The sequence below is a fragment of the Hymenobacter montanus genome (assembly GCF_014699115.1).
Classification (GTDB): domain Bacteria; phylum Bacteroidota; class Bacteroidia; order Cytophagales; family Hymenobacteraceae; genus Hymenobacter; species Hymenobacter montanus.
The window spans coordinates 1-57,671 of sequence record NZ_JACXAD010000023.1; the positions used below are offsets into that span (position 1 = coordinate 1).

The window sequence follows — 57,671 nt, forward strand, 5'->3', positions numbered from 1 at the left end:
GACCAGCACTTTCTCAGTATGGCGCAACTGGCCTGTATTCGGCGTATCCTGCAGCGCCACTTTTCAGACACAGCCTAGTGCATAAGGCTGGTTAAACTGCCGGTTGGGCATTCTATATTATTTGCACTCATCTATGAATCTTCTTTTAGTTGGCCAATGAGGTTTTCGCCCATATTGCTAGGACTCGGCCTCGATAGGGCGGTCCCTCTGGCTCAGCACCATTGGCAACTGGAGTTGCCGTACGCCTCAACGCTGGCCACCAATCGTCAGTCCACCATCAACCCGGATACTTTCACCTGTGACAAACGAAGCCGCGGAACTGCCAAGCCAGTAGACTAGTTCGGCCACCTCGCTTGGGTGCGCAAAACGGCCTAGCGGTGCATGTTTGCGGAACTGTTGTCCCGTCTCACTATCGGGGTCGAAGAAGCGGTGGAACATAGGCGTAATAATATAGCCCGGCAAGATGCTGTTGACTCGGATACCGATGGACGCTACTTCCACTGCTAAGGCACGGGTCATGGCATCCAAGGCCGCTTTGCTGGCCGAATAGATGCTCGAACCACTCATGGCCCCCTGCGCCAGCCAGGACGAGGTGTTGATGATACTACCGCCCGTCCCCTGCCGCTTCATCTGTTCGATCTGATACTTACAAGCCAGCCAGGTACCTTTCACATTAATATCGATAACGGAATCTAAGTCGGCGGGAGTAGCATCGTCGATGGACGCAAAGTGGCCTTCGACGCCTGCGTTGTTAAAGGCAACGTCTAACCGGCCCAGCCGACTAACCGTCGTGGCCACCAGTTGCTGCACACTGTCAACGTGTGCGATGTCAGCCTGCACAAACGAGACCTTGGGTCCGAATGACTGCAGATGCTGAATGGCCTTTTCGCCTTCTTCCGCCCGTCGGCCTGCGATGATTACGCCGGCTCCCTGCCGCAAGAACCGTTCGGCAGTGGCCAACCCAATGCCGGTGGCCCCGCCTGTGATAAGAACTGCTTGCTCGGTCATAAGTTCCTGGATTAAATGAACAGGACAAAGCTATCTGATTAGGAGGGGCGGGGAGATGTAAATTTCAAGCAGATACTTGTAAAAATCAACCTCTGCGCAAGGCACTAGGTGGCTGCCGAGTGTGCTTGCGGATAAAGTTCGTAAAGTAAGCGGGGTCCTCGAATCCTAAGCAGTAGGCAATCTCCGCCACGTTCCAGTCCGTATGCCGAAGCAGCGCTTTGGCTTCAGCCGTGATGCGTTCGGCAATGAGTTGGGTAGTGCTTTTACCCGTAACTTCTTTAACCGCCCGGTTAAGGTGATTGATGTGCAGCGAAAGCTGATAGGCATACTGCTTGGCGAACCGCAATGGAAGGGTGTGGAGTTTGGAATCGATGGGAAACTGGTGTTCCAGCAGCTTAAGGAACAGGGAAGTAATCCGTTCGGCTGCACCGAATTGACGGACGAACCCGTCGGTAGGCTGGAGTTTCAACGCCTCGTGAATCACCAATTGAACGTAGTTGTATAGAACCTGGTCCTTCAAGGCGTAATCCGTTTGGTGCTCGCTGAGCATTCGTTCAAACAAGTCTCCCAAGTGAGTGCTTTGCGCCTGATCTAACAAAAAAACGGGAGTCCCATCCAGCTTGAAAAGAGGAGATTCTGCCACCGAGCGCGCGTTACCGGGGTAGATAAAATCATTGGTGAAGACGCAGAAGTAACCTGCTTGTTCGGTCGTTGCGGCTTCCCAGGCATAAGGAATATTCGGGTTAGAGAAGACCAGCGCATGACCGGTGATCATGATGCTTTTGTCCGCGTAACTCAGTAGACCATTCCCTTTTGTAATTAGGGAGATTTTATAAAAATCGCGTCGGTTGGAGGGAAGATATGTACCGCAAGTAAAGTCTTCACGCCTGAAGACATTAAACGAGCCTGTTGGGCGTGAGTGGATTATTGGTGACCGCGCAGAGTCAGTTAAGAAAGTGTTTATTGTTTGGTAAGTCATCTTCTACCTTGTATTTTTCAAGCAAAGGCAAAATGCTCTACGGAAAGTTTTGGTTATGTAAATGCGGTTTACCATCCTGATACCTTGCTTCTGCGCCGCATTGTAATACCCAACATAAGGCAGGGGTTACGTAAGTGGAAAATAAATAGGGCGGGCCAATAACTCTCAGTAAATCGTAAGCATGTCCAGCAGTGTGGAGAACGATCAACTGAACAGCTTCATTCGCTCGAAGCCCGGGCCTAGAATGGCCGTGTCGTCGGCGTCGAGCCAGTCTCTGAGGATGGCGGCGTAGATGCTGCGGAAGTCGATTTGGTGGCGCAGGTCGCCTTGGTCGAGGTTGGCCAGATCGGGGGCCTCGTTGAGAACGCCCTTGCGCTGGAGGGCGCCGCCGAGCAGGAAAACGTTGTTGGCGGTGCCGTGGTCGGTGCCGCGGCTGGCATTCTGGGCTACGCGGCGTCCGAATTCAGAGAATACCAGCACCAGCGTATTGGCCCACTGGTTGTTCCGCTGCAGGTCGTCGGCCAGCGCGGCCAAGCCTTCGCCAAGGTCGGCCAAAAGGCGCTGCTGCTGCTCCTGCTGCCGCACATGAGTGTCGAAGCCGGCCAGGGCCAGGTAGTACACCCGCGCCTCGACACCGGAGTTGATTAACTCGGCGGTCGTCTTGAGGTTTCTGCCGAATTCAGTGTTTGGGTAGGCCCCCGTCGACCGGTAGATTTTCGACTTCTCGTACAAGTAATCGGCGGAGGAAGCCGTCTCCGCCAGCGTTTGGTAGAGGTAGTCTACCTGGTCGTGATGGGCCGGCGTGGTTTCCTTACTCACCTGAGCCAGCAAGTGGTTCTGGCTGATTTGGTGGAATTTCGCTGGGTTTTTCACCGCCAACCCTTTGCGAAGGGCACCTTTGAGGGCCAGGCTCAGCGTGTCGTCGACCTCCAGGGCATGGTAGGGGTGCGGGCAGCCGGAGCCATCCGCGTCGAGGTACCGGCCCAGCCAACCGGTGCTTATTACCTGCTCCGCGCTGGAGCCACTCTGCCAGATGTCCATCGAGCGAAAATGCGAGCGGTCGGGGTTTGGGTAGCCCACCGAGTTAAGCACGGCCAGTTGGCCTTGGTCGTAGAGCCCTTTGAGCCCCTTCAGCGCCGGGTGCAGGCCCAGGTCTTTCTCCAGCGCCAAAATGCCCTCGGCTTCCTTGATGCCGAGAGTAGGCCGGGCGCGGTAATATAAATCGTTTTTGTAGGGGATGACGGTGTTCAGGCCGTCGTTGCCGCCCCCTAGTTGTACCACAATCAGGCGGCGGGCGCTGGTCGCATTGCTCAGGCCGGGCCCCCGGTCGAGCGCGTGCAAAAACTTGGGCACGAGCAGCAAGGTGCTCGCCAAGGCAGAAGTTCGAAGGAATTCGCGGCGAGTGGCGGGCATGGGATTGGGATACGTGGGAAAAGGAAAAGCAGAAAATCAAGCGCTTTTACAACTCACCAACTGAAGGCAGTTGTAATTAATACGCTGAACGTCGAACCAAAGCCTCACTTGGAATGGCCGGGGCGCGTCCTCGTTTGAGAGGGAGTCGGTCGTTCCGGCATCACGCCAACTGGTATTCCGGTAAGCTTAGCAAGCTCACCAGCGTAGCCCGCAAGGCTTCGGGCGGCGTCTTATTCGCGGCGGCCTGCTGCACCAATCGCAGGTTTTCGGGTCGAATAGGCGCTTGCAGCAGGAAGGCGCTGAGCTTCTCCGGCTGCTGCGCGGCGGGCGTAGCCCCCAACAGCGCTTGCAGGGGAGCAAGCGGCAGGTGGGCGCCCATTCCCGGCCGCAGGGTACGTTCCGACTTCGTTAGGTTGGGGGCGATGTCGTTCTCATCCTGCTTCAGGGCCACCGCGAATTCAGCATTCTTGAATAGGATGGCGGGCAGCTGCAAGCGCAGCAGCAGCGACGACGAATCAATCCAGTTGCGGCCCCCCGGCCAGCCGGCCACGTTGGGCGGCATGAACAGGGTCTGGCCCAGCGCCTTCTGATAGCCCAGCAACGACTGGCTCTGGTCGAGTTGCGCATTCAGGGTGCGGCGGATGCCCGCCAGCAGCTCGACCGGCGACTTGATGTGGGTGCCCACATTGGCGGGGTCGTAGAACCACTCGGCCGAAAACAGGCGCTCCATCAAATCAGCAATGTCGTAGCCGCTCCGACGGAAAGCGACGGCCAACGGCTCAATATGCCCGGCATTGGGCTGGTCGTTGACGAAGAAGCGGTAGATTTTTGTAACCAGAAACGTGGCCGTGGCCGGCTGCCGCAGAATCTGTTGCAGTACTTCCTCGCCCGTGAGGTTGCCCGTGCGGCCCAGGAAGGTTTTGCAGCCGGCGTCGTGTTCCCGCTCCCGAAACGTAAAGTTGTTCTGGTAGTCGTAGCCCCAGCCCGTGAAGGCCCGGGCGCCTTCCTTTACGTCCTGTTCGGTGTAGTTACCCCGGCCCAGGGTAAACAGCTCCATCACTTCGCGGGCAAAGTTTTCGTTGGGGTGGGCTTTGCGGTTTTGTTGGTTGTTGAGAAACTGGAGCATGGCCGGCTCCTGGCTCACGGCCAGCAGTAAGTCCGGAAACTTCCCCAACGCGTGCTTCCGGGTCGTGTTGTGCAGGCTGAGCGCCGCTGCCGGCTGGCGCACGCGGCAGGCAAAGTGCCCGTGCCAGAACAGCGTCATTTTCTCGCGCAACTGGGCCGGCGAGGTGGCCATGCGGTCCATCCAGGCCCCGCTCATATGGGCATACGCCTGCTGAATGCCCTGATTCTGCATTTTGCGCTGCTCGGGCGTGAGGTCGGCTCGGCGCAGGCGGGGCACCCGCGTCGCCACGCTGCCCCCGCGGAAGGTAGGCCGGGGGCGCAAAGGTTCCACCGGGGCCCGCGGGGCCCCGGGCTGGTCGGGAACCATCACCGCGTCACTCGGCCCAGGCATCGGTTTAGCCATAACTGTTTCGGCCAGTACCGACCCCTGCAAGTCGGTGTACTGCAAATCAGGGCCAGTGAGGGGCTCGTAGTGCTCGGAATCGCGTAGCAGCTGGCGCAGGGCTTTGCGAGGGCTATGGCCGGTGGCCACATCCTGCGGACGGGCCCCGAAGCCGGCCCGCCAGTAGAGGTGCTGAAGTTGCGAGGTGCTGTTCATGCCTTCTGAGAGGGTTACCAGGGCCGCCGGTTTAATACTGCGGATGAAGTCTGCCCTCGTGGTCGAGTCACTAACCGAGCCCCTTCCCCGCTCCGTTCTCTGCGCCCCGTCTGGTGTTGCTACGAATTACGCAGTTGGTAGGCCCAAGTATGCATGATGCTGACTACGCCGAGGACGGTGGCGAGGAATACCCGTTTGGGTGGCGAGCCCCGTGGTCGTTCGGGCATCAACCTATCGCCCCTGCCCTGTTATGGAGTGATGGGCAGAAAAAAGTCATCTTGACGGACCACTGCTGAGGACCAGCGCAGGTAGGCAAGCCAGCCAGGTAGGGTCAGACCCTGTTTTGGCAATATCCTAGGAGAGTCTACTTCCGTTGTCCGCATGACTACCCTAATTTGATGTTAAGACTATATAATAATAAGTAAATATATAATAAATAAAGTTGCTTTTCCTCCTTTTCAATCTTCCCCTTTTCATCCTGTATTATACTGACAATAAAAATTTTATTGCAAATAGGACAAGGACTGTTCATTTATGACCAGCAACGAAGTAGGATATTCAGAACTGATTGAATGAGTTCTAAGCCCCGCCGAGGCCCTTCGCCCACAAATCAGAAGCGGGCGCCCAGCACCACGGTTTTCTTGTACTCGCGTTTTTCGCCCCCGCTAGGCCGGAATAATTCGACCAGCAAAACATAGTAGCCCACCGCCGCTTTGTGGCCCCGGTCGTCGATGCCGTCCCATCGCACGAAGCCCGTGGTAGGCAAGGTTTCGTTGCGCACGAGCCGGCGGGTAAGACGGCCCAGGGCATCGTACACGTTTACGGAGACGGCATAACCAGGCTGGTCAAGGTGGTAGTTGAGAGTGGCGAAATCCTGCTGGCCATCATCGTCAGGGGTGAACACTTCGGGCTCCACCGTCAACTCTTGGTCGCCGCCGGGGGCATCCTGGGCCTGCGAATTAAGCCGGCCGGGCGTGGCGTAGCCTACCGCCCCGGCCGCCGAGTGAAAGTTATTACCCAAGCTGGGGCCACTAGCTCGAATTCGCTCCAACGACACCCCTTCCTGAGTAGCCAGCAGGCTCAGGTGCATGTTTTTATTGTAATCAAAGCGATCTAGCTGAACGCCTTGGCCGTCTAGCAGGCGCAGACTGCCCGCGCTGTTGTCCAGCGTGGGCAGCGAGGCGACCAGTAGGGCCGCGGGGTCGTGGCTCGTCGGGTATTGCGCGGCGATGATGGCCGCGTCCGGCGAGATGGCCACTAGCTGGCCCGGGCTGAGCACGAAAGGCTGCGCGGTGATGGTCCGCGTGGAAGTGCTAATGCCCACGCCATTACTAAGTTGGAAGTGCTGCAGGCTGATGGCCTTGGAACTGCGATTAAGGACCTCGACGAACGGAACCGCCCCAACCCGGGGGTTGAACAACACCTCGTTAACGATGAGGTCGCCCGGGGCCGCCGCCTCGGGCAGGGCGAAGCCGGCCGACTGCAGGGGGCCGCTGGCATTGCCGGCGCAGTCGGTGGCCGTTTGCACGGCTAGGGTGTTGGCACGACTGGGCAGCAGCGGCGAATCCAGGGTCAGGTCCACCTGCCGAAAATCCGGAGCTACGGGCACGGCGCGGCTGACGGCGGGGCCAGGAGCCGCCAGCGAGTACCGGCTTCGCGTGGCGGCACTGGCACTATCCAGTTTTTCGGAGAAATAAGCCCGAACGGTAACCGGACCGAGGGCCAACGCCCGCAACAAAGTGGGAGCCGTGACATCAGCATTCGCCGCGCGCACGGAGTTAGCCCTACCCGGCGTGCCGCCAAGGGGGTCGGTGCTGGCGGTCCAGTTGTCGGCCCCGGCGCAGTAGTTGTTCGTGTCTATCATCTCCAGGCTCCAGCCGCCGTCCTTCTTGCGGGCGTCGCGGTACCAGGTGTCGGAGTAGGTGACTTCGAACAGGGTGCGGCCGTCGCGGCCGCGTAGCACCAATTGGTCGCCATCGTTGCCGAGTGAGGGAAAGTTAGTGGGCCCGTATACTTTACGTCCCGGGGCCTCAAACTGGCTCACTTGCGTGCTGCCGCACACCACGGTGTACTGACCGGGTAGCAGCCGGGCCGTGTCGGGCAAGACCGCTACCGACGTGCTGCCCACCTTGCCCAATCGTACCCCGCCCAGGTTGAGCACCTTCGTGGGACTACGGTTATAAATTTCCAGGTATTCGGACAGCGGTAAGCCCACTGACGGGGTTTCGTCGGCAAAGATCTCCGTGATGAGTAACTCGCCCGCTCGTGGCGCTACGGGGGCCGGCACCAGGGTGGCGGTGAGCGGCCCGGGGGCCACGTTGCCGTAGAGGTCGGCTACGGCGCGGGCTTCCAGTACGTTGGGGGCGGCGTAATCGCTGCCGAAGGTGAGGCGCACCACTGCCGGGTTAGAGGGCAAAACCTGGGCCCCGGTGGGCATCAGGCCGTCTTGCAGGCGATAATTGACCAGCACGGTAGCACTGGCCGGGTCCATGGCTTCGTTGAACACTACATCGAGTCGGCGCGCATCCACGGCTATGGTCCGGGTGAGCAGGGGTGGGGTGGCGTCGGTCACGGCAAAGTCGTCGAAGTAAAAATTGCGCGCATTGGTCGAGGAGTAAACCAGCGCCACGCCCACCGCCACACTGCGCTGGTAAGTGGCGTCGATGGGTTGTGCGGCTTCGGCGACGAAGGTGCGCCCGCCGGTCAGGTCGCGCTCCAGGGTCCAGCGGTTGGCGGTGGTGCGCGTCACGCGGATGCGCACGAGGTTGTTGGTGGTACTGGCCAGGGTGCCGTCGAGCCCGTCGATGACCACCACCGTGGCGCGGGTCGAGTCCTTGCGGAACAGGCTCACCTCGTCGGCGGTGCCACCCAGGCGCACGAAGTAGCCGGAGTTGTTGGCATCGTTTACATCAGTTCGCGAGGCCATGAGCCACACGTCGGCGAGGTTGCCGGAGCTGGTAGCCAGCTTCAGGTTGGCCCAAAACTCCCACACCGTGCCGGTGCTGGCCAGGCAGGGCGTGCTGAGCTGAAGCCGGGTGCCGGTCACGGCCGGACCATTGCTTTGCAGCTGCCCGCTGGTAACCCGAAAGCTGGCCCCATCACCGGTCCAGGGCGGGAGGGCGGTAAAGTCGCCGTCGGCAAAATCGTCACGCAGCTGAGCCTGAGCCATCATGGGCAGCAGCACGAGCAGGTAGAGGTATTTCAACATTTGACAGTAGGTAAAGCAAGGAGCAATGACCGATGGGGATTCCTCAGCTCCCCTTTATTTAAAGCGCTGGCGCCAGCCTACATGGCGCGTCTAAGTATATAGATCTGGTGCGAGCGGCTATTTTCCTACTTGGTTTCTTTAATTACCTTTTTCTGCATATCAGTGCGCTCTTTCTTGAGTCTCCCTAACCTGTGTATAGTAGCAGGTGAAAGCCCTTTCTTACAAAGTGGGTTAAGCAAAGTATTTACAAGTTAGTATATTAATTACTCTTACAAAAACAATAATTCAAATACATTGATTTAATACAAACCTTCTATACCGTAGATCAAGCCGCTTATCAGCAAGCTGCAACTGGCCCGAGCCTCACTGGGGCCGGGAGCTGGCCCACCCTCAACGCCGATGGCCACAGCCACGTCCTGGATCTAAGCTGGCTTGATATCTGGGATGGCTTCAGGAACAGAAGGCCGATGACCCGCGTCATCGAATGGGCCCGCACAGCCCTACTTCAGGCATTGCCACGGGCTAGATTGGGCCTGACCTGGCTATCGGCGAACATTTTAGGTCTGGCGGGCGGGGTAGTTGGAATAAGGAAAATACTGGTAACTCATTCCGGGGGCGCTGATAATTACCTCGCGGTATTCAGTGAGAGAGGCCTGTTTATGGCAGCGAGGGGTAACCTGATTTTTGGCGACATTTGTAATGTCGGGGCGGTGGACAAAGCACCTTTTTATTTTTTTGATCCTTCTATGAAACTTGCAATTGTGGGCGCCACTGGGTTGGTAGGCACCGAACTGCTGAAGGTACTGGCCGAACGCCAGTTTCCGCTAACTGAATTACTGCCGGTCGCGTCCGCTAAGTCGGTGGGTCAACTCGTTGAATTCCTGGGCAAAGAATACCCCGTGGTGAGCCTGGACGATGCCATCGCGGCCCGGCCCGATATTGCCATTTTCTCGGCGGGCGGGTCCGTGAGCAAGGAACATGCTCCCCGCTTTGCCGCGGTGGGCACCACCGTTATCGACAACTCCTCGGCCTGGCGCATGGACCCTACCAAAAAGCTGGTGGTGCCCGAGCTAAACGCCGACACCCTCACGGCCGACGATAAAATCATTGCCAACCCCAACTGCTCCACCATTCAAATGGTGGTAGCCCTTAGCGAATTGCACAAGGCCTACCAGGTGCAGCGCATCGTAGTAAGCACCTACCAGAGCGTAACGGGCACCGGCAAAAAAGCCGTCGACCAGCTTCTGGAAGAGCGCGCCGGCCAAACCGCCAGCAACCCCGCCTACCCGCACCCCATCGACCTCAACGTACTGCCCCACATCGACGTGTTCGAGGCCAACGGCTACACCAAGGAGGAGATGAAGATGGTGAATGAAACCAAGAAAATCATGGGCGACGACCGCATCCGCGTCACGGCCACCTGCGTGCGCATCCCCGTACTGGGCGGCCACTCCGAAGCCGTGAACGTGGAGTTTGCCCGCGAGTTTGACCTGGACGAGGTGCGCGCTATTCTGGCCCGCACGCCCGGCGTGGAGGTGGTGGACGACCCTGCTCAAAACCAGTACCCCATGCCCAAAGACAGCCACGGCAAAGACGCGGTGCTGGTGGGACGCCTCCGCCGCGACGAAACCCAGCCCCGTACCCTCAACCTGTGGATAGTGGCCGACAACCTGCGCAAAGGAGCCGCCACCAATGCCGTGCAGATTGCCGAATACCTGGTGGGCAAGCTGGCGCTGGTAGGCAACTAACTCACTCTAATCCGTATGGGGCGTCGTAGACTCCTGGCTGGTCGGATGCGCTATCTGCTCCTGGTGGGAGTAGCCCTGCTGGCGGGCCCGGGGTGGGCCCAGACGCCAAGCCTGCTGCGCGGCCGGGTGCTCGATGCCGAAACTCACCAGCCCATTCCCAACGCCCAGATTGGGGTGGCCGGCAACCGCATCGGTACCAGCACCAACGAGGACGGCCGCTTTGTCTTGAACATCCCGCCGCAGTACCAGCAGGAGCAATTGGAAGTAGTGCTGCTGGGCTACCGGAAACATGTCCAGGCCCTGCCCGCGCTACCGGGCCCGGAACTGCGCATTGAGCTCCGCCTCAGCCCCGCCGCGCTGGGGGAGGTGCGGGTCACGGCCTCGGTAATGGGCCTGGTGCGGGAAGCCGTGGCCCGCATTCCGCGCAACTACCCCACGCGGCCCACTCGCCTGACGGGCTTTTACCGGGAGTCGGACAACGACCCCAACGGCCGGCCGCGCTACCTGGTCGAGGGTTTACTAACGGTGCTCAAAGTCCCGTACCAGCAGCGCACCGCCGAGGGCGTGGTCCAGATCCGGCAGTCGCGCAAGGTGGATCTGCGCCCGCTTACCCCGGTGCGGATTGACTGGGCCGGCGGCCCGTTTATTGCCCACTTCGCTGATTTTGTGCACGCCCGGGCCCAGTTCATCAGCCCCGCCCACTTTCGCGATTACGACTATCGCCTGGCCCCCGGCAGCAGCTACGCCGACCGTCCGGTTTACGTGGTGGCCTTTGAGCCCCGGCCCGGCAACCGTCGGGCTCATTTTGCGGGCCGGATGTACATCGACCAGGACAGCTATGCCTTCCTCGGCGCCGAGTGGCACTACACCCCCACCGGCCTGCGGAGCGGCATTCACCGCGCCGATGCGCGTAATCTGCGCGTGGCCTACCAGCCCTACGCCGGGCGCTGGCATCTGAAAACCGTCTGGTGGCAAACTAACTACCGCCCAGCAGTGGGCGAGCCGCTCCAGTACTTCGGGGAGTTTCTGACCACCGCCATCGATACCATCCAGGGTGCGCCCCCCACCTACCCGGAACGGGTGCAGCGCGACGACGTGTTCTTGAACAACGCCGTGCCCTATGACTCGGCTTTCTGGCAAAGCCAGACCACCCTGCTGCCCTCAGAATCTTTGCGGAAAGGCTTGCTCGACCAGCGGCGCCAGCAACGAGCCGATTCGCTGTTCAAGCTAACTACCCCAGAACCACCCCCCGCCCCCCTCGTGCCAGCCGCAGCGCCCCAGCCAGCCTCCCGGCTGCTCCACCGCATTCGGTACGGAGCCTCGGTGGGGGCCTGGCCGCTGGCCGTGTCCGCGTCCGCAATGGCAGTAAACTATGAGCCGGCCCATTCCAGCTTCCGGGCGCAAAGCTCGGTCGGAGTGGCCGCTCAGAAGCTAATTGGTTGGTGGAGCGCGGAGTACCTGTTTGACCTCAGCACCGAGCTGGCCGTACGCCTGGCTACGCGGCACGTGTTTGGCCGGTTCACCGGCGACGGTTGGGAAGCGGGCCTGAGCTATCAGCATAATTTTAACCCGCGCCACCGCCCGATTTTTGGGCGCCTGGGCCTGGCTTACACCCACCAGACGGTGGCTCGCGCCCTAGGCACTTTTGAGAACACCTCGGGGAGCGTACGCGTGGCGGGTACCACGCTCCGGGCCGATGAGCTGGGCCTGCAGCTGCAATCGGTGGCCGCTGCCGGGCAGCCTACGCTGGGGCTAGGCCTGGAGCTAAGCCGCAAAACCGAGTTGGTGGCGGACCTGGGCTACCGGCTGCCGCTCCGCACCCGCACCCAGCTGCAGGTAAACGAGGAGAGTGGTTTCTTTCTGACCCGGAGCTCGGCCGCCCTCGATTTGCCGAGCTCCGACGTAAGCCTGCGAGTGAATGAACAGCCCGCCGCCACGGTCCCCTGGCAGCCCAGCCGGTGGCTGCTGAGCGTCGGGCTGCTGTACCGTTTTCAGTGAGTGCTCACCCACTACCCATGACCTACCCAAAGCTCCCGGGCCCGTTTTTTCGGCGAACCGATGTCTTACGCATAGCCCAGGACCTGCTAGGTAAGCACTTGTACACGAATGTCGGCGGCACCGTCACGGCGGGCCGCATCGTGGAGACGGAGGCCTACCGGCACGAAGGCGACAACTCGCTGGCCCTGCACTTGCAGCGTAAGCGCCACCAGGCCCGGGGGCTGTACGTGCCAGGGGGCCAGGCCTATATCTACACCGTTTACAACCGTTACGCGCTCTTCAACATCGCCACCCACGATGCTGAGCATCCCGATGCCGTGCTCATTCGAGCGGTCGAGCCCACCGTCGGCATTCCCGAAATGCTGGTGCGGCGCGGACTGCACTCGGCCGTACGAGCACTCACGGCCGGGCCCGGAGTCCTGAGCCAGGCTTTAGGGATTACGCCCGCTCTAACCGGCCGGCCCGTAACCGGCGAGGTACTATGGTTTGAAGACCACGGCGAAGTCCTCGCGCCGGCCGACATCGTGGCGAGTGCCCGGATCGGGCTGGAGTACGCCGGCCCCGAAGCGGCCGGGCTGCCGTGGCGGTTTCGGGTGCGCGGCAGCCAATGGACCAGCCCGGCGAAGTAGTCGAGCAGTACGGTGATAGAAGGGTGCAGTAGAAAATAATACGAGTGCGAAACCTCTCTTGGTCAAGCTGCTTGCTCCACTTCAGCCGTAGGGGTTGGGGTGCTTGCGCTCCAACCACCGCTCGGGTGAACTGAGGGGCTCGTAGCCGAAGCGCTGGTAGAGGCTATGGGCATCGAGGGTGGCGAGCAGGTGGCGGCGTAGGTTTTGCAGGTCGGGATGGGCCAGCACCCGCTCCACCAGCCACTTGGCAAGGCCGTGGCCGCGAAACTCGGGCAGCACGAAGACGTCGCAGAGCCAGGCAAACGTCGCCCGGTCGGTTACCACCCGGCAAAAGCCGGCCTGGCGCCCGTCGGGGGCGTACAGGCCGAAATTCAGGGAGTTGGCAATGGCACGCTCCACGGTGGCCAGGGGGATGTGGCGGGCCCAGTACGACTCCCCGCTCAGCCAGCCGTGAATAACGGCTACATCGAGTCGGGCGGGGTCGGTACTGAGCAGGTAGCCTTGCGGATGCGTTTCGGTGATAGCAGCAGACATGAGAAAGCAGGCGGTAAATGCAGGCGCAAGCTAGCAATACTGGCCCGGCTGTGGCCAAGCTGCTAGACTATTGGGCCTTTGATTGGTTATGATATAGCCGTTAGGTTTTATCTTTCTTTTTTTCAGCTAACTAGAAACTGTGTTATGAGATTTTTACGCAACGCGACGCTAGCACTTTGGGCCGGAGGACTGTCATTCGGGGCGCAAGCCCAGGCCCCCGTCCTAACCACCTTCCCCGTCGGAGCCACCACGGTTACGGTATCGGCCCTGGCTACTAACCGGAATACCATTTGGGAGCTGGTGTGGGGCCCGGATAATTTTATTTGGATGACCGAGCGGTCCGGCCGCATCAGCCGGGTCAATCCCACTACGGGCCAGGTGGTGCCCGTGGTGACCATTGCCGACGTCACCGAAACCGGTGAGAGCGGCCTGCTGGGCATGGCCATAACGCCGGCAGCAACGCCGGCGGCCTACTGGGTATTTGTGGTATACAATTACACCGACCAAGGCCAGCTGAAGGAAAAGCTGGTGCGCTACACCTACGCCGATGGGGCACTCGCCAACCCCCTGGTACTGCTGGGCAACATCGTAGCCACCACCACGCACAGCGGCTCCCGCCTGCTCATCCTGCCCGACCGCACGCTGCTCATGACTACCGGCGACGCCCAGTTGCAGCCCCAAGCCCAGAATACGGCCTCCCTGAACGGCAAAATCCTGCGCCTAAACCTCGATGGCACCATTCCGGCCAATAACCCCATTGCCGGCAGCCGCCTCTACACCTTGGGCCACCGCAATCCGCAAGGTCTCACCCAGCTGCCTAACGGCAACATCTACAGCTCGGAGCACGGCCCCAACAACGACGACGAAATCAACAAGATTGAAGCCGGCCGCAACTACGGCTGGCCCACGGTGGAAGGCAATTGCAACCTACCCGCCGAGATGACCTTTTGCGCGGCCAACAACGTGCGCGAACCCCTCACTACCTGGACGCCCACCATTGCCCCGGCCGGCTTGGCCTACTACGACCACCCCGCCATTCCCGGCTGGCGCGGCAGCCTGCTTCTGGCGGTCCTCAAAGACAGCAAACTCACCCAGCTCACGCTGAATAACACCGGCAGTGCGATTATCACGCGCACCGATTTTCTCACCACCTTCGGCCGGCTGCGGGCCATCTGCGTGTCGCCCGAGGGCCGGGTGTACGTGGGCACCAGCAACCGCGACGGCCGTAATACTCCGGGCCCGACCGACGACCGCATCCTGGTGCTCGAAAACCGGATGTACGTGACCAGCACCGCCCGCGGGGCGGGCAGCTTCTCGTTCGAGCTATTTCCTAACCCGGCAAGTCGCCAGGCTACCGTGCAGCTACCAGCGCCCAATGCCTGGCTCACCGTGCGCGACTTGCTGGGCCGGCCGGTACTTACCCTTCACCCCAACGGTACCACCGCCACGCTGAATCTGGCGAATCTGCGCCCGGGCAGCTACTTGGTGCAGGCGGAAGGACCTAACGGAAAGTCCACTCGCAAGCTGGTTGTGGAATAAGTACGTTCAGCCAAATCGAGAGTCGGAAACCTCACCCGGATACACCGGATGAGAACCACGCGAAGTGATTGTTACTTCAGGTGATGACGCTCATTCTTCACGGCATTGCTCAGGGTCCACTGCACTTCGTGCTGGAAGGGATGCTGCCGCACGGGGCAGTCGGGCATGAGGCACAGCGAGCAGGCGGCAAAGGTGCAGGGGTCGGCGTGCACGAACATCTCGACCTCTACGGCAAAGCGGGCCCGGATGAGCTCCTCAATGTCGTGCAGTTGGGTGTGCACTTCCTCCAGCGTGAAGTAGTACGGCATCTGCATGTGGCAGTCGATGTGCAGGTTGGCCCCGTAACGCTGCACGCGCAGGTTGTGCACGTCAATCCAGGGAGCCCGGCGCCGGGCCTGGAGCTCGGCAATGACCTCGGCCACGATGGCCGTGTCGGCTTCGTCCATCAGGCCCGAGACGGACCGGCGCAGCATTTGCCCGCCATTCGCCAGAATGAAGGCGCCCAGCAGCAGGGCCGCACCGGCATCGAAGCGCACCACGCCGGTGGCGGCCACCAGCACCAAGGCAACCGACGACACAATGGACGTGAGGGCATCGATGTAAAGATGCTGGCCATCCCCGACCAGGGCCACCGACTTCAGGCGCTTGCCGCTGCGCACCAGCAGCAACCCCACCCCCAGGTTCACCACGGCCGTGCTGGCCAGCAGCAGCACGCCCCAATCGGGCCGGGCCACCGGGTGCGGGTGCAGCAGCCCCAGGGTTGCGTTGTACAGGATGAAGGCGCCCGCGATGAAGATCAGGGCTCCTTCGAACCCCACGGATAAGTACTCGATTTTGCCGTGGCCATAGGGATGGTTTTCATCCTTGGGCAGCCCGGCCAGATAGAGGCTGTAGAGCGCGAAGCCGCTGGTAAACACGTTGATGATGCTCTCCAAGGCATCGGTGAGAACGACCTGCGAGCGGGTGAGGTGATAAGCGTAGAACTTAATGGCCACCAGTCCGGCGCTCACTACGAGGGAGAGCAGACCGAGGCGGCGTTTGGTTTGAGTGGGCGTCATGCAACGAAGGGTTTTCAGGACAAAGGTCAGGCATCCGCGCCGAGAACGAAGGGCAGAGGAGCTTTACGGGACTTGATAAGCCCCGCGAGCCGTCGGCTTGGTTCAGGGCAGTGGCTGGTTGGCGCCGCCCAACCTAGAGCAGCTTTCGCATAGGAATTAAAAATGAAGAATTAAAAAATTGACCAACCGATTTTTAATTCTTCATTTTTAATTTTTAATTCCTAAAAACGGCACCCGGACTGGAGAACCGCTCTAAGCGGCTGATTGAAAAGTCTGGCAAGGGCGAAACCTTTTCCAGTTTGCCCGGTATTTAAGGAAGTCGAAAATTATTTTTAGACTAGCCTAAAATCGGTAGCTTTGTAGTGAATTATCCGCTTTAACGTGCCTCCCTCTATTATACCCGAAACCAAGCCGCTCGTTGCCGAGAGTGGCTGGCGCCACGCCCGCCGTGGTAATTCCCTTAGTGAAGTATACGCCAGCATCCGGGTACCCGGGGCCGAGGCCTCGTTTTGGCGCAAGCTACTGGCGTTCTGGGGCCCTGGCCTGCTGGTAGCGGTGGGCTACATGGACCCGGGTAACTGGGCCACCGACCTGGCCGGCGGGGCCCGGTACGGCTACACCCTCCTGTCGGTGGTGTTGATTTCCAACTTGTTCGCCATGTTGCTTCAGCACCTGGCGGCCAAGCTGGGCATTGTAACCGGCCGCGACCTGGCCCAAGCCTGCCGCGACCATTACTCGCGGCCGGTAAGCCTGGGGCTGTGGGCCCTGTGCGAAGTCGCCATTGCCGCCTGCGACCTGGCGGAAGTCATCGGCTCGGCTATTGCGCTGAATTTGTTGTTCGGCTTGCCGCTGGCCTGGGGCGTGGTACTCACCACGTTGGATGTGCTGGTGGTGCTGTTTTTTCAGAATAAAGGGTTCCGCATTATCGAAAGCCTGGTAGCGGGCCTCATCGTGCTGATTTTTGGGTGCTTTCTCTATGAGATCCTGGTTTCGCACCCCGACTGGCTGGCCCTGAGCAAGGGTTTAGTGCCGGACCCTAAAATCGTAACCAATCCGCAGATGCTGTACGTGGCCATCGGCATTCTGGGCGCTACCGTGATGCCGCACAACCTGTACCTGCACTCGAGCATCGTGCAAACCCGGGCCTTCGTGCAGGACGAGGCCGGCAAGCGCTCGGCCATCAAGTTTGCGACGATAGACTCGACGGTGGCCCTGTTTCTGGCCTTTTTTGTGAATGCCGCCATCCTGGTAACGGCCGCCGCCGCTTTCCACGGCAAGGGCCACGAAGACGTGGCCGACATCGCCGATGCGCATAAGCTGCTAACGCCCGTGCTCGGGGCCGGGGCGGCCAGCGCGTTGTTTGCCATTGCCCTGCTGGCCTCGGGCCAGAACTCTACCCTGACCGGCACCCTGGCGGGCCAGATTGTAATGGAGGGCTTTCTGGATTTGAAGCTCCGGCCCTGGGTACGGCGGCTCATCACGCGGAGCGTGGCGGTGGTACCAGCCCTCATCGTGGCCTTGGTTTACGGGGAGAAGGGTACGGGCCAACTGCTGGTACTCAGCCAGGTAATTCTGTCGTTGCAGCTCAGCTTTGCCGTCGTGCCGCTGGTCCTGTTCACCGGTAGCAAGGCCAAGATGGGCGTGTTCGTCAACCGGCCGGGGGTGCAGGTAGTCGCGTGGGCGGTATCCGGCATCATCATCGGCCTGAACGTGTTTTTGCTTTGGCAGACGTTCGCGGGTTAAGTAATTGCTCATTACCATCTAGTTATGAAGCACTTCCTTCTCGCGCTCCTGCTGCTCCTGCCGGCGCCGCGGTTACGTGCCCAGCCTACGGCTACCCTGACCGGCGCCGTGCGCGAGGCGGGCAGCCACCGGCCGGTGCCATTCGCCAGCGTAGCCGTGCCGGGCACCGCCACGGGGGCTACCGCCGATGCCGACGGGCATTTCAGCCTGCCCTTACCGGCCGGCTCAAAGGAGCTAACCGTGAGTGCCGTAGGCTACACCTCGCGGCGCTTCCCGGTACCAGCGGCGGCCGGGCCCGTGGTGCTGGAGCTAACGGCCGCGCCGGCCGCCCTCACCGAAGTAGTGGTGACGGGCGTGTCGCGCGCCACCGAGGTGCGGCGCAGCCCCGTCCCCATTGCCACGCTGAGCCGGCGTGAAATGTCGCTCAACGCCAACACCAACGTGATTGATGCCGCCGTGCGGGGCATTCCCGGCCTGAGCGCGGTTACCACCGGCCCCAACGTCTCAAAGCCCTTTATTCGCGGGCTGGGCTACAACCGGGTGCTCACCCTTTACAATGGGCTGCGCCAGGAAGGCCAGCAGTGGGGCGACGAGCACGGCGTGGAAGTCGACGGCTACGACATCGAGCGGGTGGAGGTGGTGAAGGGCCCCGCCAGCCTGCTCTACGGCTCCGACGCCGTGGCGGGCGTAGTGAACTTGCTGCCGGCCCTGCCCAGCGGCGCGGAAGGCCAGCTGCACGGCGAAGCCCTGACCGAATATCAGTCCAACAATGGCTTGATTGGCAACTCGCTGGGCTTGAACTATCAGCGCAATGGCTTGCAAACTAGCTTCCGGGCCAGCCACCGCCTGGCCCGCGACTACCGCAACCGGGTCGACGGCCTGGTGTACAACACCGGTTTCCGGGAGCTGACCCTGACCGGCATGGTGGGGGTGAACAAGGCCTGGGGCAGCTCGCACTGGTACCTGACGCTTTACGACAACCAGCAGGAAATCCCCGATGGCAGCCGCGACTCGCTCAGCCGCCACTTTACCCGGCAGGTAGCCGAAAGCGGCCTCGACGACATCAAAAACCGGCCCCTGGTGACGGATAGCGAGCTGCGGGCCTACACCATTGGGCCCCTGCACCAGCGTATCCGGCACTACCGGGTGTTTACCAAAACGCGGGTGCAGCTGGGCGGCGGCGAGCTGCACCTGCTGCTGGGGGCCCAGCAGAACAGCCGGGAGGAGTTCAACCATCCCACCGCCCCCACCCAGGCGGGGCTGGCCCTGCGCCTGACTACCTACACCTACGATGTGCGCTACCACCTGCCCACCTGGAACGGACTGGAAATCAGCCTGGGCAGCAACGGCATGGGCCAGCTCAACCGTCACCAGAATGCCACCGATTTTCCCATTTCCGACTACGACTTACTGGACGCGGGCGGCTTCCTGCTGCTGAAAAAGCCCCTGGGCAAGCTGGAGCTGAGTGGCGGCCTGCGCGCCGACCTGCGGCAAGTTACCTGGAACGACTTCTACGTCGCTCCCAACCCTGCTACGGGGTTCGATGGCGCGGCGAGGCCCGGCATCCCCGGCGCGGCCCTGCAGTTTCCGGCCTTCGACCGGCGCTACCACGGCTTGTCGGCCAGCGCGGGGGCAAGCTATGCCGCTACCGAGCGGCTTACGCTACGCGCGAACCTGGCCCGGGGCTACCGGGCGCCCAACATCCCCGAAATTGGTTCTAATGGGCTCGACCCCGGGGCCCACATCGTGTACCTGGGCAATCGGGACTTCCAGCCCGAATTCAGCTGGCAGCAGGACGTGGGGGTGCTCTGGCATCAAGCCAGCCTGGATGCTTCGGTCGAGGTGTTCCACAACTATGTGCAAAACTTCATCTACCAGGGCCGTTTGCTGGATGCCAATGGGCAGCCGGTAGTTATCGTGCCGGGCAACACCACGTACCAATTTCAGCAATCGGCCGCCCAGCTCTACGGTCTGGAAGCCAGCCTGAACTGGCGGCCGGCCGCGCTGCCCTGGCTGGTCCTTACCAATAGCCTGGCTTACGTAAACGGCCAAAATGCCAGCGCCAGCTTGCGCGAGCAGCAGGGCGGGGCCGCCCGCTACCTACCCCTGATTCCGCCTTTGCGGGGCCGCGCCGAAGTGCGTGCCACCTTACCCGCCCGCACCAGGCGGTTCGCCAGCACCTACGTCCGGACCACTGCCGACGGCAGCGCCCGCCAAACGCGCTTCTACGCCCTCGACAATACGGAAACGGCCACCGCGGGCTACGCTCTACTGGGCCTGGGTGCCGGCACCACCTGGACCACCCGCGCCGGCCGGCCGCTGGTACAGGTTACCGTACAGATTGATAACGTGTTTGATACCGCCTACCAGGCCCACCTGAACCGGTTGAAATACTTTGAGTATTACGCGGCGTCGCCCAACGGTCGTACGGGCATCTACAATCCGGGCCGCAACGTGGGTCTCAAGCTGGTGGTGCCGTTTTAGCAGCCCCAACTCGGGCCGGAGCCGGCGTACCGACGAGCGGCTTGAGTTACCCCTGTACGCGGTGACGAAGCAGCAGTCTACTACCCAACACTACGCTGACCTATAACCGGGTGCCAGTCCGGTGTCGTAGGGCTGAGGCTTGAAGCGCTTGAATACTTCCGTTTCGAGCCTTAATCTACAGCGGCGCTTGGGGAGCTATATTCAATTAAAAAATCAAAAGCATGGCGACAGACTACGAGGTGAGGGCGGCCTACGACGCGACCAGCTTAATCGTGTATCAGGCTTATTCTAAACAAATTGCTCTTCCCGCCATCAACAACCAAACCTTCGAAACCCCTTTCTCTTTCAACCGCATGACCTGGATTAAGCCCTCGTTTTTGTGGTTAATGGAAAGAAGCAATTGGGCTCAGAAGTCGGTGCAAGAATATATCTTAGGCCTTCGCATTACCCGCTCGGGATGGGAGAAGGCTCTGCGGGAAGGCGTTTTAACCTCACCCGAGAAAAGAGTGTACCCCGATGGACAAGCCTGACAGAAACTGTTTGACGAAGCCAGAGTACATATTCAATGGGACCCGGAAAGAAGCTTGCGCGGACAAAAGCTGGAATACCGGAGCATACAGGTCGGCATCAGCCGATTTTTAATCGAAGAGTTTGTTAAAGAATGGATTCTGGAGATTAAAGATTATACCCCCTTAGTTAAGAAGATTCATACCTTATGTAAGGCCGGTAAGTACGAGAATGCTAAGCGATTATTTCTTCCGAAAAAACAGTATGCCCTGCCAGGAGCAATTAAAAAGCGTATTGGAGCCAGTTGAAAAGGTCAATCCGGGCCGCCGCGGGGGCCCTCAGCCGGTGATATCATTTTAGTGGCATCGCCAACGGTTGAGCTTAGTGCCGGCGCCTTATTTGCCGGAGCGACCACGGGGATAATTTGTGCGTACACGGCGTATGAAACTACATCTATGGCTCTTGTGCTTGCTGCCGGTGCTTAGCCAGGCCCAGAACGCTCCTAAGTCCTCGCCCTATGATTCCGCGCATTTTAGCTGGCGCAAGCCCGTGCCCCGCAACCGCCTGCGCGAGTTGCAGCCCGACCGGCCCGGGGTGACGGAAAGTCCGTTCACGGTCGACGCCGGCCACGGACAGGTGGAGATGGACGCCTTGCGCCTGCGCAACAGCGGCTCGGACGACGATGAGCAAAGCCGGGATTTGCACCTGGCTTATACCACGCTTAAATTAGGCCTGGGCCGGCGAACCGACTTGCAGCTTGAAGTGCCCCTGTACGCAGTGGCCAAGCAGCGGCCCAGCGAAGCCAGCCAGTGGCAGGAACGTAATGCCGGCTTCGGCGATGTGGCCCTGCGCGTCAAGTATAACTTCGTGGGCGACGACCAGGACGGCTCCCTCGCCATGGCCGTCATCGGCTACGTGCGCCTGCCCAGCGGCGGGGCCGCGGGCGAAGGTGGGACCGAGTACGGCGTGGTGCTGCCCATTGACGTGGAGCTGAGCGATAAGGCCAACCTCGAAGCCCAGCTGGAAAGCGACCTCAACTACGACCGCGAAGATGCCCGCCGCTACCTGCGCCTGCTGCCCTCGGCGGCCCTGGAGTACGACTTTACCGAAAAGCTAGGTCTATTAACGGAAGCCGTAGCGCAGTGGAATACGCAGCAGCGCCGCTGGCAGGCTTCGCTGAATGTTGCGCCCATCTTCAAACTATCCAAGAATTTCCAGTTAGATGCGGGCACCCACCTAGCCCTGAATCGCTTGAGTGACCACGAGTACTTCGTCGGCTTTACAGTGCGCCGGTAGGAGTTGGTTATTCTCAGCTGCTAATAATTGATTATCCGGCTATTAGGCCGTTTTCTGGTCACCTGGCCCTCTCTTTTGGCTTTACGCCTCCGGCGAACTGAAATCGTACCCGCTAGGGCCGCTCGGCTGAGGACGACCCCACTGGGACCCTTGAGGCTTTACCATTGGCGGCTGGTACCGCAGGCAGGAAACCGCGCGGGCAATTATCAGCCGACAAGCCCTGGGACTCGGTCTGCTGCAAGAGCAAGCAAACCGAGCCCCAGTTTTAATCGGTTTTCTTAATCGAAAATCTACTGAATGCTGGATTGCCTTTCCTTAGTCGGCGATGCCATCGTGGTTGCGGTCTTTGGCATCGCCAGCCGCTTTATAGAGCTCTTTGCCGGTGGGCTTGTGAGGACCGGCCGGGCGGCTGAGGCCCGCAGTGGTGGAGTCGCCACCCTCCACCCCCTGGGCGGTGGGCGCGTAGCGGCGCTTGTTGGAGCCGCGCTCAACGTTGGTGTCGCCGTTATCGGTGCCGGAGCTGCAGGCACTACCGGCGGTGAATACACCGGCCAGAATAAGGAGATGGAGGAAGTTTTTTAGGCGCATGAAAGCAAGTAAGTGAGGGGGTTGAACGTGAGCGATGCCGCAAGGTAGAAAATTAACCTCCCGCCGCGCAATCCGAACCGTATGGTGCGAATACGGTTGTAGCGGTAGGCGCGCCGGTTAGGTTGCGAGCCGCGGGTTTCATTCTCACTTTTGCTTCGATGTCCGACTCCCTTCCTTCGCCCGTGGTGCCCACTCCGGCGTTCACCTATGCTCAGTTCCGGGCCTTGGTCAGCACCCTGGTGGCCGAGCACCGTACCAGCGGCCCCGACCAAAACCCGGCTTACCTCCGGTTTACCGAGCAGAACCAGGCTCACCTCGACCGCGCCTACGCCATGCCCCTGCTGCCCGAGCTGGTTGCCACCCTGGCCCAATTGCCCCGGCCCGAGCACTGGCTGGTGCTGGGCGAAGCCTGGTGCGGCGACACCGCCCACGTGCTGCCCATTCTGGCGCACCTGGCCGCCGCCAGTCTTGGCACCGTTCAACTGCACGTGCTGCTCCGCTCCGACCACCCCGCGCTCATGGCAGCCCACCAAACCAACGGCCGTAACAGCATTCCCCGGCTCATTCGGCGCGATGCGACGACCGGCACCGACCTGGGTGGCTGGGGCTCCCGACCGGCCGGCGCCCAGGCCCTGTCCGAACAGCTTCACGCCGATCAGTCGCTGCACACTAACCAGATAGTCAAAGCGATGAATGCCTGGTACGAAGCTGATAATGGGCAAGCTGTTCAGCGGGAGCTCCTCGCTTTATTCCAGTAAGTGGGTGATTTAAGCGGAATTTTTCTTATTTTCACCTTCCCATTTTGCCGATACTATGCTGGCTCCATTGCGTCTTCGTCTTCGGAAACACGTAGCCACCTGGCCCTGGCGGCGGGTGGGCGTATTGGCCAGCGTGAGCCTGGGCCTGGCACTATTACTGGTCGGCTACTTGTTTGAGCTTAGTGACCACTTTTTTACTCGACTTTTTTTCGCTTTCCTCGTACTGTTCTGGCTGCTGGCGGTTACGTTTCTGGCCGTAGTACCATTTGTAACCTGGGCTACCGGGCATTGGTTCGGCCGCGACTGGGCCGACGCCCCAGCGCGGGCGTCGCAGCCGCGCCGGGCTATTGCTAATTCACCAACGCGTTCTTATTCTTCACCGGCCGCCTCACAATGGCCCGAAAAACGTTAAAACCCGTGAAAACTAATTTATTGCATATTAAGAATATGGTGTGTCCGCGGTGCGTAGAAGCCGTGCATAATTTGTTGGAGCGGGCCGGTTATCGGCCCAAAACCGTAGCGCTAGGCGTGGCCGAGCTCGATCAGGCTACCCCCGCCGACCCCGAAGCGCTGGCCCCGCTGCTCCAGGCCGCGGGCTTCGAGTTGCTGCGCGGCCGCGCCGAACAGCTAACCGAGCAAATCAAAACCGTGCTGGCCGACTACCTGGAGCACTTGCGCACGGCCCGCTCGCCACTCACCACCTCGGCGTTTCTCACCGACCGGTTCGCAGCTACGTATTCCCACCTGAGCAAGGTGTTTTCGCGCACGGCGAACCTTACCATTGAGAAATATCTCATCCGCCTCAAAATCGAGCGAGTGAAGGAGATGCTCAGCTACGGCGAGCTGACCCTGAATCAGATAGCCGACCAGATGCGCTACAGCTCCGGCCAGCATCTGAGTAACCAGTTTCGGCAGGTGACGGGCTACTCGGTAAGCGAGTTTCGCCGCCTGATGCTGCCCGAGCGCCTGTCGCTGGACGCGCTGGCGTAGAGCGGGCCGCACGGCGTACGAACCCAGCTGAAAAGGGGCCTGTCCGCTCGGGGGCCACTTTTCAGCTGGATTCACCGGGCTGATTTTTTTCGTCTCTTTTATCTTCTAGTGCTGCTCGCCATCCTACCGGCCGGCTTACAGGACGCACGTGGACTTCAGGTGCTCCTAGCTGGGCCCTGCGGGCCGCAGGCGGTCAGGAGAGTAGTACCTAGCGGCCCGCACGGCAATTGGCAACCCGATGCATAGCACAATGCTCAGGCTCATGGGGCCCGACGCCGGGTTGTAGGGCTGCCGGGGCACGTGGGAGCTAGGTACCACCACCCAGTTCATTATCAGCCCCACTACCTCGCCATAGATCACGCCAGGCACTGCCGACGGGAGTTTCCACAGGAGCGGCAGACGAGAGTACAGCCAATAGAACACCACGGCAAAGACGATAGCAATAAGGTAGTGCAGCCCCAGCCCCACCAGCGCCATGCCCGCGCCCCCAGTGAGAGCAGCCTGACCAAATAAGCCGCTCGCCACAAACCTCAGCACGTTGGCGGGAGACTTGTGGGTGACCACCACAAATTGCAGGCACGCGGCGGTTATGTCCAGCGTACCCGCTAACAAGCCGGTGGCCCCGGCCGACCAGGCCCAGGGGCGACGATTCGGGCGCGAAGTGGGGAGTATGGTTTCCATCGCAGCAAAGTAGCGGTTTTAGCGGGAGTCGCAAAGGTGGCGCACCGCCCGCCGTGCCCGACCTTTGCGGGAAATGAACCCTGGCCCCCGGCGCCGGGTTACTTCCCACTGTGTCGTCTGCTTCTCCCCGCATCCTGCTGCTCACGCCGCCGCTCACGCAGCTCAATACGCCCTACCCGGCCACGGCCTACATCAAAGGCTTTCTGGTCGGCCGTGGCTACGCCGTAACCCAGGCCGACCTGGGTTTGCAGCTGGTGCTGCGGCTGTTTTCGGTGGACGGGCTGACCCAGGTTTTTGCTGAAATCGAGGCCGGCAGCTTCGCCCTTAGCGACAATGCCCAACGGATGGTGCGCCTTAAGAACCGCTACCTGGCCACCATCACGCCCGTCATCCGCTTTCTCCAGAACAAGGACTTGACCCTGGCACCCCGCATCTGCCACGGCCGTTTCCTGCCCGAAGCGGGCCGTTTCGACCACGTAGCCGACCTGGAAGCCGCGTTCGGCACCATGGGCCTCACCGACCAGGCCCGCCACCTGGCCACGCTGTACCTAGAAGACCTGGCCGACCTCATCAAGGAAACCGTGGGGCCCCACTTTGGCTTCTCGCGCTACGCCGAAAAGCTGGCCCTCTCAGCCACCAGCTTCGAGCCCCTGCACGAGGCCCTGCAAGCCGCCCCCAACCTGCTCGACCGCCTGCTGCTGGAAGAGCTCGAGGAGCTGCTGGCTCGCGTGCAGCCTGAAGTGGTGGGCTTCACGGTTCCTTTCCCGGGCAATCTGTACGGCGCGTTGCGACTGGCCCAGCGCATCAAGCAAATCAGCCCCGCCACGGCCACCGTGATGGGCGGCGGCTACCCCAACACCGAGCTGCGCACCATTCAGGAGCCGCGGTTTTTCGATTACATCGACTTTCTGACCCTAGACGATGGCGAGGGCCCCTGGCTGCGGCTGCTGGACTACCTGAGCGGCTCAAAGGAGGCAGCCCGGCGTGAGGCTCTGGGTGGCGGCGAAGCCGACGATGGGCTGCACTGTGCGCTGCAGCCTGAGCTATACCGTCAGCACGGCAGCAGCCTGCTCCAGCGCACCTTCCGGCGCAACGAGCGCGGGCAAATCGAGTACATCAACTACCCGCACCCCGACATTCCGCACCCCGAGGTGGGCACGCCCGACTACTCCGACCTGCCGCTTACCGAGTACCTCTCGGTGCTGGAGGTGCTCAACCCCATGCACCGCCTGTGGAGCGACGGCCGCTGGAACAAGCTCACCGTGGCCCACGGCTGCTACTGGAAGCGCTGCTCGTTCTGCGACGTGACCCTGGACTACATCGCGCGCTACGAAACCGCGCCCGCAGCCCTGCTCGTGGACCGCATCGAGCAAATCATCGAGCAAACCGGCCAGACCGGGTTTCACTTCGTCGACGAAGCTGCGCCGCCCCTCGCGTTGCGCGACCTGGCCGTGGAGCTGCTCAAGCGCCGCGTCGCCATCACGTGGTGGGGCAACATCCGCTTCGAGAAAACCTTCTCGCCCGACCTGTGCCGGCTGCTGGCCGCGGCGGGCTGCATAGCCGTCAGCGGGGGCCTGGAAGTGGCTTCGGACCGGCTGCTGGCCCTCATGGAGAAAGGCGTAACCATTGCCCAGGTGGCCCGCGTGGCCGCGGGCTTTACCGAGGCCGGCATCATGGTGCACGCTTACTTGATGTACGGCTTCCCTACCCAAACGGCCCAGGAAACCGTGGACAGCCTCGAAGTAGTCCGCCAGCTGTTTGCGGCCGGCGTGGTGCAAAGCGGCTACTGGCACCGCTTCTCGATGACGGCCCACTCGCCGGTGGGCAAAAACCCCGCGAAGTACCAGGTGGCCGCCATTGGCCCCGAACCCGCCGGCTTCGCCTGGAACGACCTGTGGCACGATGACCCCCTCGGCACCGACCACGAAGCCTTCGGACCGGGCCTGGCCAAGTCGCTCTACAACTACCTACACGGCGTAGCACTCGATGAGCCCCTGAGCTTCTGGTTCGACTTCAAAACCCCCAGGCCCACCACGCCGCGCCACCTGGTGCAGCAGGCCCTGCAAGCCCCCGACAAGCCGGACTTCGCCAAGCTAAACCAGCGCCTGTTCTGGCTCGGCAATGCCCCGGCAATCCGCGTGGAGCAAGGTAAAAAGGGCTCCCGCGCCGTGCTTACCTGCTACGAGCAGGCCGAAGACTTTGAGGTGAAAACCAGCCCCGCGACTGGCCACTGGCTGCACCAGCTCCTCACCCGCCTCAGCACTGATTACGACACCAAACTGCTGCTGAAAGAAGCGGCGGCCACTTTCCCTACCACCGAAGGGACGTTCGAGAATTACCTGCAAAACCCAGCCTGGCAGCTCCTGCGTAGCAAGGGGTTGTTACTGATTTAGCGCGAATTCGGGTCAACAACTACAATAGGCCAAAGAATACATAGTATTAAAAAAGCATTTACAGTAGGTGACTATGAATTTTTAAACTCAATCTTACACTACCCAACCCTCATACTATGAAATACGGTCTACTACGGATTGCCCTTCCACTAATAAGCTTGCTGGGCATGAGCCACCTTACACGGGCGCAGGCAGAAATAGATGCCACTTTTGGCAATAACGGACGGGTTTTCACCACCTTCTCCGCAGCTCCCACCAGCGATGCGGCAGCGGCGGTGACGCTCCAGCCGGATGGCAAGCTCGTCGTGGCTGGGCAAGGCAACGCGGGCCTGGAAATGGCCCGCTATACCACTACCGGGGCGCTTGATGCCACGTTCGGCACGGGCGGCAAGGTAATAGTCCCGCTTGCGGGCTCACCTAGTCCGACGTGCATGCCCCGCGCCTATAACCCGCCCGGTTTCGGCACGGCGTACAGTGTGTGTCTGCAAGCCGACGGCAAGGTGGTAGTCGCGGGCGCTGTCAAAGGGGACTCATTCGTGGCTCGCTTCCTGGCTAATGGTACACTTGATGCGGGCTTCGGAACCAACGGCGTAACGTACATCTGCGGGGGAACCGTGAGCGGCTACGCCGTTCGGGTCGGGCAGCAGCCTACCGGCGAATTAATCGTGATGGGCCACGCTGTGGGCATCAACGTGGGCGACTATCCTCTACCAGCGGGCAATGCTTTCGTGTACCGCCTGCAAGCCAATGGTAGCCGCGACAGCGGCTATAGCAGCGGCCTCGGAGCATACGGCCGGCTTACCGATGGCCTCGTGGATAACGCAGGCCGGGCCTTGGGAGTAGGTTTTGAAGATGGATTTTTCACTAACCCGAGCACCGTCACCCGACGGTTAGTTGTGTTGAAGGTTTTGGCCAATGGCACCGCCGACCCTACGTTTGGCACAGCCGGTATCGCCGCGCTGAACCAGTTCAACAATCAGCCGGTAATGGGCCGGGCCATTGCCCAGATGCCAAACGGCCAGATACTCGTATTGGGCGAAACTGACGTGCTAAACCCGTCTTTGTTCTTAGCTCGTTTCAACGCTAATGGAACGCTGGACGCTTCATTCGGCACCAATGGGACGACTGACCTGGGCCCGGCAGCCTTCAACGCCTTCCCGGAGATGAGCTTGCAGGCCGACGGTAAAATTGTGCTGGTGGGCACCCTCAACGGCGACTTCGTATTGCGCCGGCTTTTACCCAGCGGCCAACCAGATACGGGCTACGGCCTCAACGGCTACGTGACGATAAATGAAGATGTAGACGACCAACTGAAAGACGTGTTGATCCAGCCCGATGGCAGCGCCGTAGCCGTTGGCTACGCAGCCGGCCCGGCGGGCCAGAACAGCCGCTTCGCGGTGCTGCGGGTGCTGCCCACCGGCCGGGCACTGGCTTCCGCGGTAGGCTTCAGCGGGGCCGCCGCGTTGCGCGCCGTACCTAACCCCAGCAGTGGGGCGCAGCTACAGGTGGAAATGAACTGGCCGGCGGCCGTGCACCAGCCCGTGTCCGTGGAGCTGCTCTCCCCCATGGGCCAAGTAGTGACCCAGACCACGCTCAGCCCCGTTGGAGCGGGGGAGCGGCGGCAGGCGAAGCTCGCGCCGGACCAGGTGCTCGCGGCTGGGCTGTACGTATTGCGGGCGCGTTGCGCCACCGGCGTACTGACCAGCAAAGTGTTGGTGCAGTAAACTTCAGAAAAGGGTGCCGGGGCAGTAGGGCATTTGGCTATCGGCTGCGCAGCCACGCGGTTACGTCGCCGGGCAAGCCCGCTCCGAATTGCGGGTAAGCCCGACCCGACACGAGCAAGTCGGGCCCAGCGGCGCGGTAGGCGCGCACGGCGCTGCCGCGCCCAGCGCCCAGCACCGCGCGCCAGGCGGCCGCCCGTTGGGGGGCCGAGGCCCCGCCATACAGGCCCAACACCGGCATCTTGCGCCGGGCTAGCTCCCGGAAGGCGGGGTCGGGATCGGCGTTTTGGGCAATGAAAAAGGCCAGCCGGGGCGCGCCGGGGCCCGTACCGGCCTGCACCAGCGCCGGGGCCCGGGCCCCGGCAGCCCAGGCGCCCACCTTGGCCGTGTCGGCCCCGGGGGTGTTGCGCAGCAGGCGCACGGCCGCTTGCAGGCGCGGCATTTCCGCCGCGGCGCTGGTCGAGCCAATTGCCGGCAGCAGCAGGACGATGACGCCATCGCGCGCCAGCCCATCGGCCCAGAGGGCAGCGGCGGCGGCCGTCACCGTGTCGGGCAGCATCATGAGGGCGGCGCCCGGCGTACTGGTGTCGGAAGGAGCAAACAGCCAGGCCGAGCCGGTGGCCTGCGGTATTTCTTCGACGCGGTACGTGCTGGCCGCGGGCTCGCCGCGCTTCACCAGGATGGCGTTGAACCTAGTGGTATCCAGGTTGAGGGAGCCGCGCCAGAAGTCGCCCTCCAGCTTCAGGGTCAGTACTTCGCCGGGCCGGGCCGGGCGCGTGAGGCGCAGCTCGTTATTGCTGAACAGCAGGGTATCGGCCACGAAGTTGAGGGTCCCGGCGGTGGGCGCCGTGAACTCGGCCTCGTAGTGGCCGGGGCTGGGGTGGCGGATGTCGAGCGCGGCGCGCAGGTCAGCCTGGCCGGGGGTGCCAAGGCTGCCTTCGTAGTGAGCCACGGGCGGGATCGCGCTCCGGGCCTGTTCACGCTGCGCCTGGCAGGCCGTTAGCCCCACGGCCCAGAGCAAGCCCAGGCCGCCGCTCAGCAGGCGGGCGGGGCGAATAATCGAATGCATCACAGGAATAGGCATTCCCAAAAGTAGCCAGTTTAACGGCCCGCCAATCCTTTGCGCAAAATCAGGTCGGTTTGCACGTCCTGCCCCAGTCGAAATTCGTGCTGGCCCACGGCCCGAAAGCCGAACCGCTGGTAGAAGGCCCGGGCCCGGTCGTTCTTCTCCCACACACCCAGCACCACGGCCGAGCAGTGCAGCTGCTCGGCCAGGGCCAGGATGCCGCGCATCAGGGCCGCGCCCAGGCCGGTGCCCTGCCAGTCGTCGCGCACGTACAACCGCTGGATTTCGAGGCGGCCCGCCTGGTCCTGGTCGGCGGGCAAGCCCAGGGCCGAATTGTCGCGCAGCTTGGCGTAGCCCACCAGCTCGGCCTGCATGTGGGCCAGCAGGAAGGTGTTTTCGCGGTCTTGCAGCTCGGCGAGCTGGATGTCGGGGCCAAAGTTTTCGGCCAGGTACGCGGCCAGGTCGGCCGGCGAGCAGGAGGCCCCGAAGGCTTCCTGAAAGGTTTGGCGGCCCAGGTCGGCCAGCTGAGCGGCGGTAGCGGCGTTGGCCTTGGCCAGCGAGATGCGCAGGGGAGATGACATCCCGCAAAGGTCGAGCAGCGCCCGCCGATTTACAGCATCCCGTCGGTGTTCGGGTTGCGCCGGGTGGGGGCGCCGCGTCGCAGACCCAGCCCCATGCGCATCAGCAGCCCGCTGGCTAGCAACCCCAACAGGTTCGCACTTAGCAGCATCGCCGAAGGATTTTGGTAAGCGCCGGTGCTCCAACTGTACACGGCCACGTACACTCTCAGCAGCAGCCCCACGGCTAGCATGCCCCCGCTGATTACGAGCATCCAGCCGACTAAGCGGCGCGTAGCAGGAGGGAGGGGAGCTGCCATGGTGGCTCTTTCATACGAGGCCCGTCAAGGCGGGGTTCAGGCCGCCCCACCTTATTGCGAATCCGGTTCTTTGGCGTAATTTCGTTGTACCAATACCCCGCGAGAGTAGCTCAGTTGGTAGAGCATCAGCTTCCCAAGCTGAGGGTCGCGAGTTCGAACCTCGTTTCTCGCTCATTGATTAACAGCCATTTAGGTCGTATCCTAAGTGGCTGTTTTGTTTTTCAATTACATTTTAAATTACACAAGTTGATTTTAGCTACGTTTGCTATAATTCTACTTAATCATGCTCGTGGTCATGAATTCTTATACCACACGCTTTAATACAGTCATTTAGAGCCGACCTACCGCACTCTCTACCAATGGTAAACGAACAACAAATCGAGTACGGCTTCATCGGCGACCTGCAGCGCCTCAAGTACACCTACCGCGACGACATCCGCAACAACACCGAGCTGGAGCGCAACTTCCGTGAGAGGTTTGAGGCCCTGAACCGCGTCACGCTCTCCGACGCGGAGTTCAGTCGCCTGCGGGACGAAATCGTGAACCCCGATGTGTTCGTGGCGTCCAAAACGCTGCGGGCGCGCAATACCTTTATCCGGGAAGACGGCACGCCGTTGCAGTACACGCTGGTCAACATCAAGGACTGGTGCAAGAACGAGTTTGAGGTCATCAACCAGCTGCGCATCAACACGGCCAGCAGCTTCCACCGCTACGACGTCATCCTGCTCCTCAACGGCCTGCCGCTGGTGCAAATTGAGCTGAAGACGCTGGACGTGACGCCGCGCAAAGCGATGAAGCAGATAGCCGACTACAAGAACGACCACGGCGCGAGCTATACCAATACGCTTCTGTGCTTCGTGCAACTGTTCATCGTATCCAACCGCACCAGCACCTACTACCTAGCCAACAACCGTCGGGAGCATTTCGACTTCTCGGCCGACGAGCAGTTTCTGCCGGTATACCAGTACGCCGACGAGAAAAACCGGAAAATCAACCACCTCAGCGAGTTTGCCGAGAAGTTCCTGACCAAGTGCACCCTGGCCGAAATGATTAGCCGCTACATGGTGCTGGTGGAAAGCGAGCAACGGCTGCTGGTAATGCGCCCCTACCAGATCTACGCGGTGAAGGCCATCGTCGACTGCATTCACCAGAACCGAGGCAACGGCTACATCTGGCACACCACCGGCAGCGGCAAAACGCTCACCTCGTTCAAGGCCTCCACGCTGCTCAAGGACAACCCCGACATCGAGAAGTGCCTGTTTGTGGTGGACCGCAAGGACCTGGACCGCCAGACCCGGGAGGAGTTCAACAAGTTTCAGGAAGGCTGCGTGGAGGAGAACACCAACACCGGGGCCCTAGTGCGCCGCCTGCTCTCCGACGACTACGCCGACAAGGTCATCGTGACCACCATCCAGAAGCTGGGCCTGGCCCTCGACCCCAGCCACCCCAAAGACTATAAAACCCAGCTCCAGCCCCTCAGCCACAAGCGGGTGGTGCTCATCTTCGACGAGTGCCACCGCTCGCAGTTCGGCGAAAACCACAAGGCCATCAAGGCGTTTTTTCCGAAGGCTCAGCTGTTCGGCTTTACCGGCACACCCATCTTTGAGGACAATGCCATCTACACGCAGGTAGATGGGCGGGAGGCGTCGTACCAAACCACGGAAGACATTTTCCAGAAGTGCCTGCACTCCTACACCATCACCCACGCCATCGAGGACAAAAACGTGCTGCGCTTTCACGTCGACTACTTCAAGCCTGATGGCAAGCCCGGCGCTGCCCCCGGCTCCGGCCCGGCTCAGCAGGCCGTGGTGAAGTACATCCTGGAAAAACACGACGCGGCCACCCTGCAACGCCGCTTCAACGCGGTGCTGGCTACCCAGAGCATCAACGACGCCATTGCCTACTACGACCTGTTCCGGCAGGAGCAGACAAAACGAGACGGCGAACCCGACTTCCGGCCCCTGCACATTGCCTGCGTGTTTTCGCCGCCCGCCGAGGGCAACGCCGATGTGCGCCAGATTCAGGAAGACCTGCCCACCGAAAAGCAGGATAACCAGGTAGAGCCCGACGCGAAGAAAGACGCCCTCAAGCGCATCATCCACGACTACAACCAGCAGTACGGCACCAACCACCACCTCGGCGAGTTCGACCTGTATTACCAGGATGTACAGCAGCGCATTAAGGCTCAGAAGTGGCCGGTGGCAGACTACCCGCGCCACGAGCGTATCGACATCACCATCGTGGTCGACATGCTGCTCACGGGCTTCGACTCCAAGTACCTTAACACCCTCTACGTCGATAAAAACCTGAAGCACCACGGCCTCATCCAGGCGTTTTCGCGCACCAACCGCGTACTCAACGACACCAAGCCCTATGGCCACGTGCTCGACTTCCGGCAGCAGCAGCCGGCCGTGGACGCGGCCATTGCCCTGTTCTCGGGCATCGAAAACAAGCAGGACCCTAAGGAAATCTGGCTGGTGGCTCCCGCGTCGGAGGTGATGAAGGACTACGAGAAAGCCGTGCAGGCCCTCGAAAGCTTCATGCAGGGGCACGGCCTGCCCGCCGCCCCCGAGGAAGTAGCCAACCTGCAGGGCGACCTGGCCCGCGGCGAGTTCATCAACACGTTCAAGGAAGTGCAGCGCTTGCGCACCCAGCTCGACCAGTACACCGACCTGGGCGAGCCCGAAAAAGCCCAGCTCGAAACCCTGCTGCCCCTCGACGACCTGCGCGCCTTCCGGGGCCAGTACCTCGAAACCGCCAAGCGCCTGCGCGACCAGCAGGGCAAGGGCAAAAACCCCGCTCCCCCCAACGGGGTACAGTTCGACCTCGACTTTGAGTTCGTGCTCTTTGCCTCGGCCATCATCGACTACGATTACATCATGGGCCTGATGGCTGCCAGCACCACGCAGGCGCCGAAGAAGCAGAAGCTGACGCGCGAGCAGATTATTGCCCTGCTGGGCTCCAGCGCCAACCTGATGGATGAGGCTGACGACCTGACCGCTTACTTTGCCGGCCTGCCCACCGACCGCGGCTTTACCGAGGCTGAAATTCGCGACGGCTACGAGGCTTTCAAGGCGGAAAAAACGGCCGCCGCGCAGGCCGCTATTGCCGCCCGGCATGGGCTGGCGGTGGAGGCCCTCACGGCCTTCGTGGACGGCATCCTGCGGCGGATGATTTTTGACAGCGAAGGGCTGGGCGACCTGCTGGCGCCGCTGGGCCTGGGCTGGAAAGCGCGCGCCGCCAAGGAAGGCGAGCTGATGGCCGACCTCATTCCGTTGTTACAGAAACGGGCTCAGGGACGTGAAATCTCCGGCCTGGCAGCGTATGAATAGCCCCGGCACGCCCACTAACCAACAGACGTTCGACGAGCTGCTGCGGCACATCCGGCAGGCCCGGCAGGCCGTTTTTGCCCACGTCAATACCGCTCTCATCGACTTGTACTGGTGGATGGGCCAGGCCATCAGCGAGAAGGTGCGGGGCGAGGCCTGGGGCAAGGGCGTGGTGGCCGAGCTGGCCAACTACATCGCCCGCAACGCGCCGGAAGTGAAAGGCTTTAGCGACAAAAACCTGTGGCGCATGAAGCAGTTCTATGAAATGTACCAGGACGACTCTACACTGGCGGCACTGGTGAGGGAGCTACCCTGGACGCACAACACCATTATTTTCTCCCGCTGCAAAAGCAGCGAGGAACGGGAGTACTATCTGCGAAAAGCGTCGGCCGAACGCTGGAGCAAGCGAGACCTGGAGCGGCAGATAAACGCTTTGCAATTTGAGCGCGGCATATTAGGCGCGAAACTCTCGCCGGTGGTGAGAGAAGTACACCCGGCGGCTGACCAGGTGTTTAAAGACAGCTACGTGCTGGAGTTTCTGGGCCTGCCCGAAGCGCACCGCGAGGCTGACTTGCAACAAGCCCTCATCCGGCACATGAAGGCGTTTATCCTGGAGCTGGGCAGCGACTTCCTCTTTATGGGGGAAGAATACCGGGTGCAGGTGGGCAGCCAGGATTTCTACCTCGACCTGCTGTTTTATCACCGGGGGTTGGCGGCGCTGGTGGCTTTTGAGCTAAAAATCGGCCGGTTCATGCCCGAGCACCTGGGCCAGCTCAACTTCTACCTCGAAGCTCTGGACCGCGACGTGAAAAAGCCGCACGAGAACCCCAGCATCGGCGTGCTGCTGTGCCGCGACAAGGACCAGGAGGTGGTGGAATATGCGCTCTCGCGTAACCTCTCCCCGACGCTCATTGCCCAATACCAGCTCCAACTACCCGACAAAAAGCTGTTGCAGGCCCGCCTGCACGAACTAATGAGCCGCGAACTGCCGGCCAACGACAATAACCTATGAGTAAAGAAGCAAAAAAGACGGCGGTGCCAAAACTACGATTTCCGGAGTTTCGGGAGGCGGGGGAGTGGGAAGAGACGCAGTTAAGCGAAGTATCTCGCATTGTCGCAGGCCAATCGCCAGCAGGTACTTGCTATAACGACAAAGGAAATGGCATTCCTTTTTATCAGGGGAAAACAGACTTTGGAGATATTTATTTAGAAAAGCCAACAAAATGGACAACGCAGGTAACTAAGCTAGCAGGTCAAGGTGATATTTTGATGTCAGTCAGAGCACCTGTTGGAGCATTAAATATCGCAACTCATGAAATCTGTATAGGTAGAGGCTTGGCCGCAATCCAACCATTTGACAGTAGGTGGTTCCTGTATTACTTCTTAAATAGTATCCAAAAATCTATCATTGGCAATGGTGGCTCCATCTTCGATTCAATTAATAAGGAACAAATTGAGGCTATAAAAGTCCAGATTCCTTCTACCGATGAACAACAAAAAATAGCCGCTACCCTTTTTTCCCTCGACGACCTCATCACCGCCCAAAATGCCAAGCTGGAGGCCCTTAAAACCCACAAGCGTGGCCTGATGCAGAGGCTCTTTCCCACTGAAGGTGAAACGGTGCCGAAGCTGCGGTTTCCGGAGTTTCGGGACGCGGGGGAGTGGGATATAAAGCTATTGGGCGAGGTAGCAAAGAACTTGGACAGTAAGAGAGTGCCAATTACAGAGAGTGAAAGAATAAGTGGTAACGTTCCCTACTATGGCGCCTCAGGCATCATTGACTATGTACAAGATTACCTTTTTGATGAAGACTTACTTTGTATATCAGAAGATGGGGCAAACCTGATGGCAAGGACTTATCCAATTGCCTTTTCAATTACGGGGAAAACATGGGTAAATAATCATGCACATGTCATCCGTTTTAAAAAGCGCTTTACTCAAGTACTAGTTGAGAACTACTTGAATGCGATAAGCCTTGAGGGCTTTTTGACAGGAATGGCACAGCCCAAATTAAACAGGGCTAAATTAGATATTATCTCTGTTCCTCTTCCAAAGGATGAAAAAGAGCAGCAAAGAATAGCTAACACCCTTTCCTCTCTTGACGACCTCATCACCGCGCAAAGCCAGAAAATAGAGGCTCTGAAGCTGCACAAGAAAGGGCTGATGCAGGTACTATTTCCGGCGGCAAGTAAAGAGGACGCATGAGCGGGAAAGCTAAAATTCAGATCTATAAGACCTTGCCGAAGCTGGCAATTCGCCTGCGCGACGATTTGAACGCCAGCGATTTTGTGCTGCTGTACGCCTTCAACGGCACTGGCAAAACCCGGCTTTCTATCGAGTTTAAGAACCGAGGTAAGAAAGGAGAAGAGCGCGATACCCTCTACTTCAACGCCTTCACCGAAGACCTGTTTAGCTGGGACAACGACCTGGAAAACGACACCGAGCGCAAGCTGCGCATCAATTCGTCGTCGCGGTTTTTCGCGGGCTTCCGTGAATTGGCCTTGGAGGAAAAGATCTTTTCCTTCCTGGAGCGCTACGCCGAGTTCGATTTCCGCATCGACTACGAGAACTGGACCGTTAGCTTCTCCAAAGGCGAGCACACTAACATCAAAGTCTCGCGGGGCGAAGAGACGATGTTTATCTGGTGCGTGTTTCTGGCCATCTGCCAACTCACTCTTGACGGGGCCGAGGCATACAAGGATATAAAATACATCTACATCGACGACCCCATTTCTTCGCTCGACGACAACAACGCCATTGCCGTAGCCAGCGACCTGTGCAAGCTCCTGCAAAAAGCTAGCGGCCGGCTCAAAACCGTCATTTCCTCGCACCACGCCTTATTCTTTAACGTGCTCTGCAATGAGCTGAAGAAACGCAAGCCCGCCCGTTATTTTCTGCACCGCACGGCCCAGGGCTACGGCCTGCAAGGCACCGAGGATACCCCCTTTTTCCACCACGTAGCCAGCCTGAGCGAGTTGCGGCAGGTTGCCGCCGCCGGCAACATCAACACCTATCACTTCAACGTGCTCCGCGCCGTGCTGGAGAAGACGGCCACGTTTTTCGGCTACAAAGATTTTTCCGACTGCATTCACGGCGTCGATGACGAGACGCTCTACGCCCGCGCCCTCAACCTGCTCAGCCACGGCCAATATTCGGTGTACGCCCCCGTGGAGATGACCCCCGACAATAAAAAGCTTTTTCAAAACATCCTGGCGGCGTTTCTGGCCAAATACCAGTTCGACCTGCCCGCCCTCTAGCCCCACCCGCCAGCCCCACCAACGCATTTATGAGTACCCAAAACCAACTAGGCAGAACGCTCTGGGCCATTGCCGACCAGCTCCGGGGCATGATGGACGCCGACGACTTCCGCGACTACATGCTGTCGTTCCTGTTCCTGCGCTACCTCTCCGACAACTACGAGACTGCCGCCCGCAAGGAGCTGGGTCCGGACTATCCGGATACCCCAGCCGATGTCATGAAAAAGCTGAGAGTATGTACTCCCCTGGAGATCTGGTACAATGAGAACCCCGTCGACGTGCCCGCCTTCGAGCAGCTCATGCGCCGCCGCGTGCACTACGTCATCGAGCCCCCGCACCTGTGGAGCCACATCGCCGAGCTGGCCCGTACTCAGCACGGCGAGCTGCTCACTACCCTAGGCGAGGGCTTTAAGTACATCGAGGAAAAATCGTTCAACAGCACCTTCCAGGGCCTCTTCTCCGAAATCAACCTCAACTCCGAGAAGCTGGGCCGCGGCTACGCCGAGCGCAACGCCAAGCTCTGCACCATCATCCAGAAAATTGCCGAAGGCATCGGCCAGTTCTCGACCGACGCCGACACCCTCGGCGACGCCTACGAGTACCTTATCGGCCAGTTTGCGGCCGGCAGTGGCAAGAAGGCCGGTGAGTTCTACACGCCCCAACCTATCTCTACCATCCTGTCCGAGATCGTGGTGCTCGACAGCCAGAACCCCGCCGCCGGCAAGCGCGCCAAGCTCGAGCGGGTGCTCGACATCACCTGCGGCTCGGGCTCCTTGCTGCTGAATGTGCGCCAGCACATGCGTGAGCATGGGGGAAGCATCGGCAAGATTTACGGCCAGGAGAAGAACATCACCACCTACAACCTGGCGCGCATGAACATGCTGCTCCACGGCGTGAAGGACACCGAGTTCGACATCTACCACGGCGATTCCCTCAAGAACGACTGGGACTTGCTGAACGAGCTGAACCCGGCCAAAAAGGCGCAGTTCGACGCCATCGTGGCCAACCCGCCCTTCAGCTACCGCTGGGAGCCCACCGAGGCCCTGGGCGAAGACTTCCGCTTCAAGAGCTACGGCCTCGCCCCCAAGTCGGCCGCCGACTTTGCCTTTCTGCTGCACGGCTTCCACTTCCTGAGCCCGGAAGGCACCATGGCCATCATCCTGCCCCACGGCGTGCTCTTCCGGGGCGGGGCCGAGGAGCGCATCCGTACCAAGCTGCTCAAGGACGGCCACCTCGACACCGTCATCGGCCTGCCCGCCAACCTGTTCTTCTCCACCGGCATACCCGTCTGCATCCTGGTGCTGAAGAAGTGCAAGAAGCCCGACGACGTGCTGTTCATCAACGCCAGCGAGGAGTATGAGAAAGGCAAGCGCCAGAACTTCCTGCGCCCCGCCGACATCGAAAAAATAGTAGCCACCTACCGCGAACGGAGCGAAGAAGCCCGGTACTCGCGCCGCGTGCCCATGGCCGAGGTCGAGCAAAACGGTTACAACCTGAACATCTCGCGCTACGTGAGCACGGCCACTTCCGAAGAGGAAATCAAGCTGGACGAAGTACATCGGAAGCTGGTAGACATCGAGAAAGACATTGCTGCTGCCACCGCCCGCCATAACGCGTTTCTGCAAGAGCTCGGCTTGCCTCTTATTTAAAGGGGATGCTTCCAAAGGATACTACTGGTTTCGGCTTGGACCTGCCAAGAGGTTGTCAGATATGGTTAGTGCCGTAACGCAGCTTGCCCGAGGTTCAGAATTACTTACTTTCTAACAAGATGCTTTTAGTAATCCCTACCCAAAACCCCAAGCAATTCACGCAAGTGCAAGCGGGCACGTTCAACGCGCTTGCGATTTGGGAACGAGCCCACATTCAGGAATGGGTGCGTCAGGCGCCCGAAATCCTGGGCGAAGACCTGTTGGTAGTGAGCATGGAGTTTGACCGCTTTAAGCAAAGCGCCGACCGCCTGGACTTACTGGCACTGGACCGCCGCGGCAATCTGGTAGTGGTTGAGTTGAAAAGGGACGGACTAGCCAGCTACGCCGACCTGCAAGCCCTCCGCTACGCTGCCATGGTCTCCACAATGACCATTGAGAAGCTACTGCCTTACTTCGTGCACTACCAGCAGAAGTATGTAGGGCTGGCGGATATGACAGCGATTCGGGCCCAGGAACTTATTCAGGAGTTCGTAACCCAGAACGACACGTTCAAGGAACTGTCGAACCGGCCACGCATTATCCTATGCTCTGAGAACTTCTCAACAGAGCTCACGACTACCGTCCTATGGTTAAACCAAACCGAGCTGGATATTTCATGTGTGCGCATCGTCCCGTATAAGGTTGACGATAAGGTGGTGGTGGTACCCACCAAAATTATTCCTTTGCAGGAAGCCAATCAGTATATGGTTGAGCTAGAGAATAAGGAGCGAGGGAAGGAACAGCAAGCCGCGCAGAGCGGCCGGACAGAAACCTTCACCCTATTAATGGATAACGGGTACCTGAAGGAAGGGGATAGTATCTACCTCAGCGACCGCCTGCCCGCTTACATCAGCCCTGAGGCGAAAGCATCGTCAGATGAAAACGTCTTTCGGGCGGAAATTTTGCCGCGCCAGGGTAAACTCTATACTGTACGCTGGGCTTTAGACGGCCAGGTGTATTCGTTGATGAATCTGACACAAACAATTTTTGCCCGGTTTCATCCCGAGGGTACCCGCCCAGCAGGAATGCAGGCAGGGCGTCATTGGTCCCTAAAAGACGGGCGCAATTTGGTAGAATTGGCCGACGAGGTATGGGCAGGGTTACAGGCCGGAGAATCCATAACGGCCGAGGCTGTAAACTAACCCTGACGCAGTGTGCGATAGGCTTGGATGGGGTCTTCCCAGCTTGCCTGTATTCAAAACGGGCCTAATACTGGGTATTCGCTAAGTCCAGGAAACAGCCGCCGTCAAGCAGTTCGTAACAGTTGCCGCACCGGCTCATGCTTTACCGGGCACAGTGACAGGTGAACTGGCTTTTAAAGTAGATGACCATGTACTGGCTGACCTGATCAGAATGTACGATGAGATCAACAGTTGCCAACCCTTCAAAACGGCATATATAAACTTGCTATTTCCCAATCACAAAAAATATTCTTCAAAAAAATTCACTCTATAGCAAAAGAAAATAGCCTAGATCGCTAAAGTGAAGGTTGCCGTGTTGTACTTTCAGACATGGAATTTAAACTGGTACCGGCCACCTACCGAGGCCCGCATACCCCTGACTTCAAGTACGGCTGGACGTACCAGATGGAGCTGTGTGAGCACCAGGATGGTATGAGCTTTCGGTTTCCGGGGATGGATCACCCGGAGCAAACCCTGACGCGGCGCGAGTTTCGGGAGCAGTGGATAGTTAGGCGCTCCCGTCCTGTTAGTCGACCGGCGCCCGCCCCGCCCCTGGCCAAGAAGCTGTTTCAACACGTGCGCGGGCTTTTCACCAGCGAATCTCCAGCTCCAGGCAAGAAGAAGCCTCGATCGGGCGAAAAGCCCGGCTACCAGCCAAAATAGAAGCGGGTATAATCTGGTGGTGAGCAAGCTCCAACGGTGAGGTTAGGGCGTTTCTTGATTGCGCCAGTTTCCGGGCAATGGTTTCCCTGCGTATAACGACCTGCGGTACCTGTCTACCAGCTATTACGACGGATTTATTAGCAGTTTATGAGTACGGCGTGTGCAGCAGGCTCTACGCAATAGCATGGCTCGAGCCCGGCCAGCAGCTTCAGAATCAGCAGTTTCTTGAGTAAGAGCTTTGCGTACTTCCTGGGCACGCGCACCAACTCTAACCGGTGGACCCTTAGCGACTATCCGGCCGTGGCAATAGGCCAATGCCTTCACTAGCCCAACACCCCAACTTTCCTTCCCGCGGTTAGCCTCACGGCCGCAAGGTACCGTGGCCTAGCCATGAGGTACTAGAATAGCGGTTCACTAGAATATGCCGTTTTTTAAGCGGTCTTTATTTTTTTTCTGCGCCAGTTAGTCTGTAAATACCAGGTGCTGGTTGAGTAGCCCGCAAGCCTCGTTCCTGGTCAGCAGCAACACCCTATTTAAACTTTATTCATTGATAATCAATGAATATAACCAGATGCTTAACACTCCCAACCGCTGGCACGCGGTTGCTTTTTCCAGCAAGCTAAGTCTGGGGCAATCGGTTTGAAATCGGGCTGGGCCTGACTGCTGACTACGACCAGGGCCTAAAATTGTATAGCCCCAGGCAACCTTTTCGATACTCAAAACCGAGTATGCAGGTGTTGGCTTAGTATTCCTGCTTAAGCCCATTTAATAGCTAGCTATCCTGGTCGCTGTATTCCTTTCCGCTTATTGCTTGTAACCCATATCCGAAATATGCTATTAAACGAGGCCCCACTGGTGTAGCAGTGGGGCCTCGTTTATTTTCCAGCTACGGGCTTGGTGCCGTAAGCACCCGTGCGGCATGTCTGCTCCTGGACTGGGGATGGCGTGCACTTGAGCTTGCCATAAGCGCCAGGATAAACCTGCTAGGCTGGTGCCGAACTGCCCAAGGCGGCAACTAAAAGCAGGCCAACCCGAAGGCGTGGGTTTTCATTCCTAATAAGCTCGGGTGTAGCGAGAGCCGGACTGAGAGCCATGCAGTGGCAAATAGGACGTACCCGGCCACGGCGTACGGCACCCCCGGCAATGAGGCCTGGAAAACTGTTTGCCTAATGATTTAAAACCATTCGGTTGATTGACTTTGTGCTATACATTTGTTTTCAAACCCTTTTTCTCCTTTTATTAAATTCTCACCATGACCAGACGTTTTTTTGGACTCGCTTTGCTCCTTAGTTTATTGGCAGCCGCCTTCTCAGTCCAGGCCGCGCCTAACCCGGATGCCGTGCTGGGGGTCTGGAAGAATGGGGAAGGCACCGGCATGATTCAGATTTTCAAAAAAGGAGACAAGTACTTCGGGCGCATCGTGTGGCTGAAAGTGCCCAACAACCCCGACGGCACCCCCCGCACTGATGTGAACAACCCCGACGAAGCCAAGCGTAAGACCCCGCTCAAGGGCTTGGAAAACATGCGCGACTTCACCTTCACCGGCGACAACAAGTGGGAGGAAGGCAAGATCTACGACCCCAAAAACGGCAACGACTACAGCTGCCAAATGACTTTAGTCGATCCCAACACGCTGGAGGTTCGCGGCTTTATTGGGGTCTCGCTCTTCGGGCGTACCGATGTGTGGAAACGACAGGTTAAAAAATAATCGTCCGACGGTTCTGGCTCTCCCGGCCCCCTGCCATTCGTGGTATGGGGTTAGGGAGAGCTTCTTTTAAATAGTCTTCCCATCATACCGCACCACCTGATCTTACGGCATGAAATACCTCTACTTCGCCTTGGCGGCCAGCCTGCTGGCTACGGCCCCCGCCACGGCTCAAGTCACCGACACCACCCGCACGGCTCCCCCGGCCACCGACGAAAACTTCGACGACTTTGGCGATGCCGGCACGGGGGGCACCAGCTACAACACCCAAAAAGTCCTCTATATCACCCCCACTAAGCTGATTTCGGTGGGCTACGAAGCGCAGCTGCCGTACACCCTGACCAGTACCGGCCCGTTGCCCGCGAACACGGCTCCGGCCGTCGAAACCCGCGTTAACTCGGCCCGCGGCCTCCGGCTGGCTTTCAATGCCCCCGTGGTCTCGCGCAACGATTTTATCTTTAACGTCGGCCTCACCTACTGGAACACGGGCCTGGATCTGGCCAATGCCGAACGGTCGCCCTACTTCGCCCAGCTGAAGGATGGCCTGCGCACGACCGGCGTGAACACGACGATCTTCAACCCCTTCGACAACAAGCACTTTCTCATTCTCCAGTTCAACCTCGACGCCAACGGCAACTACCGCGGCTTCAACGAGGTAAAGAGCGAGCACTTTACGTACAGCGGCACGGCTATCTACGGCTGGAAACCCAACGACAACCTGCAGTGGGGCGTCGGCCTGAGCCGCACCTACCGTGCCGGGCAGCTGCTCTACATTCCGGTGCTGCTCTACAACCGCACGTTTTCGCCACAGTGGGGCTGCGAAATAGTGTTCCCGGCCCGCGCCGAGATCCGCCGCAACTTCGGCACCAATGCCTTGCTGAAATTTGGCTATGAGCTGGAGGGCAACACGTACTACCTGGGCAAAATAGGTGCCGACGAGGTGTACCTGCGCCGTGGCGAGCTCAAGCCCCGCCTCAGCTACGAGCGCCAACTGATAGGCTTCGTGTGGGTATCGGCTCAGGCGGGGCTGCGCTACAACTACCGCAACGACGCTTTCCGCAACCAAGATGTGACCGGCGAGCGCGAAAGCACGCTGGGCTCGGAGCCCGCACTCTTCAAAAACAAGCTAACCAACCCCTTGTATTTCAACCTCAGCCTGAACCTGGTCAGCCCCTAACGGCGTTTTCTGCTCAACGCTTTACGAAACCAAAAAGGCTCCTCCGCTACAGCGGAGGAGCCTTTTTAGCTTGCGGGGTTCAGCCTCACTTTATTAGGCTTCTACCGCGCTGCGCAACCCTTGCGCCCGGCGTACGAGCCGCCCCAGCTCGGGCGGTAGCCGCTGGCATCGGGGCCGCTACCTCAGCCGCATTTTTAGAGTAATTTCATAGTCAGTGTATACGACGTCTGGCTCCCCTCCCCTGGGGCTTCGCGCATGAAGCGAACCGGGGCCGGGGGTGCGGTTTTCCCGGCTGCGAACTGTACACTGAGCTGAAAACCGCTATAGAGATGGGGTGGGGTATAGCTTCCAGCGTGAACGGACCTGGGATCTTATCAGCAGCTTTATTCAAGCAGGCAGATTATGGGTTGGTGCGAATAAAGTGATGCGGATACTTTTCTCCCAGCAGCGAAGGCAGCTCAAAGCTATTGCCGGCGTATTTCCTCAGTGGCTGACGGTAGGGCGCCGCCTTATCTGCCGGATTATTAAGCTCCAACGTGCCTGGCCGTACCCGATAAGAAAAGGTAAGGATGGTATCGCCGCGGGTATCCACCACGACGGTGCTGTCGTTGAAACGGGCTGACAAAAAGAAAGAGGCGCCGTCGGCAATCCGCCACCTGCCTCTTAGGTTCAACAAGCGCGAATTGGATACCTTCCTTTCGGTAGACTCAGTTGGTAGCCGGCCCCTATTTTTTGGTTCGTTGCTACAGCTTATGGCCCAGGTAGCGGCAATCAGGATGATGATAGCGCGTAGCATAGATCACTGCGAGAGTGAAACTTATTGGTGAGCTTGATCAGGTACACCCGCCCCAGGCGTCATACTTCAGCCGGTCAGGCCCCAACTTTTGAACTGGTGTTTCCTAAACCCAGGAAGGGAAAGCCCCGCCGGAAAATCCGGACGGGGCCCTTGCCTACTTTCTGGCAACCGATAGCCGGGTGGCACAGTGCGGGATCAAGCTTTCACCCCCGCGAATGCTACCGTGCTCCTACGGCGCTGCTGCCGCTCAAGCCTTGGGCCAGGCGGACGAGCCGCACCAGTTCGGCGCGGTAGCCGTCGGCATCGGCGCCGCGGGCCCCGTTGGCCAGCTGCTCGGTGCTGGCCCAGGTAGCGCTGCCACGCTGCTCGCTTTGGCGCAGCAGCAGGCCAAACTGCGCCACGGCGGCGGCAAAGCGGAAATCGACCGAAGCTTTTTCGATGCTGGCGGGTGCGCCGGCCAGGGCCTGGGCCAGGAGCTTGCTGGTGGTGCCCCGTGGCTCTTTGTAGCGCAGTTTCACCGTCAGCACCTCGGCCGTGGCTGGTTGGGGGTTCAGGAAAGCCGGCTGCTGGTACTTGAGCACGTCGACTACCGGCTGGCTGCTGCCCACGGGCACGATTTCGTACAGGGCCGTTACCGTGTGCCCCGCGCCCAGCTCGCCGGCGTCTTTGCGGTCGTTGTTGAAATCCTCGGCCGCCAATAGCCGGTTCTCGTAGCCCACGAGCCGGTAGTGGGCCACCCGGGCCGGGTTGAACTCGATTTGCAGCTTTACGTCCTGGGCCACCGTGAAGAGCGTGCCGCCGAACTGCGCCACCAGCACCCGGCCGGCCTCATCCAGATTGTCGAGGTAGGCGTAGTTGCCGTTGCCCTTGTCGGCCAGGGCTTCCATACGGGCGTCGCGGAGGTTGCCGCGCCCGCAGCCTAGCACCGTGAGGAACACGCCACTTTCGCGCTGGTCCACGATCAGCTGTTCTAGAGCTTGCTCAGAGCTTTCACCCACGTTGAAGTCGCCGTCGGTAGCGAGGATGACGCGGTTGTTGCCATTCTTATTGAAGCTTTGCCGGGCCGTGGAATACGCCAGGCGCAGGCCCGCACCGCCGGCGGTGGAGCCACCCGCCTGCAGCCGGTCGATAGCGTCGAGAATCACCTGCGGCTGCGAGCCGGGCGTGGGCGGCAACACCAGGCCCGCTGCTCCGGCGTAAGCCACCAGCGCCACGTGGTCCTGGGGCCGCAATTGCTTCACCAGCAGCTTCAGGCCGGCTTGGACGAGGGGCAGCTTGTCGGCTTCATCCATCGAGCCCGACACATCGACCAGGAAGACCAGATTGGCCGGGGGTAGCTGGGCCGTTTCCACCTTCCGGGCCTGAATCCCGATGCGCGCCAGCTGGTGGGCGGGGTTCCAGGGGCAGGCGGCCAGCTCGGTGCTGACGCGCACGGGGTCGGGCGAGGTGGCGAGCGGGGCGGGGTAGCTGTAGTGGAAGTAATTCAGCATTTCTTCGACCCGCACGGCATCGCGCGGGGGCAGTTGGCCTTCGTTCAGGAAGCGGCGAACGTTGGTGTAGCTGGCATTGTCCACATCCAGGGAAAAAGTACTGAGCGGGACTTTCTTCGCGTCGAAAAACCCGTTTTCCTGGACGTGAGCGTAAGTGTCGCCAGCCCCCGCTTCGTCGCGGGCCGGCATCACGACCGGTGAAGCTTGGGGGGCGCGGGCATCTGAGATTGCATCATATTCGGCATCCGCTAGTGATTCACCTTTCAAACCTCTGGCTGCGCGGTTCTCTTTGACTTTGCGGGGGGAGCGGGACTTCTGAACCGGCCGGCTCGTGCTAGTCACCACTACTTCTGATAACTGTTTGGTATCCGCTTCCAGCGTGAGGTTGATGGTATGCGCTTGGCCCACGGGGCGCTCCACCGACTTGTAACCAACGAATTGGAACACTAGCACGGCGCGGGCCGCACCTGGTACCAGCAGAGAGTAGGTGCCATCGGAGTTGGTGAGGGTGCCAAGAGAGGTACCTTTTACTCTCACCATCACGCCCGGGAGGGGCAGGTGATTGCTCTGATCGCGTACCTGCCCGGAAACCACCCAGTCTTTGGTAGGGCCCGGCGGTACCGGCCGACTATTGGAAGCAGGGAGTGGCGTTGATTGCGCCGCAACGGGCAATGAGCCCAGCAGCAAGGGGAGGAAGGGGAGCAGCAACAGGTTTCTCATGGCGGCAAGGAGGTTGGTGAAACTTGCTGACCTGATGCCGGGCCAGGACCGATTACACACGGGCTGGTGGTGATTCAATGCTTTTTGGTAGTCGAGCCCCGAATCGGCGTGAGCGGTTACGGCCTGACAAGCGCAAGCTGCGTAGGTGGGCCATATGGCTGCGAACTGTATAAATGCCGGATATTCGCGGTACGAACTCGCTTTGTTATCTTCAAACCATTCCGGCTTTAGTGATTAATTGCCTGAAAAACGTCGTCAGACGACGTTGTTGGTGCGGGGATGACGCGGCGCAGCCCTAACTTCCCAGCCGAATGTTCTTCCGCCGCTCTTCGACGCCCGCCACGGCACCACTCTCCGACCAGGAGCTGCTGGCCCGCTACCGCCTGCGCGGCGACCTGGCCGACCTCGGCCTGCTCTACGACCGCTACCTGCCCGAAGCGTTTGCCGTGTGCCGGCGCTACCTCGCTCCGCCCGACGAGGACGCCCAGGATGCCGTGATGCAGCTGTTCGAGCACTTGGTGAAAGCCTTACGCACCCACGCGCCCGACAACTTCCCGGCCTGGCTGCACACCACCGCCCGCAACCACTGCCTCATGCAGCTGCGGGCCCGCAAACGCGCCGGCCCCAGCGCCGGGCCGCTCATTCTCAGCTTTCCCGATGCCACCGATGTGGAAATTGCCGGGGCCCGGCATCTGCAAGGGGAAGAAGGGGCCGCCGCGGAAGCTGAAGAAACCGAAGTGCGCCTGCAAAGCCTGGAGGCGGCCCTGGCTCAGCTGCCCCCGGCCCAGCGTCGTTGCCTTGAATTGTTTTACCTCGAAAAAAAATCGTACCGCGAGATTGCCACCGAAACCAGCCTGGAACTGAGCTTGGTGCGAAGCCACTTACAGAACGGCAAGCGCATGCTCCGCCGCCAGCTGGAGCCGCCCGGTAAGGCAGCCACTACTCCCCCTGTTCCCCCTACCAATAACAACCCGCTCCATGTTGCTCGCTGACTCGCCTTTTGCCCCGCCGCCCATCCCCGGCCCCCACCCGGGCACGGCCGAGCTGCGCGCGTACGCGGCCGGCACCCTGGCCCCGGCCGAGGAGCACCGCATCGAGTCCCATCTTCTTGATTGCGAGCGCTGCAGCGATTTGGTGGAAGGTTTTTCGATGACTGACGCCGCCACCACCGACCGGGCGGTGGCCGAGCTGAGCAGTCGCCTGCAAGCCCGGCTTAGCAGGGCCGAGCCCGCGGCCACTCGCTGGGCCGTACCCCGCATCGCCGCCGCGGCAGCTTTGCTCGGCGCAGTGGGGGCCGGCATCTGGGGTTGGGAGCAACACGCAACCACGGCTCCCGATATCGCCACCACCACTACCACCCGCCCCCAGTACAACGCCCGGGAGGGGTCGGCACCCCGCGTTTCTCTTCCCGAACCTGTCGCCCCGACGCCCGACTCGTCCGCTCCAGTGGCAACCGCGCCAATAGCACCGGCCAAAGACAGCTACGCCGCGTTGTCCCGGGCTCCGTCGTCGCGCAAAGCAGTAGGGCGAGAGAGAGAACTAGCCAACAATGTTTTACCTGACGTTACCGAGGACGCCAAAGTACCCGCGGCGGAGGCCGCCGGCGACGCTCCAGGCGAGCCCCTGGGCGCCCCGGCCCTGAGCGAAGTTACCGTAGGAGCTGCTCGCGGAAAGCTTGCCGAGGCGACGTCCGCCAAAGAAAACGACGAGCGCCGAGACCAAAAGGCCCCGGTCACCGATACCGTTGTTGCCCCCCCGCCGACCATAGCGGCCAACCGTTCTATGGCGAAGAGTAAAGCATCATCGGCCGAAATAGTCGCCGGAGGCCTGGCCCCCGCTCGCGTAGCAAATACACCCATGCCGGCCGCGCCCGCCATTGCTCCGGCGCCGGTGGGCGGCACCTTGGCCTTGCGCGAATACTTGCGCCGGGAGGCCGGGGGCTTCGTCCCGGAAGCCAACGCCTCGCGCTTGGACGGAAACGTACGCGTGCGGTTCGTGGTGGGGCCCGACGGTAAGCTGAGCGACTTGAAAGTAACCCGTGGCCTGCGCGCCGACTACGATGCCGAAGCCTTGCGCATCGTGTGCGAAGGGCCCGCCTGGCAGCCCGGCATTGCCGGCGGGCGCCGGGCCCCGCTGCCCATGGAGGTGACGGTGCCATTTTAGAGCGGTATTCTATTCCCTATGCCAGGCGCAGCTGGTGGCCCCTCCTGGGCCCCATGCGTCACCGGCTCGGCAGAACCGCGAACGGAACGAGAGCCGACCCCTCAGCTAGCCACTGTAGCCTCCGCCGCTTTCGGGCTCGGTGGCGCTGCCGCCGGGCTCCACTTCGCGGGGCAGGTCGGGTTCGGTTTTTATGGCTACCTGGCTATAGTCGGGAGCGCCGTTGCCGCCCGCGGCGGGAACTTCGGTGAAGGTGCGGATGGGCTTCGGGTCGAGCCCTTCTGACGGGGCACCGAAGCTGACCTTGGCCGTAATGCGATACTCCACGATGCGGTTGTCGCGCACTTGGCAGCTCTGGTCTTTGATGTAGATGGAGGAGATGTTGAGCACGGAGGAGCTTAGCTTCTCCACGGCGCGCTGCAGGGCGTCTTCAAAGCTTTTCTCCGAGGAGGCCAGGATTTCAATGACTTGTTTAATCGAACTCATTTTTTAGGTGCTGAAGTGATGGGGCGTTGAGAAGCTGTTTGAAGCGAAGTGTACTAAATGCCCCAGCCAGGGCCAGGCCTTGTGTACGCGATAAGCCTTGCGGCAGCCAGGTCGGTTACGGATAAAAGCCGCGTTTCGGCGGTGTACTTTTGCGCCCTGCCGCCGGCTCCATCACCTCATTCCTTCATTACCCCATCACCCCACCAATGGATTTCCGCACCGAAAAGGACACCATGGGCACCGTGCAGGTACCCGCTACCGCCTACTGGGGCGCCCAAACGCAGCGCTCCATCGAGAATTTCCCCATTGCCCAGGACATCAACCGGATGCCCAAGGAAATAATCGCGGCCTTCGCCTACCTCAAAAAAGCGGCCGCCCTCACCAACCGCGACGCTGGCGTGCTGCCCGCCGAAAAGGCTGAGCTCATTGGCAAAGTGTGCGACGAAATTCTGGCCGGCCAGCTTGCCGACTCCTTCCCGCTGGTGGTGTGGCAAACCGGCTCGGGCACCCAGAGCAACATGAACATGAACGAGGTGATTGCCTACCGGGGCCACGTGCTGCAAGGCGGCCAGCTCGCCGACGAGAAGAAAGCGCTGGCTCCCAACGACGACGTCAACAAGAGCCAGAGCAGCAACGACACCTTCCCGACGGCCATGCACATCGCGGCCTATAAAATCCTGCAGGAAACCACCATCCCCGGCATCGAACGCCTGCGCGACGTGCTGAAAGCCAAGTCGGAAGAGTTCATGGACATCGTGAAAATCGGCCGCACCCACTTCATGGATGCCACGCCGCTCACCCTGGGCCAGGAGTTTTCGGGCTACGTGTCGCAGCTCGACCACGGCCTGCGCGCCATCCGCAACACGCTGGCCCACCTGAGCGAGCTGGCCCTCGGCGGGACGGCCGTGGGCACGGGCATCAACACTCCGCCCAACTACTCCGAGAACGTGGCCCGGTACATTGCTGAGCTCACCGGACTGCCCTTCGTTTCGGCCGAAAACAAGTTCGAGGCCCTGGCCGCCCACGACGCCATCGTGGAAGCGCACGGTGCCCTGAAAACCGTGGCCGTGAGCCTGATGAAGATAGCCAACGACATCCGCATGCTCAGCTCGGGCCCGCGCGCCGGCATCGGGGAGATTCACATCCCCGACAACGAGCCAGGCTCCAGCATTATGCCCGGCAAGGTGAACCCCACCCAGGCCGAAGCCATGACCATGGTGGCCGCCCAGGTAATGGGCAACGACGTGGCCATCAGCGTCGGCGGCTCGATGGGCCACTTCGAGCTGAACGTGTTCAAGCCGATGATGATTTACAACTTCCTGCACTCGGCCCGCCTCATCGGTGACGTCTGCCAGTCGTTTACTGACAAGTGCGCCGTGGGCATCGAGCCCCTCAAAGCCAACATTCAGAAGCACGTCGACAGCAGCCTGATGCTGGTCACGGCGCTCAACCCGCATATCGGCTACTACAAAGCCGCCGAGATTGCCCAAACGGCCCACAAAAACGGCTCCACCCTCAAGGAAACCGCCCTACAGCTTGGCTACGTCACCGAAGCCGAGTTCGACGAGTGGCTGAAACCCGAAGAGATGGTGGGCCGGTAAGCAAGCACCCTGCTCACGATTGGCGACCTCGCCCGGAGCGGAAGAAAGCGGTCCCAGTACGCTCCTATGCGTATTGGGACCGCTTTCGGTTTTGCAAGTCGGCGTTAATTGAGCGAGGCGCCGGGCCCTAAGATGAGGTGCCACGGGTAGCGTTTCTACCAGAGCTGGTGGCTCAATGCTACTGCACAAATAGCCTTGGCCCTTGAGTGAGCGCAGAACTTCGGTATTTTGAAGCCGTTTTCCTCGCCCCATTCTTTCTCCCATGGCTTCCGTGCCTGCCTTTGCCGCTGCCGCCCGCGCCCTGCTCACCGATACGCTCAGCGGCGCTCCGTATCTGCCCGCCGCTGAGGTGGCCGACTTCGTGGCGGGGTGGACCAGAGAGCTACGCGTGCCGCGCCACGGCTTCCTGGTTTCGCCCGGTCAAACCGAGCAGTACCTGTACTTTGTGCACCACGGCACCCTGCGCATCTTTTACCCGACGGCGGATGAGGAAATCTGCGTGGGCTTCGTGCATCCGGGCAACCTGGTGTGCTCCTTTCCCTCGTTTGCCCTGGGCCGGCCGTCGGAGTACGCTATCCAGGCCTTGCGGGCGAGTGGACTGATTGCCATTGGCCGCCCCGCGTTTCAGGCCTGCCTGGACCGTAGTCCGGGCTTGGCCCGGCTCTGGCGTTTCGAGCTGGAAAAAACCCTGGTCGGCCGCATGGAACACGAAATCGACCTGCTCCTGCCCGAGCCCGCCCAACGCCTCGAACGGCTGCGGCAGCGGAGCCCTCACATTTTTCAGACCGTGCCCAAGAAGTACCTGGCTTCCTACCTGCGGATGACGCCCGAAACGCTGAGCCGGCTCCGGTAAGCGGTCAATCCTACTAAAATGTCCAAGGCCAGCCCTGCTCCTCGGACGTCCGCGGGGACGGACCGCAGGTCGCCATAGGCAAGCCGCTCGCTTCAGCCAACGATGGAGTTAGCGCTGCCCGCGAGCTGCCTCGGCTGCGCTCGGCATGACGGCTTAGACAGCATGCGTGCTTTGGCACGGGCACTTAAATATTGATTTCAATCAAGGTGCCGGGACGATACCGCTCAGACCTTTGGTAAAAAATCAACGCTATGACTACTACTGCTTTTCTCGCCGCGCTAAGCCAGGCTACCCGCCAGTTGCTCGCCACCGTGCACACCGAATTCGCGCCGCTGGAGCTATCTCAGCTCAACCAGCAGCCCGCGCCAGCGGCCTGGAGCATCCTCGAGTGCCTCGAACACCTGAACCGCTACAGCCGCTACTACAACCCCCGCCTGGCGCAGGCCCTGGCGCAGCAGCCCGGCCCCACCGCCGAAGCGGCAGTAGGCTATAGCTGGCTGGGGCGGAAATTCATCGGTATGATGGCTCCTGGCAGCACCAAGAAAGCCAAGACCCTAAAGCACATGAACCCCCAGGGCAGCCGCCTGGGCCGGGAAGTACTGGCCGAGTTTACGCAGCAGCAGGAGCACCTGCTGGACCTACTTGCCCGGGCTCAGCAAGCCGACCTCAACCGTAAAGCGGTGCCCGTAGAGTTTCTAAAGCTGCTAAGAATGCGGTTAGGCGAAGCCTTCGAGTTTGTCGTGCTGCACGAGCAGCGCCACGTTCAGCAAGCCTTACGAGCCAAGGCCAGCCTGCGAACCGAAGCAGCGCCGGGGGCTTACAACCAGGCAGCAGCACCGGAGCGCTGCGAGGCCACGGCCGCCTGATGGCGCCGTACTGGGCTAGCCTGGGCCAGCACGGATAAAAAATGGCACCCTGAGCTAGCTCTACCCGTGCTGGTTAGCATACCAGCCAGCTTCTAAGCCACCTTTCCCCGCGAGGGAGGTGGCTTTTCTTTTTTACCCAGCATCTTTGCCCTCCACTTGTTCGCTGCCGTCCACATGGATTTCTCTGCCCCCATTGTTCTCGAAAACAGCCGCGTCCGCCTGCGGCCCCTAGAAGTAGGTGATTTTGAAGCCCTCAAGACCGCGGCCTTCGACAAGGAGCTGTGGCGCTACACGCTCACCCGCGGCGACGATGCGGTGAGCCTTGCCGCCTACCTCCGCCAGGCCCTGGAGGCCCGCGAGCAGGGCCTGCGCTACCCCTTCACCATCGTCGACCGTGTTACGGGGCAACTGGCCGGGAGCACCAGCTACTACAACGTGCTCGAGGCCGACCAGCGCCTGAGCATCGGCTACACCTGGGTTGGCCGCGAGTTTCAGCGCACCGGCCTGAACCGGGCCTGCAAGCATCTGCTGCTGAGCCACGCCTTCGGCCAGCTGGGCTATGAGCGGGTGGAGCTGGAAACAGATTCCCGCAACCACCAGTCGCGCACGGCCATGGCCCGCATGGGCGCCACCGAGGAAGGCACGTTGCGCAGCCACCGCCTCACTCAAGGGGGCATCCGGCGCGACACCGTCATCTTCAGCATCATCAAGCCGGAGTGGTCGGAGCTGCGCCAGTCGGTTTTTCAGGAATATGAAGCCCGGGGCTGAATTCAACAATCCACCAGCCCCGACCAGCCCCGGAAGGGTGCAGATCAATAGTGGCCTTGGTTAAAATTTTGGTAAAGAAATTAAACAGGCGACCCGGGCCGGGGCTCCTAATTAAAAGGGCTTCGTCGGCAAAGTCAAACTCGCTGTGCAACTCGAGCTGCTGCCAGCTCATGGGCCTACTTGCCTACCGAAACAGCTACGTTGCTATCGGGACGTGACGCGCATCACTTCTTGAGCAGCAGCTCCTGATTTTTAAAATCAAAAATCAAGGTGTAGTGATCGTAGAACAGCTTGTTGCCTATTACTCCCTCAAAAGACACACCTGACTGCTTGGCGATGTCTTCCAGTGAATATGGGAACACTTTCAAGTAGTAGGCTTCTACTCCCGTGAATACTTGTCCGCCGACAGCTAAGCTGCCTTTCAGGGGAGCTCCAACGGAAACCGTCTCTTTTCCATCTGGCCCTGGGCCTTTGATTTCATGTAAGTCCGGCTCGTCCCCACGCTTCCCCGTGGCCTGTTGCCACTTCGCTTTGGTCAGTATCAAATCCAATTCGCTGGCTCCGCTGTCATAAAAGGCGCGTAGCGTGTCGGTTCCGTTGTACACGAGGGGCAGTACGAATCGATACTGTTCGTACCGGGCCTTTATTTTTTTGGCGTCGGCGTAAGCCTTCGGAAGCGCCCCGCTCACCAGCGAAAGCTCGTTGCGGGGAAAGTCTAGAATCAATTTCTGATTTTCAAAGAAGTCAATCCCAATCAACCCTACGATTAGGGTGTCGCCTGTCAGGGACAGGTCTGTATTTTCCTGCAGCGCAAAAGGTTTTTGGTAGCGGTGGCCAAACAATGTGAATTTGAACAGTACTTTTTCAGGTGTCTGCTCCACGTAATCCTGGCCCGGCGTTAGTTTGCTGCGCATGGGTTTGTACAGGTAGCACTGATCTGCCCCCAGGTCTATTTGTAAAAAGCATTTCTTCTTCGGCAGCGAGGGGATGCGCACCGGAACCAGCAGCGCGGCTTTGTCATACACACGACCGTTGAGGGTAGCTTTCCGCCATACAAACTTTTGCCTGATAAACGTTTGGCCCTGTGACCGAGGCGAGGCGATGACAAGTAGGTTCGCCGTTAGAAAAAAGAGGACGAGGAATTGGCTGGACAGTTTCATTTAAATCATTGGGGTGGGAAAAATGGCGGCAGTGCACGAGTGATGTCAAAGGAACAGCGGCGCACGAGGGGTTAAAAACAAAAAGGGCCACTGCCCAAGATTCCAGGGTGATTGGGGTTGCTTGCTGGACAAAGCAAGCTTACCCAGGAAAGCGTGGCTTTCGCCCCGGAGTTGGCGGGGTTGGTCCTGAAAGCGGGACCGCGTTTTCCGTAACTCCTATCTTTGACCGCTACTCAACGGCCCGCTGCGACGCTTGAATAGGTCGACTAATGCCTTGAATGCCCGATGGACTTACGTATCGCTTCCTGGCTGAGTACCTCGCACAACAGCCGGGCCGTGTGGCACGCCACATTCTGGCTGTTATTGTTGGCCGCTGTTTCCTGGTCTATCCCAAACCGCCAGGGGGGGGCCTTCAGCGGCGTGGAAGAGACACTGGTATTTCTGGCCCTGGCCGCAATAGCAGTTTACCTTCATTTGTATCGGCTGCTCCCCTTGCTCTCCCAACAGCGCTACCTGCGCTATGCGGCGGCGGTCCTGCTGCTATTGGTACTGGGTGCCGCGGTTCTGTCTGGGGTTTTAACTCGCTTTTATGACGATGACACGTCTTACGTACAGCATTTGGTAAACATAGGGGCCCTGCTAGGCATTAGCGGCGGGCTGAAGCTCTATCGGCAAGATGTACAGCGCCAACTAACTGCGAAGGAGGCGCAGGCGCAGCAGCTACAAACAGAACTGAGCCTGCTGGTGGCGCAAGTGCACCCGCATTTCCTCTTTAATACCCTCAATAATTTGTACGGACTGACCCTGCACGAGCCGGCTCGTGCGGCCGAAGTGGTGTTAAAACTTGCGGGACTCATGCGGTATATGCTAACGCAAACTCGGGGCGAGAAAACCGAACTGACCGGCGAAATACAGTTTCTGCAAGACTACCTGGCCCTGGAACGACTGCGCTTGCCGGACGGGGCCGATATCCACTTCGCGGTAGAAGGTCCGTCGCAGGGGCGGCTGGTTCCGATGCTGCTGATTCCCTTTCTAGAAAATGGGTTCAAGCACGGGATAAACCAACTCGCCCACGGGCCCTACCTGCATGGATACCTTCGCACGGATGCCGACACACTGTATTTTTATCTGGAGAATAACAAGCCGGTGCACCCTCTACCAGCTGACGTGACCAGAACGGCGACAGGGTTGGATAACGTGCGCCGACGTCTGGCCTTGGCTTATCCAGGTCGCCACCAGCTAACTATTGACGACCAACCGCACACGTTTACGGTACATCTGGCTATACAGCTATGAAAATAAGGTGCTTGATAGTGGACGATGAGCCTATTGCCCGAACTATTTTGGCCGGCTACATCGCGCAACTCGATTTTTTGGAGTTAGCAGGCAAGTGTGCGAATGCTCTCGAGGCCCTGAATGTCTTGCGTCGCCAATCGGTGGATCTCGTCTTTCTGGATGTTCAGATGCCCGAGCTCTCGGGCTTAGATTTTCTCAAGACACTATCGAATCGTCCGCGGGTAGTGCTCACCACCGCCTTTGCCGATTATGCGCTGGCTAGTTACGACTATGGAGTAGTAGACTACTTACTGAAGCCAATCGCGTTTAGTCGGTTTTTGCAAGCAGTGAACAAGGCCCTGGGTACCGTCTCGCCGGTCGTTGCCGGAGGGTCAACCGCGCGCGAGCTAACCGCCAAGTTTATTTTCCTAAAGTCCGACAGGAGAATACATAAAATAGTGCTCACCGACATTTTGTATCTGGAGGGATACGGCAACTATGTACGGGTGCAAACCGACAGTCAGCTATTGGTCGTTTTAGAAAAGCTGTCTCAACTGGAAGAAACGCTGCGAGTAAACACTTTTGTGCGCGTACACAAATCCTTTATTGTGAATATTGAGCAGATAACGCTCTTGGATGGCAATACTATCTTCATAGGAAAGAAGCAAATCCCTATCAGTGCCTCGTACAAACCTAACATTGCCGTCATTCTGCAGCGCTACGGAATTAGCTAAGCCTAAGTGCAGTTACCATTTAGCTGCACAAGTCTGCTGGTAGGTTGAGCTATTGGAAATAGCCGAACTTGAGTAAGGGCTTATTCGCAAGTGCACCCACACAGGGCTGGCTGCAACGTGGGCACGGGGCCAGGTGGAGGCCGCCGACAAGGTATATCGTAAAAAGCCGAGTCCATAGCCATCGTCGCCGACACACGCTGCCGCGAACAGCAACTGGGGCTGAACCAGATTGCTCAGTACCTACGCATCTGTAAAGTGACCCTCTGTAAATACCCGCCCCACTAGGGCTTCGTCATGTACTGTCACCGCAAATCTGCCGTAAATAAGTCAACTGATTAAGCTTTGGACTCGATTCCTTAACGTGCTGTATTCTCTGTTTCCCGAGAGGACCTCTACCAAGGGCCCGGTGGCGATACTCCAGGGGAGTGAAGCCTTGCCGGATGCGGAAGAGTTTGACAAAGTGCGAAGGCGTGGCAAAGCCGAGCTGGTAAGCAATTTCCGAGACAGTGGCTTCGGTTTGCTTGAGCAGTACACAGGCTTCGAGCAACAGCATGTCCAGAATCATGTCCTTGGCCGTGCGGCCGCTGATTTGCTTGACGCAACGATTGAGGTGGTTGGGCGTCACGGCCAGCAAATCGGCGTACTCCGCCACCGCCTTCTTGCGCAGAACGTGCTGCTGCAGCAGGCGCTTGAACTTGTGCATCAGCGTCTCGGCCGCCGAGGCCTGCTTGTGGTACAGCCAGGTGTTGAGGCTGCGGCTGTGCTTTTTGGCCGCCAGAAAGAAAGTGTACAGCAGCGTGGCCATGCTCGTGGCCTGGTCG

Annotated in this window: 46 protein-coding genes, 1 tRNA gene and 1 pseudogene (1 of these 48 running past the window's edge); 31 read left to right on the forward strand and 17 right to left on the reverse strand. The window is 59.9% G+C overall.

Annotated features, from left to right (window positions below; translation table 11 throughout):
- Window positions 1–246: 246 nt before the first annotated feature.
- The 5 genes from IC235_RS17800 to IC235_RS17820 all read right to left on the reverse strand — a co-directional run bounded on the left by IC235_RS17800 (window position 247) and on the right by IC235_RS17820 (window position 8,331).
- Window positions 247–1,008: an SDR family NAD(P)-dependent oxidoreductase gene (locus IC235_RS17800; protein WP_191006558.1), complete on the reverse strand. Its 762-nt coding sequence runs from the start codon at window positions 1,006–1,008 to the stop codon at window positions 247–249.
- Between the two features lie 85 nt (window positions 1,009–1,093).
- Window positions 1,094–1,936 carry a helix-turn-helix domain-containing protein gene (locus IC235_RS17805; RefSeq protein ID WP_317173606.1) on the reverse strand — a complete coding sequence of 281 codons (843 nt, stop codon included), beginning with the start codon at window positions 1,934–1,936 and terminating at the stop codon, window positions 1,094–1,096.
- A 255-nt stretch (window positions 1,937–2,191) separates the two neighbouring features.
- Window positions 2,192–3,400 (reverse strand): DUF1501 domain-containing protein, encoded by a 1,209-nt coding sequence (locus IC235_RS17810; protein WP_191006560.1) that lies wholly within the window; start codon window positions 3,398–3,400, stop codon window positions 2,192–2,194.
- 160 nt (window positions 3,401–3,560) lie between these two features.
- Window positions 3,561–5,123, reverse strand: coding sequence for a DUF1800 domain-containing protein (locus IC235_RS17815; RefSeq protein WP_191006561.1), 1,563 nt, complete (start codon window positions 5,121–5,123; stop codon window positions 3,561–3,563).
- A gap of 610 nt (window positions 5,124–5,733) precedes the next feature.
- Complete coding sequence (locus tag IC235_RS17820; protein ID WP_191006562.1) at window positions 5,734–8,331, reverse strand: lamin tail domain-containing protein; 2,598 nt, start codon at window positions 8,329–8,331, stop codon at window positions 5,734–5,736.
- 746 nt (window positions 8,332–9,077) lie between these two features.
- On the opposite strand from IC235_RS17820, the gene IC235_RS17825 reads away from it, so the two are divergent.
- Genes IC235_RS17825 through IC235_RS17835 form a run of 3 tightly spaced genes read left to right on the forward strand, consistent with a single transcriptional unit; the run spans window position 9,078 to window position 12,706 of the window.
- The gene (locus tag IC235_RS17825) at window positions 9,078–10,079 is read left to right on the forward strand and encodes an aspartate-semialdehyde dehydrogenase (protein ID WP_191006563.1); all 1,002 of its coding nucleotides are present in this window, start codon (window positions 9,078–9,080) and stop codon (window positions 10,077–10,079) included.
- Between the two features lie 15 nt (window positions 10,080–10,094).
- Complete coding sequence (locus IC235_RS17830) at window positions 10,095–12,077, forward strand: carboxypeptidase-like regulatory domain-containing protein (RefSeq protein ID WP_191006564.1); 1,983 nt, start codon at window positions 10,095–10,097, stop codon at window positions 12,075–12,077.
- Window positions 12,078–12,094: 17 nt separating this feature from the next.
- Entirely contained in the window at window positions 12,095–12,706 is a 612-nt protein-coding gene (locus tag IC235_RS17835; protein ID WP_191006565.1) for a DNA-3-methyladenine glycosylase, read from the forward strand.
- Window positions 12,707–12,787: 81 nt separating this feature from the next.
- On the opposite strand, the gene IC235_RS17840 is transcribed toward IC235_RS17835, so the two are convergent.
- Window positions 12,788–13,240 (reverse strand): GNAT family N-acetyltransferase, encoded by a 453-nt coding sequence (locus IC235_RS17840; RefSeq protein WP_191006566.1) that lies wholly within the window; start codon window positions 13,238–13,240, stop codon window positions 12,788–12,790.
- 144 nt (window positions 13,241–13,384) lie between these two features.
- Here IC235_RS17840 and IC235_RS17845 point away from each other — a divergent pair, with 144 nt between their 5' ends.
- Window positions 13,385–14,779, forward strand: coding sequence for a PQQ-dependent sugar dehydrogenase (locus IC235_RS17845; protein WP_191006567.1), 1,395 nt, complete (start codon window positions 13,385–13,387; stop codon window positions 14,777–14,779).
- Between the two features lie 71 nt (window positions 14,780–14,850).
- On the opposite strand, the gene IC235_RS17850 is transcribed toward IC235_RS17845, so the two are convergent.
- Window positions 14,851–15,837, reverse strand: a complete 987-nt coding sequence (locus IC235_RS17850; protein WP_191006568.1) for a cation diffusion facilitator family transporter — start codon at window positions 15,835–15,837, stop codon at window positions 14,851–14,853.
- Window positions 15,838–16,218: 381 nt separating this feature from the next.
- Between IC235_RS17850 and IC235_RS17855 the strand changes: the two genes are divergently transcribed.
- From IC235_RS17855 to IC235_RS17870, 4 genes and pseudogenes are all read left to right on the forward strand, one after another.
- Entirely contained in the window at window positions 16,219–17,580 is a 1,362-nt protein-coding gene (locus IC235_RS17855; protein WP_394355276.1) for an Nramp family divalent metal transporter, read from the forward strand.
- Window positions 17,581–17,604: 24 nt separating this feature from the next.
- Window positions 17,605–20,064 (forward strand): TonB-dependent receptor, encoded by a 2,460-nt coding sequence (locus tag IC235_RS17860; protein WP_191006569.1) that lies wholly within the window; start codon window positions 17,605–17,607, stop codon window positions 20,062–20,064.
- 221 nt (window positions 20,065–20,285) lie between these two features.
- A pseudogene (locus IC235_RS17865) lies at window positions 20,286–20,879 on the forward strand (DUF4291 domain-containing protein).
- Window positions 20,880–21,012: 133 nt separating this feature from the next.
- The gene (locus tag IC235_RS17870) at window positions 21,013–21,867 is read left to right on the forward strand and encodes a transporter (protein ID WP_191006570.1); all 855 of its coding nucleotides are present in this window, start codon (window positions 21,013–21,015) and stop codon (window positions 21,865–21,867) included.
- A gap of 315 nt (window positions 21,868–22,182) precedes the next feature.
- On the opposite strand, the gene IC235_RS17875 is transcribed toward IC235_RS17870, so the two are convergent.
- Window positions 22,183–22,455 carry a hypothetical protein gene (locus IC235_RS17875; RefSeq protein ID WP_191006571.1) on the reverse strand — a complete coding sequence of 91 codons (273 nt, stop codon included), beginning with the start codon at window positions 22,453–22,455 and terminating at the stop codon, window positions 22,183–22,185.
- Window positions 22,456–22,613: 158 nt separating this feature from the next.
- Between IC235_RS17875 and IC235_RS17880 the strand changes: the two genes are divergently transcribed.
- The 3 genes from IC235_RS17880 (at window position 22,614) to IC235_RS17890 (ending at window position 24,203) form a co-directional block, all read left to right on the forward strand.
- Window positions 22,614–23,213 carry a thioredoxin family protein gene (locus IC235_RS17880; RefSeq protein WP_191006572.1) on the forward strand — a complete coding sequence of 200 codons (600 nt, stop codon included), beginning with the start codon at window positions 22,614–22,616 and terminating at the stop codon, window positions 23,211–23,213.
- Window positions 23,214–23,268: 55 nt separating this feature from the next.
- Window positions 23,269–23,625 carry a hypothetical protein gene (locus IC235_RS17885; protein WP_191006573.1) on the forward strand — a complete coding sequence of 119 codons (357 nt, stop codon included), beginning with the start codon at window positions 23,269–23,271 and terminating at the stop codon, window positions 23,623–23,625.
- Between the two features lie 62 nt (window positions 23,626–23,687).
- The gene (locus IC235_RS17890; RefSeq protein WP_191006574.1) at window positions 23,688–24,203 is read left to right on the forward strand and encodes a helix-turn-helix domain-containing protein; all 516 of its coding nucleotides are present in this window, start codon (window positions 23,688–23,690) and stop codon (window positions 24,201–24,203) included.
- Between the two features lie 165 nt (window positions 24,204–24,368).
- Here the strand turns inward: IC235_RS17890 and IC235_RS17895 are convergent, their stop codons facing one another.
- Window positions 24,369–24,884, reverse strand: coding sequence for a hypothetical protein (locus tag IC235_RS17895; protein WP_191006575.1), 516 nt, complete (start codon window positions 24,882–24,884; stop codon window positions 24,369–24,371).
- A gap of 110 nt (window positions 24,885–24,994) precedes the next feature.
- On the opposite strand from IC235_RS17895, the gene IC235_RS17900 reads away from it, so the two are divergent.
- Complete coding sequence (locus IC235_RS17900) at window positions 24,995–27,277, forward strand: B12-binding domain-containing radical SAM protein (protein WP_191006576.1); 2,283 nt, start codon at window positions 24,995–24,997, stop codon at window positions 27,275–27,277.
- 167 nt (window positions 27,278–27,444) lie between these two features.
- Window positions 27,445–29,001: a hypothetical protein gene (locus tag IC235_RS17905; RefSeq protein ID WP_191006577.1), complete on the forward strand. Its 1,557-nt coding sequence runs from the start codon at window positions 27,445–27,447 to the stop codon at window positions 28,999–29,001.
- A 37-nt stretch (window positions 29,002–29,038) separates the two neighbouring features.
- On the opposite strand, the gene IC235_RS17910 is transcribed toward IC235_RS17905, so the two are convergent.
- The 3 genes from IC235_RS17910 to IC235_RS17920 are packed head-to-tail and all read right to left on the reverse strand — an operon-like array spanning window position 29,039 to window position 30,941.
- Window positions 29,039–30,067: a hypothetical protein gene (locus IC235_RS17910; protein WP_191006578.1), complete on the reverse strand. Its 1,029-nt coding sequence runs from the start codon at window positions 30,065–30,067 to the stop codon at window positions 29,039–29,041.
- Window positions 30,068–30,099: 32 nt separating this feature from the next.
- Window positions 30,100–30,645, reverse strand: a complete 546-nt coding sequence (locus tag IC235_RS17915; protein WP_191006579.1) for a GNAT family N-acetyltransferase — start codon at window positions 30,643–30,645, stop codon at window positions 30,100–30,102.
- A gap of 29 nt (window positions 30,646–30,674) precedes the next feature.
- Entirely contained in the window at window positions 30,675–30,941 is a 267-nt protein-coding gene (locus IC235_RS17920; RefSeq protein WP_191006580.1) for a hypothetical protein, read from the reverse strand.
- Between the two features lie 99 nt (window positions 30,942–31,040).
- On the opposite strand from IC235_RS17920, the gene IC235_RS17925 reads away from it, so the two are divergent.
- From IC235_RS17925 to IC235_RS17970, 10 genes are all read left to right on the forward strand, one after another.
- Window positions 31,041–31,113, forward strand: a tRNA-Gly gene (locus IC235_RS17925).
- Window positions 31,114–31,300: 187 nt separating this feature from the next.
- The gene (locus IC235_RS17930; protein ID WP_191006581.1) at window positions 31,301–34,273 is read left to right on the forward strand and encodes a type I restriction endonuclease subunit R; all 2,973 of its coding nucleotides are present in this window, start codon (window positions 31,301–31,303) and stop codon (window positions 34,271–34,273) included.
- On the forward strand, window positions 34,266–35,282 hold the full coding sequence (locus tag IC235_RS17935) for a PDDEXK nuclease domain-containing protein (RefSeq protein WP_191006582.1): 1,017 nt from the start codon (window positions 34,266–34,268) through the stop codon (window positions 35,280–35,282). The genes IC235_RS17930 and IC235_RS17935 overlap by 8 nt, the downstream gene beginning before the upstream one ends.
- Window positions 35,279–36,475, forward strand: coding sequence for a restriction endonuclease subunit S (locus IC235_RS17940; protein ID WP_191006583.1), 1,197 nt, complete (start codon window positions 35,279–35,281; stop codon window positions 36,473–36,475). The genes IC235_RS17935 and IC235_RS17940 overlap by 4 nt, the downstream gene beginning before the upstream one ends.
- Window positions 36,472–37,527, forward strand: coding sequence for an AAA family ATPase (locus IC235_RS17945; RefSeq protein ID WP_191006584.1), 1,056 nt, complete (start codon window positions 36,472–36,474; stop codon window positions 37,525–37,527). The genes IC235_RS17940 and IC235_RS17945 overlap by 4 nt, the downstream gene beginning before the upstream one ends.
- A gap of 29 nt (window positions 37,528–37,556) precedes the next feature.
- Window positions 37,557–39,176: a type I restriction-modification system subunit M gene (locus IC235_RS17950; RefSeq protein ID WP_191006585.1), complete on the forward strand. Its 1,620-nt coding sequence runs from the start codon at window positions 37,557–37,559 to the stop codon at window positions 39,174–39,176.
- A 119-nt stretch (window positions 39,177–39,295) separates the two neighbouring features.
- Window positions 39,296–40,357 carry a PDDEXK family nuclease gene (locus IC235_RS17955; protein ID WP_191006586.1) on the forward strand — a complete coding sequence of 354 codons (1,062 nt, stop codon included), beginning with the start codon at window positions 39,296–39,298 and terminating at the stop codon, window positions 40,355–40,357.
- A gap of 369 nt (window positions 40,358–40,726) precedes the next feature.
- Entirely contained in the window at window positions 40,727–41,059 is a 333-nt protein-coding gene (locus IC235_RS17960) for a hypothetical protein (protein ID WP_191006587.1), read from the forward strand.
- Window positions 41,060–42,311: 1,252 nt separating this feature from the next.
- The gene (locus IC235_RS17965; protein ID WP_191006588.1) at window positions 42,312–42,767 is read left to right on the forward strand and encodes a DUF2147 domain-containing protein; all 456 of its coding nucleotides are present in this window, start codon (window positions 42,312–42,314) and stop codon (window positions 42,765–42,767) included.
- A 109-nt stretch (window positions 42,768–42,876) separates the two neighbouring features.
- The gene (locus tag IC235_RS17970; protein ID WP_223847389.1) at window positions 42,877–43,941 is read left to right on the forward strand and encodes a DUF6268 family outer membrane beta-barrel protein; all 1,065 of its coding nucleotides are present in this window, start codon (window positions 42,877–42,879) and stop codon (window positions 43,939–43,941) included.
- A 400-nt stretch (window positions 43,942–44,341) separates the two neighbouring features.
- On the opposite strand, the gene IC235_RS17975 is transcribed toward IC235_RS17970, so the two are convergent.
- A complete protein-coding gene (locus IC235_RS17975; protein WP_191006589.1) occupies window positions 44,342–44,566 on the reverse strand; it encodes a hypothetical protein in 225 nt (74 codons plus the stop codon).
- Window positions 44,567–44,955: 389 nt separating this feature from the next.
- Window positions 44,956–46,947, reverse strand: a complete 1,992-nt coding sequence (locus tag IC235_RS17980) for a YfbK domain-containing protein (RefSeq protein WP_191006590.1) — start codon at window positions 46,945–46,947, stop codon at window positions 44,956–44,958.
- Window positions 46,948–47,258: 311 nt separating this feature from the next.
- On the opposite strand from IC235_RS17980, the gene IC235_RS17985 reads away from it, so the two are divergent.
- Together IC235_RS17985 and IC235_RS17990 are read left to right on the forward strand one after the other, a co-directional pair.
- Window positions 47,259–47,939, forward strand: coding sequence for an RNA polymerase sigma factor (locus IC235_RS17985; RefSeq protein WP_191006591.1), 681 nt, complete (start codon window positions 47,259–47,261; stop codon window positions 47,937–47,939).
- On the forward strand, window positions 47,926–49,110 hold the full coding sequence (locus IC235_RS17990; protein ID WP_191006592.1) for an energy transducer TonB: 1,185 nt from the start codon (window positions 47,926–47,928) through the stop codon (window positions 49,108–49,110). Before IC235_RS17985 ends, IC235_RS17990 begins: the two co-directional genes overlap by 14 nt.
- A 105-nt stretch (window positions 49,111–49,215) precedes the next feature.
- Here IC235_RS17990 and IC235_RS17995 read toward each other — a convergent pair whose 3' ends face one another.
- Window positions 49,216–49,593 carry a dodecin family protein gene (locus IC235_RS17995; protein ID WP_191006593.1) on the reverse strand — a complete coding sequence of 126 codons (378 nt, stop codon included), beginning with the start codon at window positions 49,591–49,593 and terminating at the stop codon, window positions 49,216–49,218.
- A gap of 206 nt (window positions 49,594–49,799) precedes the next feature.
- Here IC235_RS17995 and fumC point away from each other — a divergent pair, with 206 nt between their 5' ends.
- The 4 genes from fumC to IC235_RS18015 all read left to right on the forward strand — a co-directional run bounded on the left by fumC (window position 49,800) and on the right by IC235_RS18015 (window position 53,681).
- Entirely contained in the window at window positions 49,800–51,194 is a 1,395-nt protein-coding gene (fumC, locus tag IC235_RS18000) for a class II fumarate hydratase (protein WP_191006594.1), read from the forward strand.
- Between the two features lie 262 nt (window positions 51,195–51,456).
- Window positions 51,457–52,047, forward strand: a complete 591-nt coding sequence (locus IC235_RS18005; RefSeq protein ID WP_191006595.1) for a Crp/Fnr family transcriptional regulator — start codon at window positions 51,457–51,459, stop codon at window positions 52,045–52,047.
- A gap of 251 nt (window positions 52,048–52,298) precedes the next feature.
- Entirely contained in the window at window positions 52,299–52,913 is a 615-nt protein-coding gene (locus IC235_RS18010) for a DinB family protein (RefSeq protein ID WP_191006596.1), read from the forward strand.
- Between the two features lie 174 nt (window positions 52,914–53,087).
- The gene (locus tag IC235_RS18015; RefSeq protein WP_191006597.1) at window positions 53,088–53,681 is read left to right on the forward strand and encodes a GNAT family N-acetyltransferase; all 594 of its coding nucleotides are present in this window, start codon (window positions 53,088–53,090) and stop codon (window positions 53,679–53,681) included.
- A gap of 224 nt (window positions 53,682–53,905) precedes the next feature.
- Here the strand turns inward: IC235_RS18015 and IC235_RS18020 are convergent, their stop codons facing one another.
- Window positions 53,906–54,841, reverse strand: coding sequence for a hypothetical protein (locus IC235_RS18020; protein ID WP_191006598.1), 936 nt, complete (start codon window positions 54,839–54,841; stop codon window positions 53,906–53,908).
- Window positions 54,842–55,126: 285 nt separating this feature from the next.
- Here IC235_RS18020 and IC235_RS18025 point away from each other — a divergent pair, with 285 nt between their 5' ends.
- Together IC235_RS18025 and IC235_RS18030 are read left to right on the forward strand one after the other, a co-directional pair.
- Entirely contained in the window at window positions 55,127–56,137 is a 1,011-nt protein-coding gene (locus tag IC235_RS18025; protein WP_223847390.1) for a sensor histidine kinase, read from the forward strand.
- Complete coding sequence (locus IC235_RS18030) at window positions 56,134–56,850, forward strand: LytR/AlgR family response regulator transcription factor (protein WP_191006600.1); 717 nt, start codon at window positions 56,134–56,136, stop codon at window positions 56,848–56,850. Before IC235_RS18025 ends, IC235_RS18030 begins: the two co-directional genes overlap by 4 nt.
- A 292-nt stretch (window positions 56,851–57,142) precedes the next feature.
- On the opposite strand, the gene IC235_RS18035 is transcribed toward IC235_RS18030, so the two are convergent.
- A protein-coding gene (locus tag IC235_RS18035; RefSeq protein WP_191006601.1) for a helix-turn-helix domain-containing protein crosses the window boundary here: on the reverse strand, window positions 57,143–57,671 show its 3' portion. 518 nt of this gene lie beyond the right edge of the window; the window shows 529 of its 1,047 coding nt (coding positions 519–1,047); its start codon lies beyond the right edge, outside the window; its stop codon occupies window positions 57,143–57,145.

Bases quoted from the DNA above. Each gene is read 5' to 3' on its own strand.
- IC235_RS17800 (WP_191006558.1), bottom strand. From the start codon at position 1,008: ATGACCGAGCAAGCAGTTCTTATCACAGGCGGGGCCACCGGCATTGGG.
- IC235_RS17810 (WP_191006560.1), bottom strand. From the start codon at position 3,400: ATGCCCGCCACTCGCCGCGAATTCCTTCGAACTTCTGCCTTGGCGAGC.
- IC235_RS17815 (WP_191006561.1), bottom strand. From the start codon at position 5,123: ATGAACAGCACCTCGCAACTTCAGCACCTCTACTGGCGGGCCGGCTTC.
- IC235_RS17820 (WP_191006562.1), bottom strand. From the start codon at position 8,331: ATGTTGAAATACCTCTACCTGCTCGTGCTGCTGCCCATGATGGCTCAG.
- IC235_RS17825 (WP_191006563.1), top strand. From the start codon at position 9,078: ATGAAACTTGCAATTGTGGGCGCCACTGGGTTGGTAGGCACCGAACTG.
- IC235_RS17830 (WP_191006564.1), top strand. From the start codon at position 10,095: ATGGGGCGTCGTAGACTCCTGGCTGGTCGGATGCGCTATCTGCTCCTG.
- IC235_RS17835 (WP_191006565.1), top strand. From the start codon at position 12,095: ATGACCTACCCAAAGCTCCCGGGCCCGTTTTTTCGGCGAACCGATGTC.
- IC235_RS17840 (WP_191006566.1), bottom strand. From the start codon at position 13,240: ATGTCTGCTGCTATCACCGAAACGCATCCGCAAGGCTACCTGCTCAGT.
- IC235_RS17845 (WP_191006567.1), top strand. From the start codon at position 13,385: ATGAGATTTTTACGCAACGCGACGCTAGCACTTTGGGCCGGAGGACTG.
- IC235_RS17850 (WP_191006568.1), bottom strand. From the start codon at position 15,837: ATGACGCCCACTCAAACCAAACGCCGCCTCGGTCTGCTCTCCCTCGTA.
- IC235_RS17860 (WP_191006569.1), top strand. From the start codon at position 17,605: ATGAAGCACTTCCTTCTCGCGCTCCTGCTGCTCCTGCCGGCGCCGCGG.
- IC235_RS17870 (WP_191006570.1), top strand. From the start codon at position 21,013: ATGAAACTACATCTATGGCTCTTGTGCTTGCTGCCGGTGCTTAGCCAG.
- IC235_RS17875 (WP_191006571.1), bottom strand. From the start codon at position 22,455: ATGCGCCTAAAAAACTTCCTCCATCTCCTTATTCTGGCCGGTGTATTC.
- IC235_RS17880 (WP_191006572.1), top strand. From the start codon at position 22,614: ATGTCCGACTCCCTTCCTTCGCCCGTGGTGCCCACTCCGGCGTTCACC.
- IC235_RS17885 (WP_191006573.1), top strand. From the start codon at position 23,269: ATGCTGGCTCCATTGCGTCTTCGTCTTCGGAAACACGTAGCCACCTGG.
- IC235_RS17895 (WP_191006575.1), bottom strand. From the start codon at position 24,884: ATGGAAACCATACTCCCCACTTCGCGCCCGAATCGTCGCCCCTGGGCC.
- IC235_RS17905 (WP_191006577.1), top strand. From the start codon at position 27,445: ATGAGCCACCTTACACGGGCGCAGGCAGAAATAGATGCCACTTTTGGC.
- IC235_RS17910 (WP_191006578.1), bottom strand. From the start codon at position 30,067: ATGCATTCGATTATTCGCCCCGCCCGCCTGCTGAGCGGCGGCCTGGGC.
- IC235_RS17915 (WP_191006579.1), bottom strand. From the start codon at position 30,645: ATGTCATCTCCCCTGCGCATCTCGCTGGCCAAGGCCAACGCCGCTACC.
- IC235_RS17920 (WP_191006580.1), bottom strand. From the start codon at position 30,941: ATGGCAGCTCCCCTCCCTCCTGCTACGCGCCGCTTAGTCGGCTGGATG.
- IC235_RS17930 (WP_191006581.1), top strand. From the start codon at position 31,301: ATGGTAAACGAACAACAAATCGAGTACGGCTTCATCGGCGACCTGCAG.
- IC235_RS17935 (WP_191006582.1), top strand. From the start codon at position 34,266: ATGAATAGCCCCGGCACGCCCACTAACCAACAGACGTTCGACGAGCTG.
- IC235_RS17940 (WP_191006583.1), top strand. From the start codon at position 35,279: ATGAGTAAAGAAGCAAAAAAGACGGCGGTGCCAAAACTACGATTTCCG.
- IC235_RS17945 (WP_191006584.1), top strand. From the start codon at position 36,472: ATGAGCGGGAAAGCTAAAATTCAGATCTATAAGACCTTGCCGAAGCTG.
- IC235_RS17950 (WP_191006585.1), top strand. From the start codon at position 37,557: ATGAGTACCCAAAACCAACTAGGCAGAACGCTCTGGGCCATTGCCGAC.
- IC235_RS17955 (WP_191006586.1), top strand. From the start codon at position 39,296: ATGCTTTTAGTAATCCCTACCCAAAACCCCAAGCAATTCACGCAAGTG.
- IC235_RS17960 (WP_191006587.1), top strand. From the start codon at position 40,727: ATGGAATTTAAACTGGTACCGGCCACCTACCGAGGCCCGCATACCCCT.
- IC235_RS17965 (WP_191006588.1), top strand. From the start codon at position 42,312: ATGACCAGACGTTTTTTTGGACTCGCTTTGCTCCTTAGTTTATTGGCA.
- IC235_RS17970 (WP_223847389.1), top strand. From the start codon at position 42,877: ATGAAATACCTCTACTTCGCCTTGGCGGCCAGCCTGCTGGCTACGGCC.
- IC235_RS17980 (WP_191006590.1), bottom strand. From the start codon at position 46,947: ATGAGAAACCTGTTGCTGCTCCCCTTCCTCCCCTTGCTGCTGGGCTCA.
- IC235_RS17985 (WP_191006591.1), top strand. From the start codon at position 47,259: ATGTTCTTCCGCCGCTCTTCGACGCCCGCCACGGCACCACTCTCCGAC.
- IC235_RS17990 (WP_191006592.1), top strand. From the start codon at position 47,926: ATGTTGCTCGCTGACTCGCCTTTTGCCCCGCCGCCCATCCCCGGCCCC.
- IC235_RS17995 (WP_191006593.1), bottom strand. From the start codon at position 49,593: ATGAGTTCGATTAAACAAGTCATTGAAATCCTGGCCTCCTCGGAGAAA.
- fumC (WP_191006594.1), top strand. From the start codon at position 49,800: ATGGATTTCCGCACCGAAAAGGACACCATGGGCACCGTGCAGGTACCC.
- IC235_RS18005 (WP_191006595.1), top strand. From the start codon at position 51,457: ATGGCTTCCGTGCCTGCCTTTGCCGCTGCCGCCCGCGCCCTGCTCACC.
- IC235_RS18010 (WP_191006596.1), top strand. From the start codon at position 52,299: ATGACTACTACTGCTTTTCTCGCCGCGCTAAGCCAGGCTACCCGCCAG.
- IC235_RS18015 (WP_191006597.1), top strand. From the start codon at position 53,088: ATGGATTTCTCTGCCCCCATTGTTCTCGAAAACAGCCGCGTCCGCCTG.
- IC235_RS18020 (WP_191006598.1), bottom strand. From the start codon at position 54,841: ATGAAACTGTCCAGCCAATTCCTCGTCCTCTTTTTTCTAACGGCGAAC.
- IC235_RS18025 (WP_223847390.1), top strand. From the start codon at position 55,127: ATGGACTTACGTATCGCTTCCTGGCTGAGTACCTCGCACAACAGCCGG.
- IC235_RS18030 (WP_191006600.1), top strand. From the start codon at position 56,134: ATGAAAATAAGGTGCTTGATAGTGGACGATGAGCCTATTGCCCGAACT.